The sequence below is a fragment of the Lactivibrio alcoholicus genome (assembly GCF_055390895.1).
In genome coordinates this window covers 3,048,226-3,105,896 of record NZ_AP042471.1, presented here as the reverse complement: position 1 = coordinate 3,105,896, position 57,671 = coordinate 3,048,226, and the positions used below count along the sequence as shown (strand labels likewise).

At 57.3% G+C, this 57,671-nt stretch carries 47 protein-coding genes and 1 tRNA gene (2 of these 48 only partly in view); 1 reads left to right on the top strand and 47 read right to left on the bottom strand.

What is annotated here, in order from left to right:
* The 47 genes from fusA to murJ all read right to left on the bottom strand — a co-directional run.
* Window positions 1-915 carry the start of an elongation factor G gene (gene fusA, locus ACZ5IU_RS14240; protein WP_464418461.1) on the bottom strand. 1,149 nt of this gene lie to the left of the window's left edge, so the window shows 915 of its 2,064 coding nt (coding positions 1-915); its start codon is at window positions 913-915; its stop codon lies beyond the left edge, outside the window.
* A gap of 40 nt (window positions 916-955) precedes the next feature.
* Window positions 956-1,426, bottom strand: a complete 471-nt coding sequence (gene rpsG / locus ACZ5IU_RS14235) for a 30S ribosomal protein S7 (RefSeq protein WP_464418459.1) — start codon at window positions 1,424-1,426, stop codon at window positions 956-958.
* A 38-nt stretch (window positions 1,427-1,464) separates the two neighbouring features.
* Window positions 1,465-1,842: a 30S ribosomal protein S12 gene (gene rpsL / locus ACZ5IU_RS14230; protein ID WP_464418457.1), complete on the bottom strand. Its 378-nt coding sequence runs from the start codon at window positions 1,840-1,842 to the stop codon at window positions 1,465-1,467.
* A 409-nt stretch (window positions 1,843-2,251) separates the two neighbouring features.
* Window positions 2,252-7,228 carry a DNA-directed RNA polymerase subunit beta' gene (gene rpoC, locus ACZ5IU_RS14225; protein ID WP_464418455.1) on the bottom strand — a complete coding sequence of 1,659 codons (4,977 nt, stop codon included), beginning with the start codon at window positions 7,226-7,228 and terminating at the stop codon, window positions 2,252-2,254.
* Window positions 7,228-10,827 carry a DNA-directed RNA polymerase subunit beta gene (rpoB, locus tag ACZ5IU_RS14220; RefSeq protein WP_464418453.1) on the bottom strand — a complete coding sequence of 1,200 codons (3,600 nt, stop codon included), beginning with the start codon at window positions 10,825-10,827 and terminating at the stop codon, window positions 7,228-7,230. The genes rpoC and rpoB overlap by 1 nt, the downstream gene beginning before the upstream one ends.
* Before the next feature lie 115 nt (window positions 10,828-10,942).
* Window positions 10,943-11,029: transfer RNA gene (locus ACZ5IU_RS14215), tRNA-Leu, on the bottom strand.
* A 97-nt stretch (window positions 11,030-11,126) separates the two neighbouring features.
* On the bottom strand, window positions 11,127-12,119 hold the full coding sequence (locus ACZ5IU_RS14210; protein ID WP_464418451.1) for an L-threonylcarbamoyladenylate synthase: 993 nt from the start codon (window positions 12,117-12,119) through the stop codon (window positions 11,127-11,129).
* A gap of 6 nt (window positions 12,120-12,125) precedes the next feature.
* Window positions 12,126-13,244 (bottom strand): tRNA guanosine(34) transglycosylase Tgt, encoded by a 1,119-nt coding sequence (gene tgt / locus ACZ5IU_RS14205; RefSeq protein ID WP_464418449.1) that lies wholly within the window; start codon window positions 13,242-13,244, stop codon window positions 12,126-12,128.
* A complete protein-coding gene (locus ACZ5IU_RS14200; RefSeq protein ID WP_464418447.1) occupies window positions 13,237-14,025 on the bottom strand; it encodes a TatD family hydrolase in 789 nt (262 codons plus the stop codon). Before ACZ5IU_RS14200 ends, tgt begins: the two co-directional genes overlap by 8 nt.
* An 83-nt stretch (window positions 14,026-14,108) precedes the next feature.
* A complete protein-coding gene (metG, locus tag ACZ5IU_RS14195) occupies window positions 14,109-16,058 on the bottom strand; it encodes a methionine--tRNA ligase (RefSeq protein WP_464418445.1) in 1,950 nt (649 codons plus the stop codon).
* 38 nt (window positions 16,059-16,096) lie between these two features.
* On the bottom strand, window positions 16,097-16,939 hold the full coding sequence (gene rsmI, locus ACZ5IU_RS14190; protein WP_464418443.1) for a 16S rRNA (cytidine(1402)-2'-O)-methyltransferase: 843 nt from the start codon (window positions 16,937-16,939) through the stop codon (window positions 16,097-16,099).
* Entirely contained in the window at window positions 16,930-17,670 is a 741-nt protein-coding gene (locus ACZ5IU_RS14185; RefSeq protein ID WP_464418441.1) for a tRNA1(Val) (adenine(37)-N6)-methyltransferase, read from the bottom strand. Before ACZ5IU_RS14185 ends, rsmI begins: the two co-directional genes overlap by 10 nt.
* A gap of 11 nt (window positions 17,671-17,681) precedes the next feature.
* Window positions 17,682-21,098 carry a chromosome segregation protein SMC gene (gene smc / locus ACZ5IU_RS14180; protein WP_464418439.1) on the bottom strand — a complete coding sequence of 1,139 codons (3,417 nt, stop codon included), beginning with the start codon at window positions 21,096-21,098 and terminating at the stop codon, window positions 17,682-17,684.
* The gene (locus tag ACZ5IU_RS14175) at window positions 21,073-22,563 is read right to left on the bottom strand and encodes an Rne/Rng family ribonuclease (protein ID WP_464418437.1); all 1,491 of its coding nucleotides are present in this window, start codon (window positions 22,561-22,563) and stop codon (window positions 21,073-21,075) included. Before ACZ5IU_RS14175 ends, smc begins: the two co-directional genes overlap by 26 nt.
* Window positions 22,564-22,582: 19 nt before the next feature.
* Window positions 22,583-23,215: a TIGR03936 family radical SAM-associated protein gene (locus tag ACZ5IU_RS14170; protein ID WP_464418435.1), complete on the bottom strand. Its 633-nt coding sequence runs from the start codon at window positions 23,213-23,215 to the stop codon at window positions 22,583-22,585.
* Entirely contained in the window at window positions 23,209-25,047 is a 1,839-nt protein-coding gene (locus ACZ5IU_RS14165; protein WP_464418433.1) for a TIGR03960 family B12-binding radical SAM protein, read from the bottom strand. The genes ACZ5IU_RS14170 and ACZ5IU_RS14165 overlap by 7 nt, the downstream gene beginning before the upstream one ends.
* A 20-nt stretch (window positions 25,048-25,067) precedes the next feature.
* On the bottom strand, window positions 25,068-26,177 hold the full coding sequence (gene rodA, locus ACZ5IU_RS14160) for a rod shape-determining protein RodA (protein WP_464418431.1): 1,110 nt from the start codon (window positions 26,175-26,177) through the stop codon (window positions 25,068-25,070).
* Between the two features lie 9 nt (window positions 26,178-26,186).
* Window positions 26,187-26,459 (bottom strand): cell division topological specificity factor MinE, encoded by a 273-nt coding sequence (minE, locus tag ACZ5IU_RS14155; protein ID WP_464418429.1) that lies wholly within the window; start codon window positions 26,457-26,459, stop codon window positions 26,187-26,189.
* A gap of 22 nt (window positions 26,460-26,481) precedes the next feature.
* Window positions 26,482-27,288, bottom strand: coding sequence for a septum site-determining protein MinD (gene minD, locus ACZ5IU_RS14150; RefSeq protein ID WP_464418427.1), 807 nt, complete (start codon window positions 27,286-27,288; stop codon window positions 26,482-26,484).
* 30 nt (window positions 27,289-27,318) lie between these two features.
* Window positions 27,319-28,008: a septum site-determining protein MinC gene (locus ACZ5IU_RS14145; RefSeq protein WP_464418425.1), complete on the bottom strand. Its 690-nt coding sequence runs from the start codon at window positions 28,006-28,008 to the stop codon at window positions 27,319-27,321.
* A 17-nt stretch (window positions 28,009-28,025) separates the two neighbouring features.
* Window positions 28,026-29,774: a penicillin-binding protein 2 gene (gene mrdA, locus ACZ5IU_RS14140; protein ID WP_464418423.1), complete on the bottom strand. Its 1,749-nt coding sequence runs from the start codon at window positions 29,772-29,774 to the stop codon at window positions 28,026-28,028.
* Window positions 29,767-30,228: a hypothetical protein gene (locus ACZ5IU_RS14135; protein ID WP_464418421.1), complete on the bottom strand. Its 462-nt coding sequence runs from the start codon at window positions 30,226-30,228 to the stop codon at window positions 29,767-29,769. Before ACZ5IU_RS14135 ends, mrdA begins: the two co-directional genes overlap by 8 nt.
* A gap of 5 nt (window positions 30,229-30,233) precedes the next feature.
* Window positions 30,234-31,022: a rod shape-determining protein MreC gene (locus ACZ5IU_RS14130; protein ID WP_464418419.1), complete on the bottom strand. Its 789-nt coding sequence runs from the start codon at window positions 31,020-31,022 to the stop codon at window positions 30,234-30,236.
* Between the two features lie 23 nt (window positions 31,023-31,045).
* Window positions 31,046-32,080, bottom strand: a complete 1,035-nt coding sequence (mreB, locus tag ACZ5IU_RS14125; RefSeq protein WP_464418417.1) for a rod shape-determining protein MreB — start codon at window positions 32,078-32,080, stop codon at window positions 31,046-31,048.
* A gap of 34 nt (window positions 32,081-32,114) precedes the next feature.
* Window positions 32,115-32,783, bottom strand: a complete 669-nt coding sequence (locus ACZ5IU_RS14120; protein WP_464418415.1) for a JAB domain-containing protein — start codon at window positions 32,781-32,783, stop codon at window positions 32,115-32,117.
* A complete protein-coding gene (locus tag ACZ5IU_RS14115; protein WP_464418413.1) occupies window positions 32,780-33,421 on the bottom strand; it encodes an MBL fold metallo-hydrolase in 642 nt (213 codons plus the stop codon). The genes ACZ5IU_RS14120 and ACZ5IU_RS14115 overlap by 4 nt, the downstream gene beginning before the upstream one ends.
* Window positions 33,412-33,873, bottom strand: a complete 462-nt coding sequence (gene dtd / locus ACZ5IU_RS14110) for a D-aminoacyl-tRNA deacylase (protein ID WP_464418411.1) — start codon at window positions 33,871-33,873, stop codon at window positions 33,412-33,414. The genes ACZ5IU_RS14115 and dtd overlap by 10 nt, the downstream gene beginning before the upstream one ends.
* Before the next feature lie 4 nt (window positions 33,874-33,877).
* The gene (locus ACZ5IU_RS14105; protein ID WP_464418409.1) at window positions 33,878-36,193 is read right to left on the bottom strand and encodes a RelA/SpoT family protein; all 2,316 of its coding nucleotides are present in this window, start codon (window positions 36,191-36,193) and stop codon (window positions 33,878-33,880) included.
* Window positions 36,194-36,206: 13 nt separating this feature from the next.
* A complete protein-coding gene (locus ACZ5IU_RS14100) occupies window positions 36,207-37,676 on the bottom strand; it encodes a single-stranded-DNA-specific exonuclease RecJ (protein ID WP_464418407.1) in 1,470 nt (489 codons plus the stop codon).
* Between the two features lie 183 nt (window positions 37,677-37,859).
* Window positions 37,860-38,285, bottom strand: coding sequence for a LapA family protein (locus ACZ5IU_RS14095; protein WP_464418405.1), 426 nt, complete (start codon window positions 38,283-38,285; stop codon window positions 37,860-37,862).
* An 18-nt stretch (window positions 38,286-38,303) separates the two neighbouring features.
* The gene (locus ACZ5IU_RS14090; RefSeq protein ID WP_464418403.1) at window positions 38,304-39,749 is read right to left on the bottom strand and encodes a radical SAM/SPASM domain-containing protein; all 1,446 of its coding nucleotides are present in this window, start codon (window positions 39,747-39,749) and stop codon (window positions 38,304-38,306) included.
* A gap of 161 nt (window positions 39,750-39,910) precedes the next feature.
* On the bottom strand, window positions 39,911-40,780 hold the full coding sequence (secF, locus tag ACZ5IU_RS14085) for a protein translocase subunit SecF (RefSeq protein WP_464418401.1): 870 nt from the start codon (window positions 40,778-40,780) through the stop codon (window positions 39,911-39,913).
* A 15-nt stretch (window positions 40,781-40,795) separates the two neighbouring features.
* The gene (secD, locus tag ACZ5IU_RS14080) at window positions 40,796-42,175 is read right to left on the bottom strand and encodes a protein translocase subunit SecD (RefSeq protein WP_464418399.1); all 1,380 of its coding nucleotides are present in this window, start codon (window positions 42,173-42,175) and stop codon (window positions 40,796-40,798) included.
* 123 nt (window positions 42,176-42,298) lie between these two features.
* Window positions 42,299-42,598: a preprotein translocase subunit YajC gene (gene yajC, locus ACZ5IU_RS14075; protein WP_464421933.1), complete on the bottom strand. Its 300-nt coding sequence runs from the start codon at window positions 42,596-42,598 to the stop codon at window positions 42,299-42,301.
* Between the two features lie 144 nt (window positions 42,599-42,742).
* Window positions 42,743-43,369, bottom strand: a complete 627-nt coding sequence (locus tag ACZ5IU_RS14070; RefSeq protein WP_464418397.1) for a redox-sensing transcriptional repressor Rex — start codon at window positions 43,367-43,369, stop codon at window positions 42,743-42,745.
* A 37-nt stretch (window positions 43,370-43,406) separates the two neighbouring features.
* Window positions 43,407-43,787 (bottom strand): RidA family protein, encoded by a 381-nt coding sequence (locus ACZ5IU_RS14065; protein WP_464418395.1) that lies wholly within the window; start codon window positions 43,785-43,787, stop codon window positions 43,407-43,409.
* A 43-nt stretch (window positions 43,788-43,830) separates the two neighbouring features.
* Complete coding sequence (eno, locus tag ACZ5IU_RS14060; RefSeq protein WP_464418393.1) at window positions 43,831-45,111, bottom strand: phosphopyruvate hydratase; 1,281 nt, start codon at window positions 45,109-45,111, stop codon at window positions 43,831-43,833.
* Between the two features lie 42 nt (window positions 45,112-45,153).
* On the bottom strand, window positions 45,154-45,432 hold the full coding sequence (locus tag ACZ5IU_RS14055; protein WP_464418391.1) for a S4 domain-containing protein: 279 nt from the start codon (window positions 45,430-45,432) through the stop codon (window positions 45,154-45,156).
* 51 nt (window positions 45,433-45,483) lie between these two features.
* Window positions 45,484-47,211 carry a DNA primase gene (gene dnaG / locus ACZ5IU_RS14050; RefSeq protein ID WP_464418389.1) on the bottom strand — a complete coding sequence of 576 codons (1,728 nt, stop codon included), beginning with the start codon at window positions 47,209-47,211 and terminating at the stop codon, window positions 45,484-45,486.
* An 81-nt stretch (window positions 47,212-47,292) separates the two neighbouring features.
* On the bottom strand, window positions 47,293-49,296 hold the full coding sequence (locus ACZ5IU_RS14045; RefSeq protein WP_464418387.1) for a sodium-translocating pyrophosphatase: 2,004 nt from the start codon (window positions 49,294-49,296) through the stop codon (window positions 47,293-47,295).
* A gap of 139 nt (window positions 49,297-49,435) precedes the next feature.
* Window positions 49,436-50,497, bottom strand: a complete 1,062-nt coding sequence (locus tag ACZ5IU_RS14040) for an AI-2E family transporter (RefSeq protein WP_464421931.1) — start codon at window positions 50,495-50,497, stop codon at window positions 49,436-49,438.
* Window positions 50,498-50,633: 136 nt separating this feature from the next.
* Entirely contained in the window at window positions 50,634-52,166 is a 1,533-nt protein-coding gene (gene guaA, locus ACZ5IU_RS14035) for a glutamine-hydrolyzing GMP synthase (RefSeq protein WP_464418385.1), read from the bottom strand.
* A gap of 110 nt (window positions 52,167-52,276) precedes the next feature.
* Window positions 52,277-53,908, bottom strand: coding sequence for a chaperonin GroEL (gene groL / locus ACZ5IU_RS14030; RefSeq protein ID WP_464418383.1), 1,632 nt, complete (start codon window positions 53,906-53,908; stop codon window positions 52,277-52,279).
* Between the two features lie 38 nt (window positions 53,909-53,946).
* Window positions 53,947-54,237, bottom strand: a complete 291-nt coding sequence (gene groES / locus ACZ5IU_RS14025) for a co-chaperone GroES (RefSeq protein WP_464418381.1) — start codon at window positions 54,235-54,237, stop codon at window positions 53,947-53,949.
* Window positions 54,238-54,379: 142 nt separating this feature from the next.
* Window positions 54,380-55,435 (bottom strand): tRNA (adenosine(37)-N6)-threonylcarbamoyltransferase complex transferase subunit TsaD, encoded by a 1,056-nt coding sequence (gene tsaD, locus ACZ5IU_RS14020; RefSeq protein WP_464418379.1) that lies wholly within the window; start codon window positions 55,433-55,435, stop codon window positions 54,380-54,382.
* A complete protein-coding gene (locus tag ACZ5IU_RS14015) occupies window positions 55,432-55,980 on the bottom strand; it encodes a hypothetical protein (RefSeq protein ID WP_464418377.1) in 549 nt (182 codons plus the stop codon). The genes tsaD and ACZ5IU_RS14015 overlap by 4 nt, the downstream gene beginning before the upstream one ends.
* Window positions 55,981-56,008: 28 nt before the next feature.
* Complete coding sequence (gene murJ, locus ACZ5IU_RS14010) at window positions 56,009-57,571, bottom strand: murein biosynthesis integral membrane protein MurJ (protein WP_464418375.1); 1,563 nt, start codon at window positions 57,569-57,571, stop codon at window positions 56,009-56,011.
* 39 nt (window positions 57,572-57,610) lie between these two features.
* Here murJ and ACZ5IU_RS14005 point away from each other — a divergent pair, with 39 nt between their 5' ends.
* Window positions 57,611-57,671, top strand: partial view of a hydrogenase maturation protease gene (locus ACZ5IU_RS14005; protein ID WP_464418373.1) — the start only. It continues 404 nt past the right edge of the window; the window shows 61 of its 465 coding nt (coding positions 1-61); its start codon is at window positions 57,611-57,613; the stop codon falls past the right edge of the window.

Below are 57,671 nucleotides of genomic sequence, written 5' to 3'. Positions count from 1 at the left end.
ATCGCCAGTCGAACTTTTTCGATGGACTTCCTCGCCTGTCTCCGGATCGATCCCCACGACCGGTGGGAGGTCGATCGGACTGGGAAGATAGTCGACAACCGCATCAAGAAGCAACTGGATGCCTTTATTCTTGAATGCCGACCCACACAGAACCGGAACGATACGAAGCGCGATCGTATTTTTGCGAATCGCTTCCCTGAGGAAATTTTCCGGAATCTCCGCTTCCTCGAGATAGAGCTCCATGATCCGCTCATCAAAATCGGACAACACCTCAATGAGACGATCTCGCGCCACAGCAGCCTCGTCAAGATAATCCTCAGGAATCTCCCGGATATGGGGTTCAGTTCCAAGTTCGTCGGTATAGTACACCGCGCGCATCCCGACGAGGTCAATCATCCCCGAAAAACTCTCTTCAGATCCGATCGGTATCTGAAGAGGGGCAGGTACAGCGCCGAGCTTTTCCCTTATCCCCCGCACGACGGACTGAAAGTCCGCCCCGATCCGGTCCATCTTGTTGACGAACGCGACTCGAGGGACACAATATTTGTCCGCCTGCCTCCAGACAGTTTCGGATTGGGGTTCGACTCCGCCGACGGCACAGAAGACCGCAACCGCTCCGTCAAGAACCCGCATTGATCGTTCGACTTCGACCGTAAAGTCCACGTGCCCGGGCGTATCAATAATATTGATAGAACAATCCTGCCATGAACATGTCGTCGCAGCGGAGGAAATCGTGATCCCACGCTCCCTCTCCTGCTCCATGAAGTCCATCGTGGCAGCGCCTTCATGGACTTCGCCCATTTTGTAGTTCCGTCCGGTATAGAACAGGATTCGCTCGGTGGTTGTCGTTTTTCCGGCGTCGATATGCGCCGCGATACCTATATTGCGAATCTTTCCGATTTCAATGCGATCCATGCACCCTCACCATCTCACCGAGCGTTTCGCGTCTTTCACACTACCACCGGTAGTGTGCGAACGCGCGATTCGCCTCAGCCATCTTATGGGTATCTTCGCGCTTCTTCATCGAAGCGCCCTCGCCCTTGTACGCATCGACGAGCTCGCGGGCAAGTCTTTCAGACATCGGAATCCCTTTCTTGGAACGGGAATACGAGAGAATCCAGCGAATCGCGAGAACCTGCGCACGCTCGGGCTGAACCTCAACCGGAACCTGGTACGTCGCCCCTCCGACGCGTCGCGGACGAACCTCAACGATCGGCTTCACATTGTCCATCGCTTTCTGGAATACGGCGAACGGCTCGGCGCCGACTCGCTCGCCCGCTATCTCGAGCGCTTTGTAAAATACGCGTTCGGCCGTACTCTTTTTCCCTTCATGCATCAGGCCATGAACAAATTTGGTGACCGCCAGATCACTGAATCGCGTATCCGGCGTCGACGGACGCTTGGATATATGCCCTTTTCGCGGCACGGAAACTTCCCCTCCTCAAATCCCGAAAGATAACGTCTTTAGGACGCCTTGGGGCGTCGGGCGCCATACTTCGACCGCGCCTTCTTGCGATTCTCGACGCCGCCGCAGTCGAGCGTTCCGCGGACGATGTGATACCGGACACCCGGCAAGTCCTTGACGCGGCCTCCACGAACAAGAACAACGGAGTGCTCCTGCAGGTTGTGACCGATCCCCGGGATATAAGACGTAACTTCGATGCCATTGGTCAGACGAACACGCGCGACCTTTCTCAAAGCCGAATTAGGCTTCTTCGGCGTCACCGTATACACACGGGTACACACACCACGCCGCGTCGGATTTCCCTGAAGCGCCGGAGCATCCGATTTCTCTCTTTTGGAGGTACGTCCCTTCCTCACCAGCTGGTTGATTGTCGGCACATAACTCCCTCCTTCCTCAGTCTTTAATGTCACGGGGCTCTTCTGATCGCACCCGAATTCCAGCCACTGACGCTCCTCTGTCGATGGCACTCGCCCGTCCGAGGAGAACCATTGTTTCGACCCATTCAACCGGAATCGATTTCCGCCCCGCCTCTTCAATCAGAGGGGCGACCAGTCTCGGGTCGGCGTCTCGAGCTACGAAAATCTTTACAAGAACATTGTCTTCGATCGCACGACGGACCTGCCTTCCTCCGACGATCCGCCTCGACGTCGCAAGCTCGCATAAAGGCACAACTACACCTCCAGTGCGAAAGCACCATGGAATGATATCAAAAGGCGCAAAGCAGTGTCAAGGACTGTTTGCGCCTTTTGCACACCGAATCGGATTCTGTTACGTGCGAGACAAGTGTCACGCGCCTTGTTCCGTGTCCCCGCCCTCTTCCTTCACGATTGCCGCGATGCCTTTGAACCGCTCGTCCCCTGTTCCTGCCGGAATAAGATGTCCGATGATGACGTTCTCCTTGAGTCCCTTGAGAGGATCAAGCTCTCCCTTGACAGCCGCTCCCGCAAGAACCTGCGCCGTCTGCTGGAAAGAAGCCGCGCTCAGAAAACTGTCTGTCGCCAGAGCCGCCTTCGTGATCCCATGGACGAAGGGCTTGCATTTTGGCCCCTCGCGAAGCTTTCTGACGAACGACACTCTCCGGATGATTTTCTTTTCTTCGGAGCGTCCGGACATCGGGCGCATTGACAGATCCTGTACACCCGAACGGACGATAACCTCTATCTTGTCATGGTCGACGACCTGCCCCGGCTCAAGGAGGACCGCGCCTGAGAGATCACGGACCGGCTCCAGAAGGACTTTGCCGTACACCCGCTCCGACAGGTACTTTCTGACGAGACGTTCGTAGGTGACGATATCCCCGTCCTCAATCTCGACGGCGGCGAATTCTCCCTCGAGCAATCCCTTCAGTACGCGTTCGTCGACGATCTGCGGGCCGTCCTCCAGTTGGTTTCCCCTGACATCGACAGCCTTCGTGACGGCCTTGCCCCAGAGATCCGTCTTGATCTTTTCACGGACGACATCCGGCAGATGTACGAGTTCGACCGAGTGCCACACTCGCAGGGAACGTACTTTCGCTTCTCTGAGCCGGGCAATTGCATCCTGCGATATGAGTCTGTCCGCCTCGGCAACGATCGTATCGCCGACTACGACCTTTTCGGCAAGATACGCGGCGTCGACGAGTTTCTCGAGCGTTCCGGTCTCACGGACGACGATCGGGACGGGCAGGTTCGCCGTGATGATCCCGAGTCTTCCCGGTGTCAGTTCGGATCCCGCAGGCATTTCCTTTCCGTCTGCCGAGACGAACGGTTCGACGAGTTCCATCCCTTCAAGACGCTTCCTGAACGCCGCCTCTCCGACGATGACGAGACAATCCTTTCCGTCTCCCCATTCGACAACCATCTCGGAAATCATGTTTCCGGGCTTGAGAACTGTCCGGAGCGCGGATTCGTCAAGCGTCCGACCGAACAGCACGCTTACCGCCTCTCCGGCCTTTTCGGCGCTTCGCAATGTCTTTGCCGAAAGGACTTCGCTTGCCTCCGCGATGTGACGTTCGTTCTCTTCTCCGATCGCCGTATCTTCTTTTTCGATCTCATCCGTCCAGACAAGGTCTCCGGCAACGAATCCCGTGTCTCCTTCTTCAACGACGCGCATCCTGTTGACGGGGGCGACTTTCCTGAGAATGACCTCGATGTGTTTGTTGTTGATCGAGACTCCCTGCGACCGATACACTTCCTGAATCTCGTCGACAAGTGCCGTCTGGACCGCTTCGATGCCTTCGACCTCCAGAAGCTGTTGCGGGTCGATATTGCCCTCGGTGATCCTCTGGTTCTTCTTTACCTCCTGCCCTTCCTCGACCAGAAGCCGCTGCGACGTCGGGATCGTGAAGGTGGCCTTTTCTTCCTCAGGGTTCTCCGGAGCGATGATGACCTTCCGCTTTCCTTCCATCTCGCGTATTTCCGTCACCCTGCCGTCAACCTCCGCGAGATAGGCGATCTTTTTCGGACGTCTGACTTCGAACAGCTGTTCGATCCGAGGAAGACCCTGCGTGATGTCCTCTCCCGTAAGCCGGACTCCTCCAGTGTGGAACGTCCGCATTGTAAGCTGTGTTCCGGGCTCGCCGATCGACTGCGCCGCGACGACGCCGACGGCTTCTCCGACCGGCACTTCTTTGCGCGCCGAAAGGTCCATTCCGTAGCATTTCTGACAGACCCCGTTCCTGAACGTACACGTCAGCGGACTGCGCACCCACACCGTATCGATGCCCGCCGCTTCGATTGCGTCGGCGATTACGGGCGTGATGTGCTCTCCTTTTCGGACAATGGGCACTCCCGTCGCGGGGTGCAGTATATCTTCGAGTGCCGTCCGACCCATGATCCGTTCCGAAAGCGAGATCATGACCTTTCCGTCTTGAAGGAGCGGTCGGATGCGGACGCCTTTGTCCGTTCCGCAATCCTTCCCTGTGACGATAATATCCTGCGCAACGTCGACGAGACGCCGGGTGAGGTATCCCGACTTGGCCGTTCTGAGAGCCGTATCGGCGAGTCCCTTTCTTGCGCCGTGCGTGGAAAGGAAGTACTCGAGCATATTCAATCCCTCGCGGAAATTGGCCGTTATCGGATAGTCGATGATGCGTCCCGACGGGTCCGACATCAGTCCGCGGATACCCGCCATCTGCCCCATCTGGCTTTTGCTTCCGCGAGCGCCGGAGTCGACCATCATTCGGATCGGGTTGTCCGGCTCCATGTTTTCGAGTATGCCGTCGGCAATCGTCCGTGACGCCTCCGACCAGAGAGTCTCTTTCTGAAACAGATATTCGTCCGATGTCAGGATACCCATGTTGTATTCGGACTTGAGTTCTTCGTCCTGTTCAAGCGACTTGTCTGTCACAATTTTTTTCTGCTCAGGGATGATGATGGAATTGACCCCGAAGCTGATTCCGCTCATCGTCGCCCAGTGATACCCCAGTGTCTTCACGGCATCGAGGGTTTTCACGATCGATACGCGATCGACGACCTCGTACGCGTCGTCAATAAGCTTACCGATATCCTTCTTTCCGAGCTGCTTGTTGATGAATCTCAGCTTAGCCGGCAGAACGCTGTTGAAGAGCACGCGCCCGGGGCTCGTTTCGATCCATCCGTTTCTGTCGTTTGCGACTTTCCACGAAGAATCCGCTTTCAGGAACACCTTCGAGTTGACATTGACGACCCCATGATCCACTGCGATCAGGACATCGTCGATACTGCCGAAACGCATTCCTTCGCCCAGTTTTCCGAGGCGAAGGTCAGTCAGATAGAAAATTCCGAGGACGATATCCTGTGTCGGAATGACGATCGGTTTTCCGCTCGCCGGAGACATCAGATTGCTCGCGGAAAGCATCAGCAGCCGTGCCTCGGCCTGGGCTTCGATGGACAACGGAACGTGAACGGCCATCTGATCTCCGTCGAAGTCCGCGTTGAACGCGGTGCAGACCATCGGGTGAAGGCGAATCGCCTTCCCCTCCATAAGGACCGGTTCGAACGCCTGAATCCCGAGCCGGTGCAATGTTGGTGCACGATTCAGCAGAACGGGGTGATCGCGGATGATCTCCTCAAGAATTCCCCATATCTCATCGCGGCCGCGTTCTATGAGGCGTTTTGCGCTCTTCACGTTCGGAGCGAGCCCCCGCTCCACAAGCTGGCGGATAACGAACGGCTTGAAAAGTTCGAGTGCCATCTGTTTCGGCAGACCGCACTGATAGAGCCGGAGCTGCGGCCCGATGACGATGACCGAGCGGCCTGAATAGTCGACGCGCTTTCCGAGAAGATTCTGCCGGAAACGGCCCTTCTTTCCTCGAAGCAGATCCGTCAGGCTTTTCAACGGCCGGTTTCCGGCCCCTAGGACCGCCTTGCCCATGCGGCCGTTATCGATGAGGGCATCGACGGCCTCCTGGAGCATGCGCTTTTCGTTCCGGACGATGATCTCCGGCGCGTGCAGCTCCTGGAGCTTCCGAAGCCGGTTGTTCCGGTTGATGACCCTGCGATAGAGGTCGTTGAGGTCGGACGTCGCGAATCGCCCTCCGTCGAGCTGCACCATCGGTCGCAGATCGGGCGGAATGACGGGGAGGACTTCGAGGATCATCGACGTCGCCTGAGAATCGCTCTTTCTGAAATCCTCGGCGACCTGCAACCGCTTGATGAGTTTTCTCTTTTTCTGCCCCGTACTTTCGGAAATCTCCTCGCGAAGCGACCCGGCGAGCAACTCGAGGTCAATCCGCTCGAGAAGCGTTTTCACTCCCTCTGCGCCGATCCCGGCCTCGAACTTCTTGTCGTAAAGCGAACAGAGCCGATACTCCCGCTCGAGGATGATGTCCGCAACCACGAACGGCGAGGTCCCCTCCTCAATGACGATGTAGCAGGGGTCCTCGACCGTGATCTTTTCCTGCTGGACAGTAAAACGTCCCGGATATTTCTGGCTGAACGACTGGAGTTCCGTCTCGGAAATCACGTCATTCTTCGCGAACGGCAGTCGCGCCGCAGCAGTAATGATAAATGCCTCCTGATTGCCCTGAAGAGCGCGATTCGCGTCGACGCCAAGCTCCAGGGCCAGAAGTCGCTGGTATTCCGATTGCGGGATCAGATCCCCGACCCTGTAATGGAGGGTTTCGGGAACAATCTGCAGCTCGAACGCCGGTTCCGCCTTGAACAGATCGTCGCCATATTCGGTTTTGTAGCGGGCCAGCTGTTGCGCTGTGACGACATCCCCATCGCGAACCGGGATATCGTTGACGGAAACAACTTTATATGCTTTTTCCGCCTTGAATTTCGTTGGGTCGTAATGAGTGTGAACCTTAACTTCCTTTTCGGAAATGACGTCGCCTTTTCGCGCGAGATCCGTCCTCCGGCCATCGGAAACGATCTTGTACGCCTCCTCGAGCCTGCGCGTCGGCGCAAAATAAACAACCTTTTCGAGATCCTTCGTGCTCGCCCCAAGGAGGAGACTCAGACGACTCGGGATTCCCCGGAGATACCATATATGGACGACCGGAGCCGCAAGTTCGATATGTCCCATGCGCTCCCTGCGAACCCGATTGTCGGTTACCTCTACGCCGCAACGGTCACACACGATCCCCCGGAACTTCGGGCCGCTGCGCTTGTATTTTCCGCACGCGCACTCGTAACTTTTCGTCGGTCCGAAGATACGTTCACAGAAAAGGCCGTCTTTTTCGGGACGGAGTGTCCTGTAATTGATCGTCTCGGGTTTTTTGACCTCGCCGCTCGACAGCTCTCGAATCCGCTCCGGACTTGCGAGCTTGATCCGGACACCGACAATTTCACGTTTCGACATTATTCGTCCTCCCCCTCCGATTCGACGTCTTCAGGGAATGAAGTGAGATCTCCGTGAAAAAGTTCTTCGGAAAGACCTTCGATATCGTCCTTGTTCGTTTCGGGCGCCGCAGGTTCTTCCATCACATGTTCCTTCCCGGCGACGAAGGAAGGTCGGGAAACGAAATGCGACATCTCATCCTCGTCCTCCTCCATGATCAACTCTCCGATCGTGCCGTCCGTATACTGGACTTCGACATCAAGTCCCAATCCCTGCAGCTCCTTGACAAGGACCCTGAAGCTTTCGGGAACTCCGGGTTTCGAGAGATTCTGCCCCTTGACGATACGCTCGTATGTCTTGAGACGTCCGCGAATGTCGTCCGACTTGACCGTGAGCATTTCCTGAAGGATATTCGCAGCGCCATATCCTTCGAGCGCCCAGACTTCCATTTCTCCGAAACGCTGCCCGCCGAACTGCGCCTTCCCGCCAAGGGGCTGTTGCGTAATAAGGCTGTACGGACCAATCGAACGCGCATGGATCTTGTCGTCAACGAGGTGGATGAGTTTGAGCATGTACATGTACCCCACCGTGACCTTCTTTTCCATCGGCACTCCCGTGCGACCGTCGTAGAGGGTGATCATGCCGTCGTTCGTCAGATCGGGGAACTTCGTTTCCGAAAGGGTCTTGAGGTGCATGAAGATTTCCTCTTCCTTCGCTCCCTCGAAAACCGGCGTCGCAACATGCCAGCCGTTCTGGACCGCAACGAATCCCATTATCGTTTCGAGCACCTGCCCGAGGTTCATACGGCTCGGGACGCCGAGGGGATTGAGAACGATGTCGCACGGCGTACCGTCCGGCAGATACGGCATATCCTCGACTGCCATGATCCGCGACACGACGCCCTTGTTTCCGTGACGTCCGGCCATCTTGTCCCCGACCGTGATCTTGCGGAGCTGTGCGACGTAAACCTTGACGACCTGGTTGACGCCGGGGCTCAGCGCATCCGGATTGTCCTCCCGCGTCATCTTTTTGACCGCGACGATCTTTCCGCGCGCTCCATGGGGAACACGAAGCGACGTATCCCGGACCTCGCGTGCCTTTTCTCCGAAGATGGCGCGAAGGAGTTTCTCTTCAGGAGTCTGATCCGATTCACCTTTGGGAGTGACCTTTCCGACAAGGATGTCTCCAGCGTTGACTTCCGCTCCGACACGGATGATGCCATCTTCGTCGAGGTTCTTGAGGATATCCTCGCCGACGTTCGGAATGTCGCGCGTGATCTCTTCGGGGCCGAGCTTGGTATCCCGCGCCTCGATTTCGTATTCCTCTATGTGCACCGAAGAATACATGTCCTCCTTTACGAGGCGCTCGCTCAGAAGGATTGCGTCTTCATAGTTGTATCCCTCCCAGGCCAGGAAGGCGACAAGAACATTCCGCCCAAGGGCAAGTTCGCCATCGTCGACGCTCTGGCCGTCGGCGATGATATCCCCTGCGCGGACACGATCGCCCTTCCAGACGATGGGGCTTTGGTGGATGATGGTCCCCTGGTTCGACCGACGGAATTTCACGAGTTTGTATTCCTTCCGCCGTTCGCCATTCTCGCCGGAACGAATGACTATTGTACATGAATCGACATAGTCGACAATGCCGTCTTCCTCCGATACGACACAGGACCCGGAATCCTTCGCGATTCTGTGTTCCATCCCGGTTCCGACGAAAGGAGCTTCCGGACTGATCAGCGGTACCGCCTGACGCTGCATGTTCGATCCCATCAGCGCCCGGTTCGCGTCGTCATGCTCCAGAAAGGGAATCAGAGCTGTCGAGGCAGACACGATCTGCTTCGGCGAAACGTCGAGATACTGGACCTCCTCTTTCGGAACCGTCACGATCATCGAACGGAACCGGGTGTGACTTTCCTCCTCGAGGATCGTTCCGTCCGGCGCGAGGGGCGTGTTCGCGCGACCGACGTACGCATTGTCCTCCTCGTCGGCGGACAGATAGACGATCTCGTCGATGACGCGTCCGTCGACGACTTTCCGTCGCGGTGTCATCAGGAATCCGTATTCATTGAGCAGGGAATACGTCGCGAGGGACGTCACGAGACCGATGTTCGGCCCTTCGGGCGTTTCGATCGGACATACCCGTCCGTAATGCGTATAGTGGACATCGCGCGCCTCGAATCCCGCGCGCTCCCGGCTCAGACCTCCTGGGCCGAGAGCCGAGAGCCGGCGGCGATGTGTCACTTCCGCCAGCGGGTTTGTCTGATCCATGAACTGCGAGAGCTGCCCCGAACCGAAAAATTCGCGCAACGCGGCCGCAATCGGGCGGACGTTGATCAGGTCCCGCGCCATGGCTTTTTCGAGATCGGGGATCGTCGTCATGCGTTCGCGTGCGATTCGTTCCATCCGGAGAAGGCCGATGCGGATCTGGTTCTGAAGGAGTTCTCCCACTGACCGGACGCGCCTGTTCCCCAAATGATCGATGTCATCATCCATGGCTTCCGGATTCTTCAGGTTGATGAGCCCGAGAATGATGCTTTTGACATCCTCGAACGTCAGCAGGCGCTGGTCTTCAGGAACCGAAATGCCGAGTCTGCGGTTCATCTTGTACCGTCCGACGCGACCGAGATTGTAGCGCCTCGTGTCGAAGAAGAGGCTGTGGATATATTCCCTGGCGTTTTCAATCCGAGCGGGCTCGTTCGGACGCAGCCTGCGGAACATTTCCAAGCTGGCTTCGTCGGTGCTCGAGGTTCTGTCCTTTTCGATCGTGGCCGCTATGGAGCTGTCGATATCCCATACGGATACCTTCGTGCGTCCGAGCGCCGCTATTCTTTCGAGATGCTCCTTCGTGAGACGGTCATTTCTCGCGACGACGACGTTGCCTTCCTGGTCGAGAATCGCGGAAGCCGTCAATCGCCCCCTGAGCTCTTCCTCGTCGAGGTCGACTTCGATCTCTCTTGCGTCGAACTTCGCGAGAATCTCATCGTTGTTCCGGACTCCGAACGCCTTCAGGAGGATCGTCACGGGAATCTTCTTCCGATTGTCGATGTTCACCGAAAGCATATCGCCGGGAGTCAGGCTGAACTCAAGCCATGCCCCTCGATCGGGGATGATTTTCGCCGAATACGATTCCTGCCCCGGAACCTGTTCGTCCTTCGTGAAATACACTCCTGCGGAACGCGCAAGTTGATTGACGACGACACGCTCGGTCCCGTTGATGATGAATGTCCCCCGATTGGTCATCAGAGGGAAGTCTCCGAGGAAGATCTCTTCCTCCTTGATTTCCATGGTCTTTCTGTTGACCAGACGGATCGTCGACCGTATCGGCCTGGACCACGTCAGGTCCCTCTGACGAGCCTCTTCTTCCTCGGTGCTCGGCTCGTCGAGAAAGTACTTCACGAATTCGAGCGCAAAGGAGCCATCGTAACTTTCGATCGGAAAAACCTCGTGGAGAAGTTCCTGGAGCCCTTGCTCAGCGCGCTCATCCGGATGGACCGAATCCTGATAGAACCAGCGGTATGAATCTCGCTGAACCTCAATCATATCGGGGATTTCGACCAAATCGCGGGCGCGACCGAAGGTCAACCGTTGACGCTTCCTCCCTACGGGAACGAACTCGGGCATGGGACCGATGACCTCCCTATCTCTCTATAAGGGGATGTGACACTGACAAGCTATGACAATAGCAAAAAGGTTGTAGCGTGTCAATGACACACCACAACCTTTTTCGGCATTATTATGGTGCCGGGACGGGGACTCGAACCCCGACAGGCGTTAGCCCACTAGAACCTGAATCTAGCGCGTCTACCAGTTCCGCCATCCCGGCTCTTTCACGCGGGCTATTGTAGCAAGGGTATCATGGTTTGGCAAGCGTTCCGCAGCAATCGCTCTCCGACATTTCCCCATCCGTTTTCCCCATCTCTTCAGTCCTCTCCGGAGGCCCTCTTCAGACGATCCCGGATAGCCCGGCCAAGCCCTTCCTCTTCCGGCCATTCCGCGACAATAACCGCAGCGCCGCAGCGTTCCAGCTCTCTCATCGCGGAAAAGAGCCCACGTGCATAGTTTTCCGGGTCCCGGAAAAGGATCGAACGGAGCGTTTCCGCCGGAAAGGTCCGTATCCCCATATACGCAACCGGCTTCCGCAGGGCTTTCGTTTCGATCAGAAGCAGCGCTTCGGCTTCATTCGTTCCATTCCACGTCACGAGAGGGATTCCGGGCGCGTAGTGACGGAATCTCGTCCCGGGAGAACGCTTCAGGAGATGTTCCCCTTCCGGAGAACGTACGATGCCGGCGACTGTTGCGAGATCTTCGACCGATGTTCCGCCCGGACGAAGCAGGACGACATCGTCTCCGGTGACGTCGACAACGGTCGATTCCACGCCGAAACGTGTCGCTCCCCCGTCGAGAATCAGGTCGACCCTTTCGCCGAGGTCTTCGAGTACACTCGCCGCGTTCGTCGGACTCGGACGTCCACTCCTGTTCGCACTGGGTGCAGCGATCGGAAACCTCGTCCGCTCGATGAGGGCCAAAGCGACCGGATGCGCCGGCATCCGTATCGCGACGGTATCGAGCCCTCCCCGCACCTCGGCCGGAACGACGCGCAAAGCCGAAAGAACGATCGTCAACGGCCCCGGCCAGAATCTGTCTATGAGCAACCGAGCCCTGTCCGTTAGAACGGCAAGCTCTTCGACATCCTTCATCGAAGCCACGTGAAGGATGAGCGGATTCGACGAAGGTCGCCCCTTCGCGGCGTAGATGCGTCGTGCGGCTTCGGGATCGAGGCCGTTCCCGCCGAGGCCGTACACCGTTTCCGTCGGAAACGCGACGAGACCTCCTTCCGCTAGTATCCGGGCTGCCCTGGCGATGATTCTTTCGTCCGGATTCCACGGATCGACGCGAACGACAGCTTCCCGCATCCTCCGTCACTCCTCCGGCGCCGCGCCGTAGGACGCGGTGAAATGATCGCGAAATTCGAGGAAGCGGCCATCTATGATCGCCTGCCGCATCTTCTCCGCGAGGGAGACGAGAAAGCGAAGGTTGTGCCAGCTGCACAAACGCGACGAAAGGATCTCACCCGACCTGTGGAGATGCCGGACATACGCCCGCGTGTACGTACGGCACGCATGGCAGTCGCACGTCGGGTCGAGCGGGGAGAAATCGCGTTCGTATATCTTGTTCTTGATGTTGATCGGACCGCGGGAAGTCAGGAGCGTTCCGTTCCGGCCGTTCCGGGTCGGCAGGACGCAATCGAACATATCGACGCCGCGCGCGACGCCCTCCACGAGATTCAACGGGTGACCGACTCCCATGAGGTACCTCGGCTTCCCGAACGGCAAAACGGGATTGAGGACATCGAGGATCCGGTACATATCCGAATGACTCTCACCGACGGAGAGTCCTCCGATGGCGTACCCGGGGAATTCCATCGGCGTCAGTTCCGCGGCCGACCGGATTCTCAGATCCTCGAAGACGGACCCCTGAACGATGCCGAAGAGGGCGTTCCCCCATCCTCTCCACGCCTCGAGCGATCGTTCTGCCCAGAGAGTCGTCCGTCGAACGCCTTCTTCCGCCTGGACGCGCGTGCACGGATACGGAACGCACTGGTCGAAGCACATGGCGATGTCGCTGTCAAGCGAACGTTGTACTTGCGTTGCCCGTTCGGGCGTCATGAAGTGCCGGCTCCCGTCGAGGTACGACTGGAACTCGACTCCTTCATCCGAAATTCGGTTGAGCGAGGCGAGCGAGAACACCTGGAAGCCTCCGCTGTCGGTCAGGATGCTCCGGTCCCACGACATGAAGGAATGAAGCCCGCCCGCGTCCCTTATGAGGTCTTCTCCGGGACGGAGGTACAGATGGTATGTGTTCGAGAGGATGATCTGCGCCCCGAGTTCCTTCAGCTCGAACGGAGCCATCGCCTTGACGGTCGCCTGAGTTCCGACGGGCATGAAGACGGGCGTTTTCAGAACCCCGTGGGGCGTCTCGAATTCTCCGGCACGCGCGCCGGTCACGGGACATTGCGCGATGACGCGGAACTCAAACATTCGTTTTCTCCTCAATTCCGAACAACTTCACGAAATTCTCCCTGACGCGGAGCGAGAATTCTCCGACGTCCATGCCGCGGATCGTTGCAATCAGTTCGTACACCTCGACGACGTTGACCGGTTCGTTCCGTTTCCCGCGCCTGCTCTGCGGCGAGAGATACGGCGAGTCGGTTTCGCAGAGGATCCGGTCGATCGGAATTCTCGACACGACCGACCGGAGCTCCTCGTTTTTCCTGTACGTCACGGGCCCAGCGAAAGAAATTGAGTACCCGAGGTCGAGGAACGAGACCGCATGCTCCCACCGGCCCGAAAAGCAGTGGATCACCCCCGTCGTTCCGTTCCCGTCACGGCCGAGGATCCGGATCGCGTCGTCGAATGCGTCCCGAACGTGGATCACGACTGGGAGACGTTCGCGCTTCGCCCACTCGAGGTGCATCGAGAACACCGCCTGCTGCTCGAAACGAGGCGAAAAATCATAGAAGTAATCGAGCCCTGTTTCGCCGATCGCAGAAACGGCTCCGTCGCGGGCGAGCGCGACGAGATCGTCGGGAAGTCCCGAAGAGACCGATGCCGCTTCGTGCGGATGAACGCCGATCGCAGCAGACACGCCGTCGTATTCGCGCGCGAGATCGACGGCATGTCTGCTCGTCTCCGGATTTCCGGCAACGGCCATCAATCGTTCGACTCCAGCGGTTCTCGCCCGCTCGATCGCGTCTTTCGGCCCTTCCGGGAACGCCTTTTCGTCAAGATGACAATGAGAATCGATGAATCGTCCCTTCATGTTCACTCTCCCAATAAAACGGGCCTCTCCGTGAAGGGAGGCCCGGTATGACTTCGTCCTGTGTTGCCGGAATTCGGCAGGGTTCAGCTGACGCGGCTTCCGAGAGGGGCCGACTCATCCACCGTCAGGAGACCGAGCGCCGACTTGTCCTTTGGCCCCGCTGCCAGAAGCATTCCCCTGCTCTCGACACCGCAGAGCGTCGCCGGCTTCAGGTTCGCCACGACAATGATCCGCTTTCCGATGAGGTCCTGAGGCGTGAAAAACTCCTTGATCCCCGAGACGATCTTCCGTTTCTCGTATCCGAGATCGAGATACAGGGCGTAGAGCTTCTTTGCCTTCGGGATTTCCTCGACCCCGATGACTTCCGCCACGCGCAGCTCCACGCCCTTGAACTGGTCGATCGCTATCTCCGGCTCGTGCTCGGCCGGCCCTCCCGGCCGTTCCGGCGCTTTTGCGGAGTTCTTCGCCGAGTCTTTCGCCTCGCGATCCTTCTTCCACTGCTCGACGTCGATCCTCGGGAAAAGGACGTCTCCCTTCCGCGTCTTCTGACCGGCGGGCGCACGGCGCAGGTCGACCGACGGGAAGCGTTCGTCGAGCGGATCCCCGGCAAATCCGAGCTGCGCGTACATTCTTTTCGCCGCATCCGGCATGAATGGTGCCATGAGGAGCGCGACGGCGCGCAACATGGCGAAGAGCGTCGAAAGGACCGTGTCGAGACGTTCTCCGTTCCCCTCCCGTCCGAGCTTCCAGGGCATTGTCTCGTCGATATACTTGTTGCCTCGTCCGAGCAACGCCCAGACGGCTTTCAGGGCTTCGTCGAACGCGAAGACGTCAAGTTTATCCCTGACCATCGCGAAGGTCCCGTCGATGAGGGCGAGGACGTCTTCGTCGACAGGAAGGATCGCTCCGGGCGCGGGCACGACCCCGTCCCTGTAGTTCCCGATCATTTGCAGCGTCCGGTTCAGAAGGTTCCCGAGATCGTTCGCGAGGTCGGAGTTGACGCGCTGCACGAGCGCAAGTTCAGAGAAGTCGCCGTCGAGTCCGAACGGAACCTCTCTGAGGAGGAAGTACCGGAACGGATCGACGCCGTAGACCCTGGCCATTTCGAACGGATCGACGACGTTCCCCTTCGATTTCGACATCTTCTCCCCCTCGACGGTCCACCATCCATGCGCGAACACGCAGACGGGGGGATTGAGGCCGAGCGCGAGGAGCATGATCGGCCAGATGACGCAGTGAAACCGGATAATGTCCTTGCCCACGAGATGCCGGACAGAGGGCCAGAATCGCGCGAATTTTTCGGGGTCGTCGAGGTAGCCGCACGCCGTGGCGTAGTTGATCAGCGCGTCGAACCAGACGTAGACGACGTGCCTGTTGTCACCGGGGACCGGGATCCCCCATTTGAGCGTCGTCCGGGAGATCGACTGGTCCCGCACTCCTGATCGCAGAAAGCTCACGATCTCGTTGTAACGGCTTTTCGGCAGGATCGCCTGCGGATTCGCCTCATAGTATGCGAGAAGCTGTTCCGCATACTTCGACGCCCGGAAGAAATAACTTTCCTCCTGCATCTGCACGAGCGGACGACCGCAGTCGGGGCACGTCCTGTTGTCTCCCATGCTGCTCTCCGGGACATACGTCTCGCACGGGACGCAGTACCACCCCTCGTAGGCCCCCTTGTAGATATCTCCCTGGTCCATGAGTTTTTTGAACATGCTCTGGACGACTCGTTCATGGCGTTCCTCCGTCGTCCGGATGAAGTCGTCGTTGGAGATGCCGAGAACCTCCCAGAGCTTCTTGAAATTCTGCATGGTGGTATCGGCCAGCTGCTGCGCAGTCATCCCCTTGGCCTCGGCGCTCTGCTGGATCTTCTGGCCGTGTTCGTCCGTCCCCGTAAGGAAGAAGACGTCATCGCCGCGCATGCGCATGTGCCTGCACATGACGTCGGCGGCGATTGTCGTATAGGCGTGGCCGATATGCGGAATATCGTTCACGTAATAGATCGGAGTCGTGAGATAGAAGCTCTTGTCCGGCATGTCCGTTCCCCTCCCTGCTCCCGCAACGCCGCGGGGCATCAGTCGCGCCGCGCTTTTCCGGGAGTCTTTTCTGAAAAAAGATACTCCTTGACGCGGTTTTTCGGTACACCATACAACTGATTGATCGTTTTTACAATATCCCTCGCGTCGATTTGTTCCGCGAGCAATCTCCCGACCGCCCCGCGCCATTCACTGTCAGCCGTTTCGCTGACCGGGGCTCCTCCGACCACGAGCACCATTTCGCCGCGAAGGACGTCGTTCCTCCGCACTCGCTCCATAATGAGATCGAGCGTTCCCCTGATACTTTCCTGATGAATCTTCGAAATCTCCCGGACGAGCGCGGCGTTCCGGTTTCCGAAAACGGCCGCGACAGATTCGATGTGGTCCGCGAGCTTGTGCGGAGAAACGTAGAAGATCATCGTCTGCGGAAGGGATCTGAGCACTTCGAGCGCCGCCTTCCTCTCTCCCGCCTTGTCCGGCAGAAAACCGAAGAACAGGAACGGATGGACGGGGAGTCCGGAAAGAAGGAGCGCGGGCACGAAGGCCGTGGCTCCCGGCAAAACGTCGACGTCTATATCGGCCTGGAGGGCCGCTGCGATGATGTACGCGCCGGGGTCGGAGATCCCAGGGGTTCCGGCATCCGACACGAGGGCGACGCGTTCTCCGTCGAGCAGGCGTCCGACGAACTCATCCGTCCGGGAACGTTCGTTATGCGCGTGGTATGAGACGAGAGGCGTCCGAATCGCGTATCTCCGCGTCAGTATCGATGTCGTTCTCGTGTCCTCGCAGAGGATGATATCCGCCTCACGCAGGACGCGAATCGCTCGGAGAGTGATGTCTTCGAGATTTCCGACAGGCGTCGGAACGACCGTCAGCGGCATCCGTCCCCTCCCGGCGAATAGGCCCGTCTCGTGTCCTCGCTCTCTTCCCCGTCTCCTCCGCGCAGAAAGAACGGCGGTTCGACGAACAGTCCCTTCCCGGCGGCGCGGACGGCTTCGACGAGAACGACCGAAGCATACGCACCGGGACGATGATGCACGAAGCGAAGCCGTTTCGGTTCAAGCCGTATCGCCGACATCGCGGCGAGAAGCTCGGATGTCCTGTCCGCTACAAAAACCATATAGAGCCTCCCTTTGTTCCGGAGAAGCCACTTCGCGGCCGCAAGGACGTCTTCGAGGGAACAGCACAGATCCTGTCTCGCCGTCGCGGAGGAAATCCCGGCGCTTCGACGATTCCTGCAGAGTTCATGATATGGAGGGTTCGTCACGACCACATCCGCCGATTCTGAAGAAAACAGGTTTCTGACCTCGCGGAGGTCGCCGCAGATGAAGTTCACCCGATCGGAAAGACCGTTTTCCCCTGCGTTTCGTTTCGCGAGATCCGCAAGAGCGGGCTGGATCTCGACTCCGACAATGGGTCCGGCCAGCGGGAAACGGAGGCCCAGAAGAAGGGCTACAGCACCGGTGGCGGATCCGAGCTCGATCGTTTTCTCTCCGTTCCTGATGTACGCGAAATCAGAAAGCAGGACCGTATCCACGGAAACCCGCGGCCCTTCGGGGGGCTGCCACATCCGGAGAGCTCCGCGCAGGATGTCGTCCCGCTTCTCAGACATGCATCCGTCTTTCATCGCCAGTCCTCGAGGTTGATGCCGACAACCTGTGACAATCCCGGCTCCGACATCGTCACTCCGTAGAGGACATCAGCGCGTTCCATAGTCGCCCGGCGGTGCGTCATCACGATAAGTTGCAGACGCGTCGCGTACTCCCTCGCAAGCGCCGCGAAGCGCAGAAGATTATATTCGTCGAGGGCGGCATCCACCTCGTCCAGAACGGCGAGTGGAACGGCGGCAACCTCCATGCACGCGAAGAGCAGAGAGATACCCGTAAGCGACTGTTCCCCGCCGGAAAGTTGCGCGAGGCTTTGCATTTTCTTTCCCGGCGGTCGCGCGACGATATCGACTCCGGAATCCCAGAACGAGTCTCCCTCGAGAAGTTCGAGACGCGCCTCTCCGCCGCCGAGAAGATGCCGGAACAGATCGCTGAAGCGAGCCGCGATATCCGTCAGCGCGTTTCCGAAAAGCGTCCCGACATAACGATCCGTCTCCTCGATAAGGCGACACAGCTCTGTCTCGCCGGCGCGGAGATCCTCGAAATTTTCGTTCAGAAACCCGATCCGATCCGCCAGTGAAGAATCTTCCGATAAAACTCCGAGATCGTACACTCCGATCGCCTTCAGATCCCTTTCGTAGCGGCGAACCGTATTCCAGATACCGGCGAGGTCCGACTCTCCGACACCCTCACGGACGCCGGGATACGGGTATTGCTCCTCCCAGGAATCGATCAGCTGCGCCCTTTCCCGCTCGACATTCTCGATCTGTCGGTCGACCTCCCTATGCCCGAGGTCGACCGAAGACACCCTCTTTCCGGCATCTCCGAGGTGTTTTCGGAGCCTCGCCAAACGGAGATCTTCCAGTTCCCTCGCTCCGGCTCGGCCCGACAATTCCTCGCGAACATCCCTCCGGCGGCGCCAGAGTCGCGCGCACTCGCTCCCCGCGTCCCGAAGCTTCTCCCACAGGGAAGCGATTTCAATTTCCACCGACGCCATGTCCCTTTCGAGAGACCGTACGGCTTCCGATGCACGCGAGAATTCTTCCGCAAGGCGCGCGACAAGCGCCTCTCCGGCCCGAAGACGCTCTCTGCACAGGGCATCGGCAGACTCGGCAGCCGAAAGAAGTGCCGTATCCGACGAGTGGTTGCTCCCATCGATCAAACCGGAGAGTTCTTCCTCGCACGAGGCGATCGTCCGCACGGTCTCCTCCCTGTCTGAATCCGCCGTTTTCTCGGCATCCGACAGTTCCGCCAGACGGAAAGCAGTTTTCTCGATTGCCGTTCTGAGGCGTTCCAGATGGCGTTCCATCTCTTCGGCGTGAAGGCGTTCTTCCTGAAGACGTTCCTTGAGGTCTTCGACATTTTTCGTAGCTTCACGCTCGCGCCCCTCCGCTCCGCCGAGCGCTGACTTCCGTCGATCGATCTCGGTCCGAAGCGCGGCGAGTTTTTCCTCCTGCTCCCGGATAAGGCTGTTCGCGGCGATGGCGCCTTCCGACGCCCGTCTCTTCCCCCCGCTGACGCTTCCCGTCGCAGCGAAGACCTCGCCATCGAGCGTGACGACGGGAAACCTCCGGTGCGATGAAAGGTTCCGTGCGACCGTTTCGAAACACTCAACGACGAGGACATCTCCGAGAAGGTGACGCACCGCCCTGTCCCATTCGGGATCGCTGCGAACGAGATCGGCCGCCCAGCCGACGAATCCAGGCTGCGAGAGCCGGATATCCGGCGCGGGCGTCCTCGGCGAGATCTGGTCAAGGGGAAGAAACGTCGTCCTCCCAGCCTGTTTGCTTTTCAGAAGATCGATGCATCGCTTCGCATCGTCGAGAGAGGCGACGGCAAGCCAGTACTGCCTGCCGCCGAGATAAGCTTCGAGAGCGTTCGTCAGCGTATCGGGACACGAAAAGGCGTCCGCGACCATCCGCATCCCGACGGTGAGCTTTCCGAGCCGGGCCGCGGAGAGAAGGAATCGTACCGGCTCAGGCAGGAGCGCCTGTTCCGCACGATCCTTCATCCGGTCGATCGCGTTTTCGATCTGAGATGCCGTTCGGACGGCGGCATGAAGGGCGTTTGTCTCCACCTGACATTCAGTCGCCGCAGCCCCCTTGGCTTCGACCGCTCTGGAATATGCACCGGAAAACTCCTCCACAAGCGTGCGTTTTTCCCCAAAATCCCTGACAAGCGTGGTCTCCTCTGCACGAAAACCCCGCACGTCGCGCTCGAGCGCCGTTCTTTCCTCGCGCATCGAACGGGAACGTCGTTCGAGAAAATCACCCCGTACGCGAGCTTCGTTGATCCGGTTCTCAAGAGCTTCCCGTCTTCGGACAATTTCGGCTTGTTCTGCCTCGGCACGCCGGACCCGCTCCCGTATTTCGGAACAATTCGAGGCGGACTCGCTTGCATTTCGCCGCAACTGCGCACAATCTTCCTTGCCGCGCCGCAGTTCGGTGTCTCGAAGAAGCAGATTTTCCCTGTTCTTCGAAAGCATCCCGACCATTGCGGCCTTGCGGACCTTCGCGGAACGAAGCGATCCGGCTCCCGATACGCAGACGCGACGAGCCGCTTCAAGGCTTCGGGTTACGCTCTCGAAATCGGAAAGCAGTGCCTTCTCCGCCTCTCTTTCCTTTCTGAAGGCATCGAGAAAGGCTTGTTCTCCCCGTTCCCACATGACGCGCCATCGCCGCGCATCGTCACCTTCGATCTCAAGGAGCGACAGAGACTCCGCGAGATCTCCCAGACGGCGTTCGAGAGCGGTGCGCCGACCGTGATACGCCTGTTTCCGATGCTCGTCGAGGAGCCGAAGGAGTTCCCTCGCCTTCGCAGCCGTCTCGACCGCCGGAGCGATCTCCTCCCGGCGACGCGAGAGTTCGGCGATGAGCGTCGTCAATCGTCCCATCTCTTCTTTTACTCCCGCGAGACGGGCATCGGTTTCGTTCCGTTTCCTGCGGTACTGGTCGATTCCGAAAAGCACCTCAAGGCGCATCCTTCGCTGCAGGGGGCGTTGACGGATCGTCTCCGCAACCTCTCCCTGACCGATGAACGCGAACGTTTCGCCGCCGAGACGAAGCATCCGCTTCACCTCGTCAAGATCCTGGAGCCGTATTTTCTGTCCGTCGTGAAAGAGGACGCTCCCCGTATCTGGAGAAAACGTCCTCCGAATGGTGGAAACCCTGTCCGAATCGCGCAGCGTGAGTATGACGTCGCACTCCTTCGCGGCGCTGCTCGCGGCGGTTCCCTGAAAAAGAAGCTCCTGCTGACGCGAGATGCGGAGCTTCATCGGGCTCCCCTCGCCAAGCACCCAGGCGAGCGCGTCGAGGATATTGCTCTTGCCGCTCCCGTTCGGACCAACGACCGCGGTCATTCCCGGAGAAAACGGAAGATCGTGCGACCCTCCGAAACTTTTGAACCCTTTAAGGCGCAGTCGTTCTATGTACAACCAGAGAAACCTCCCGACGCAACATTTGTTCGAGTCGTCGTTCCATCTGCTCGGCGGTTCCCTGAGCCTCGAGCCGATAGCGTCCCCATGGAAAATCTTCACGTTCGATGAGAATAATCCTTCGTTCCAGTTCCGACTCCCACAATGAAAGGTACGTCTCCGCCACATACCGAGAAATAACGGCGTTCGCTTCGACGAGGACCGTTTCCGCGCGGTTCGCCCCCGCTACCTTTCTGAGGAATCTCTTGATCGAGAGCGCCACGGTATCTTCCTTCTGGACCCACCCATACCCTCCGCAGAACGGACACCCTCGCGTCAAAACCGAACGAATGTCGGGGCGCGCCCGTTTCCGCGTGATCTCGACAAGACCGAGTCGACTGACACCGAAAATACGGGCCCGATAGCGATCTCCCTGAAAGGCGGTTTCGAGCCGTCGCAACAGCTCCACCCTGTCTTCCTCATATTCCATATCGATGAAGTCGATGACGACAATACCTCCGATCGCGCGGAGACGCAGCTGCCGGGCGATCTCGTCGACAGCCTCGAAGTTTGTTTCGACGACCGTATGTCTGAGATCCGTATCCCCGACATACTTTCCGGTGTTTACATCGATGACGGTAAGCGCTTCCGTGTGATCGATGATGAGGTACGCTCCGGAACGGAGCCAGACCTTCCGTTCCAGCGCGGTCTCGAGCTCCTTTTCTATTCCGTAGAATTCGAAGAGGGGCGTTGGTCCGCGATGAAGCGACAGCTCCGGACGGCTTTTCGTAAAGAACGCCCCGAGATACTCGTCGATATGTCCGTACTCTTCCTCGCCGTCGACGATAATTTCCGACACGGATTCCGTGAGTTCGTCCCGAAGAACCTTTCCGACAAGGCCGATGTCCCGATAGATCAGGCACGGGGCCGATTGCACCTCGGCATTGTGCTGGATTTCCTTCCAGAGCGCCTCGAGCGTTTCCATGTCGTGGCGAAGCGCTTCGGCGTCGACGCCTTCCGCGGCTGTCCGCACGATGACCCCGCATCCTCCATGCCGGAGATCCCGCGCGATACTCCGGAGACGCTTCCGTTCCTCTTCATCTGTGATCCGCTTTGAGACTCCCGATTCCTGCCCGTTCGGGACAAGAACGAGGTAGCGCCCGGGTATGGAGATCCGGGACGTGACACGCGCCCCCTTGTTTTTTCGCGCGGCCTTGACGACCTGGACGACGACTTCGGCGTTCGGCTGCAGATTGAGTCCCTTCGCGTCGTTGAGATACAGGAACGCGTTTCTTCCGTCTCCGAGATTCACGAATGAAGCGTGAATCCCGGGCAGAACACTCTCGACGCGCGCCTTGTAAATTTCCCCGGCACGCTGTCGTTCCCACATCCGTTCGATGAATATATCCACGAGACGACCGTCCTCGACGATCGCAACCCTCGTTTCCTCAGTATCGATCGTATTCGCCACGATCTTCCGATCCATAGTCAGCCCTCCGGGCCCGCTAGTTTCCATTCGTATCTCCGGAGAAGAGAGATACAAGTGGAAGCACCCGTTTTTCTCCGGTCAGTTCGCCTCCCGAGAGACGCCCGACAACACGCCTGACCACATTCACACCCGCCCAGCCGCTCATCTTGCCAAATTCGACAAGATCGCGTATCAGTGCCCCCGGACCATGTTCGCCCGGTCGCTCCGTAACGACGCGAAACCACTCGCCGTCATAATCCGCGCGGCACACCCATTCAGGCCACGGATATCCGCTCCGGACGGCTTCACACGCTCCACCATCGCGGACGCGGATCAGATATTCTGCTCCCTCGCACGAATTTCCGAGATTTCCCAGCGGTGCCTCTTCCCATCCGCCGAGCGAAAAACCGTCCGGAAGTTTTCGTTGCCACGAATCGAAAAACGAAGCACGCCACTCTTCGAGCCAGACATCCATCGGCTCGCAGAGCGCCACTATTCCGACGGGGAGTTCCGGCCCGAGACTCAGCTTCGGTCGGGGGGAAAATCCCTCCGTCTGTACAAAGCGGATTCCAGCACGTGTCGCGCTGCGGGAAAAGACCGCGGGCAGAGCGATATGCGGAATGAAACAGGCACGTCCCCGTTTTGAAAAAACGATACGAACCTTCAACATGACACGGCCCGCATCTTCTCGAGAATTCCACATCCGCGCCGTTCCCATCCACAGGCATTGCAGTCGCCGAAGCGGCAGTCGGGCGTCAGGCTCTCCTCCCTCGAACGTTCCCGTTCCCGCCAGAGAAAATCCCGGCTGACGCCGATATCGATGTGATCCCACGGGAATCGTTCGTCCCGGGGGCGCTCTCTCGCGACGTACCACTCGGGGTCGACGGCTTTCGCCTCGAAAGCGGCCTTCCAGATATCCGGCCGGAAGGTTTCCGTCCACCCGTCGAACCGGGCACCATTTCTCCACGCCTCAAAGAGGACATCCGCAAGGCGCCTGTCCCCACGGGCGAATATTCCCTCGAGTCGCGTCTGTTCCCCTTCATGATACCGCACAGTAACACGGCGGTTCGAAACCAGCGATTTGATGAATCGCCCGCGCTCCGAAAGTTCGGCGACCGACGCCTGCCGTTCCCACTGAAAAGGCGTATGCGGTTTCGGAACGAAACCGGCTACCGACACCGCAATCTCGGCCCTTTTTCTGTGCTTTCGACCGATCTCGGCCGCGCGTTCGGCGATCTTCGCAATCCCTTCGAGATCCTCGCGGGTTTCCGTCGGCAAGCCCATCATGAAATAGAGCTTGATTCGTTCCCATCCGTGAGCGAACGCCGCTTCAAGTGTCGTTTCGATGTCATCCTCCGAAACACCCTTGTTGATGACGTTCCTCATGCGTTGGGTTCCGGCCTCGGGGGCAAACGTCAGCCCTCCCCGCTTCACGGGCTCGAGCGCCGCCGCGAGCTGAACGGAAAAGGCGTCCATTCTGAGACTCGGAAGGCTCAGCCTGACCCTGCGTTCTCTCAACGCGGGCTTCAACCGCTCCACGACATCTCCGAGAGCGCTATAATCGCACGAGGCAAGAGAAATGAGACCGATTTCCTCCCAGCCGGTCTTTTCCGTCCATCTGAGCGCCGCCTCCACGACTTCGTCGGCCGTGCGCTCCCTGATCGGTCGGTACAGCATCCCCGCCTGACAAAAACGACAGCCGCGCGTACACCCGCGAAACAGCTCTACCGGAACTCTGTCGTGAACGACGCTTGCCGAGGGGACCAGAAGTCCCTCGGAGGAAAACGCTCCCTTCATCGATTTCAGCGTGGCACGGCGGATCGGAAACAACTGCGACGAGCGAATATCGCAACCGGCGGAATCGAAGGAAGCGACGGATCGTACGGGGAGATAGATCCCAGGGAGATCCGCGAGCGCATCGAGTTTTTCCGAACGGGAACAACCGACCGCGGCCGAGAGACGCTCCACGATGGCGGGGAGGGTGATTTCGCCGTCACCCATACAGACGGCGTCGAGGAACGGGGCCAGCGGTTCCGGCGTCATCGCTCCCGGACCTCCGGCGATGACGAGCGGATCATCGTCTCCCCTGTCTTTGGAAAAAAGAGGGATTCCTCCGAGATCCAGCATCGTCAGGATATTCGTGTAGCTCAGTTCGTACTGGAGCGTGAAGCCGACGACATCGAACCGGGAAAGGGAACGTCCCGTTTCGAGAGACGCAAGAGGAAGGCCGTGAAGGCGCAACTGTTCCTCCATATCGACCCATGGGCAATACACCCTTTCGACATCCGCCTCGTCGAGACTTTTGAGAAGAGGATACAGGATCTGGTAACCGACATAGCTCATACCGATCTCGTATACGTCGGGAAACGCGAGGCAAAAGCGGACAGTGGCATTCTTCTTTTCGGGAAGTCCGGCCCCCCACTCGCATCCGACATATCGTGACGGACGCCTGGTTTCCGAAAACAGGGGCCAATACGGGTCGTCAAAATCATTGAACGTCATGTCACTATGCTCCATTTCTCTCATTCGTAATTCTTTCGCGTCGTCCGATAGACGCTTGTCACAAGACCAAGCGCAGCCGATATCGCCACCAGAGAACTCCCTCCGTAACTGATGAACGGAAGGGGAAGACCGGTAACCGGAAGAACTCCCATGCTCATGCCGATTCCCTCCGTCATCTGAAACCAGATCCACGATGAGAGTACGACCACGAGAACCTTGGCGCGCGCATCCTTGCATCGGAGCCCTACATCTACGATTCTCCAGAACAAAAGGCTGAAGAGGAGCAAAAGCAGGGCAGTCCCGAGAAAACCGAATTCCTCGGAAAAAACGCTGAACGCAAAATCAGTATGCGGCTCGGGAAGGAAACGCAACTTACTCTGCAACCCTTGCATGAATCCCTTTCCCCAGAGCCCGCCCGACCCCACCGCGATACGGGACTGGATGACATTGTATCCCGCTCCGAGAGGATCGACGGAAGGATCGACAAAAACGAGGATCCGCATCTTTTGATACTCTTTGAGAAAGTGCCACCCGACCGGTAAGGACGCGAGGACGGCCGCGCAGATCCCCGCGAGAAACCTTTTCGGGGCTCCGGAGATGATAAGCCCGACGAAGATCATGAGAGCGTAAACAAGCGAACTTCCCATATCCGGCTGGAGCAGAACGAGAAGGCCGCTCATTCCCGCAAGAAGCGCCCCGGAAATAAGCGCCGTTACCGTGACCGGAGGATATCTGCAGAGATGTTTTGCGAGAAACAGGGCGAGAGCTATCTTCCCGATCTCCGAAGGCTGAAGACGCGCGGGGCCGAGGTAGAGCCAGCTCTGTGACCCTTTCACGGTCAAACCGACCACGAGGACGATAAAAAGAAGCCCCAGAAGACCCGCATAGATCGGGTATGCGAAATTCAGGAACCACCGGTATCCGATCACGTGAAAGGAAACGAACACACATGCGGCGATCAATCCCCAGAGAATTTGCCGAACGGCGAAAAAGGCACCCCGTCCCGCGACGCCTCCTCCGGCGCTGTAGACCGTCACAATGCCGATACAGAACAGACAAAGAGCGGGAACGAGACATAACCAGTCAATCGATCCCAGCTCTTCGAAGAAAACTGACTTGCGATCATCCATGTGTCCGTCCTACTCCTCGATTCTGGTCCCCCGTCTAACGCGTATTATCGGAATGTTGGCGACGAGAGCGACAGAACGATCCGCCCTGTCGAGATCCATTTCGATCTTTGAGGAGTCGATCTCCATGTACTTGGAGATGACCTCTATGAGATCCGCCCTGAGCGCGTTCAGCAATTCCGGCGAGATATCGGTCCTGTCGTGAATTAACACCAGTTGCAGGCGCTCCTTCGCAACAGCTCCCGATCCTTTTTTTCCGAACAGACGCTGAAAAAAATCTTTCATGAATACCCTCTCCGATCTCCCGTTACCGATTCATTCCGAACAGACGCCTGATTCCGGAGAGAAAACCGCCGTCACGCTGCTCTTCGAGCTTCATGAAAGGTATTTCCTTGCCGGTAATCCGGCCGGCGACATTTTTGAAAGCCTTTGACGCCGGCGACACGTCGGAAAACGTCAGTGGTTCGCCCTTGTTTGCCGATTTCACGACGCTCTCATCCTCAGGGACGATGCCGATCAGGGGAATGGCGAGAATATCAAGAACATCCTTGACGTCCAGCATTTCGCCTTCGCGGACGAGATGGGGGCGCAGGCGATTGATGATGAGACGGATCGGGCTCTTCCCCATGGACTCAAGCATTCCGATGATCCTGTCGGCATCGCGAACGGCCGGAACTTCAGGCGTCGTTACGACGATTCCTTCGTCAGCGCCTATCGCCGCGTTACGAAAACCCGCTTCGATCCCGGCCGGACTGTCGACTAGGATAAAATCGAAATCCGCGCGGAGCATCGCAACGAGATCGGCCATCTGCTCCTGCGAGACCGCGTCCTTTGTCCTCGTCTGAGCCGCCGGAAGCAGATACAGTGAATCGACGCGCTTGTCCCTGACGAGGGCCTGCTGAAGACGGCAGGTTCCTTCGATCACGTCGACGAACGTATAGACAATCCTGTTCTCGAGTCCCATCATGACGTCGAGATTCCGCAACCCGATGTCCGCGTCGATGGCGACGACTTTGAACCCACTCCGCGCGAGGGCGACAGAAATATTCGCCGTCGTGGTCGTTTTTCCGACGCCGCCCTTTCCGGACGTCACAACAATGACACGTGCAGCCACTTCTTCCCACCCCGTTTCGGCAATTCTCCGTTATATTTTCAACTCTCTCACAATCAGGGAGTCGTTTTCGAGCAGTACTACGACGGGTCTTCCCCACCATTCCTTCTCCATCCCAAGGTACGAGCCGACCTTGCTTCCGATCCGGACCTGTTTCGCCTCAAACGCTCCGGTCGTGATCGAGTGTCCCGGGGCCCGATTCAACCCGGCATGTGCGAGTCCCTTGAGTCGACCCCAGACAACGACGCTCCCGCCAGCGAGAACTTCCGCCCCGTCGTTGACGTGTCCTACAATGACGATATCTCCGTCGTGCTCCACGCGTTGTCCGGAACGAAGCGACCGGAGGAGGACAAGCGGTACGTCGGTGGCACTCCCATCCCGGGAGACCGGGGCACGATACTCGCCGACGTGAAACCCGATGGCCTTGAATCGGTTTTGCGTTTCCAGATCGAGCGATACCCAGGAAAGAATACGAAGTCCGGAATGCCAGATCGCACGAAGGAGTTCGAACAACGCGTCATTCCCGATCTTTCTTCCCTGAAAATCAAGTACCACGCCCATTCCGCCTAGAATTTCAGATGTCCGGGATTCGAGCATCCGGATGTCGGAGAGAAGGGAGGAATCGTCCATCCCCTCTGGAACGATCATCCGGACATGATCTTTCGCCCCCTTGAAGAGTATGTGTTCTTCGCGGTCCACTACAGGAAGAGAGGGGTCAACCATGTTGCTTCCTCCTTTTTCTACGGGACAGCGGTGTCCCGAGTATCCCGCGCAATCAGATACGAGAGAACCTGCCCGACAATCGGAGAGGCGACGCTGCTCCCATGTTCTCCCGCTTCGACAACGGCTACGGCGACATACCGCGGACGCTCCGCCGGCGCGTATCCGGCGAAGAGCGCGTGATCGTTTCCGTGAGCGTTCTGGGACGTCCCCGTTTTTCCCGCGACTGTTACGCCGTATGTCCCCGCGCGCCAGCCGGTCCCCTGACGGACGACATCGAGCAATCCCTTGCGGACAAGATTCATATTTTCCGGAGAATGCGCGATATGTACCGGAGGATTCCGGCCTTCTCCGAAAAGATACGGCGTCACGAGGAGCCCTCCATTCGCAAATGCTGCGTACATTCGCGCAATCTGCAAAGGCGTCATGAGCAAAAAACCCTGTCCGATCGAATAGTTGACGGTATCGCCCCTGTACCACGATTCCTTGAAACGTTCTTTTTTCCATTCAATGCCTGCGATATTCCCCTCGGCCTCGCCGGGAATGTCGAAGCCGGTTCTGGCACCAACGCCAAAACGTCTTCCCCATTCTATCAGGCGGTTGATACCGAGCTTCAGTCCCACCTGATAGAAGTATACATCACACGAATCCTGTAACGCCGATACCAGTCGAACCGTTCCGTGTCCACCGCGTTTCCAGCATTTGAACGTCCTGGTTCCGAGCTGATACTCCCCGGAGCAATAGTACGAGGTCGCTCCAGTCACTTCGTTTTCCTCGAGCGCGGCAAGCGCAACGAGTGCTTTGAAGGTTGACCCCGGCGGATAGACGCCTGATATCGCCCGGTCCATCATCGGATGCGTCGGATCATCCGTCAGGACGCTCCATTCCCTTGCCGAAACCCCCCAGGAAAGAGGATTGTTGTCGTAGGACGGAGACGTACAGAGAACGAGGACGGCGCCCGTGTACGCATCAAGCGCCACGACGGCTCCCCGAAATCCCCTGAGAAGGTCCGCGGCAAGTCGCTGCGCACCGAGGTCGAGTGTCAGCCTGATGTTCTTCCCCCTGACGGGAGCGCGGTAATCGAGACTTCGGATACGCCGTCCTCTCGCATCGACTTCAATGGCCTCCTCTCCGACTCTGCCTCGAAGCAAATCCTCGTAGGAACCCTCGATTCCACCCTTCCCTATCCTGTCTCCGCCGACATAATCCCCTTCAGGCTTCTGGCGGAGCTCACTTTCGCTGATCTCTCCCGCGTATCCGATTACGTTCGAAACGAGGCTTCCTGCAGGGTACGTCCGACGCCACACGGCCATCGGAAAGCACTGGGACGGGAAGTTCGGATCAGCGACGAGGTCGGCCATCTGCGGCAACGTGAGATTGGTGATCACGCGAACAACCCGGTATGGAGCCCAATACTGTCGCTTGACTGTCGCCGAAAGGTTTTCGGGGTCTATCGGGAATCCGTGTTTGCTCAGGACGAGAGAGAGGCGCTCGATCATACCGTCTCTCTCCAGATCGAGCGGGTACCCGAGGATATCGAACGTCGTGACGTTGACGGCGAGAGGAGAGCCGTTCCGGTCGAAAATCTCGCCGCGCGACGATGGAATTCGGACCAGGCGCAAGCGGTTGTCCCAAGCGAGTTTGACATATCGGTCCGAGTGCAGGATCTGAAAGAAATACAACCCGATAAACAGAAAGAGAATCGATGCCATCATGACGATACGCCAGAAACGTGCCCGGATTTCTATGACGGGTCTGAGATCAGGCATTCCACTTCCGCTCCAGATGTGCGATCAGAACACAGACGATCCCGACGACCGGAAGGAGATACCCCTGCTGTTGCAGCATCGTTCTGAAGACATCCTCTATTGGGAGCCCCCAGAGAACCAGTCTGGCGAGTGAAACAAGCGACTGACCGGCCCAGAGGAAAAACGCCGTAAGCCCGATGGTTCGTCCCGAGGAAGGAAGCGTGAGCCAGACCCACCGCCCCACGAGCAGAATGGAGACGGACAGAAAAGACGTCACTCCGGGAAAACCGAGCCATCGCAGATCGAAGATGACACCGCCCAGAAACGTACTCCAGACCGTCGCCGAAAACGATTCTGAACGATAAAGCGACCGATAGAGCATCAAAACGAGGAAAAGTTCCGGGATCATCAGGGGTCCTGACGCAAGAACCGCGAGAAAATCCTGCAGGAGCCACACCGCAAGACCGGGGAGCATCCCTTTTACCTCGGTTTTGGTCTCAGGATGCTTACAGAATACAGAAGCGACAGGGAAGCCCCCGTATCGAGACGATACGAAACAAACCCTCCATCGGAAGTCCGTGTCTGGGAGGAGAGTTTCCCTATCGCGATTCCCGGTGGCAGAATTTCGCTGATCATGGCGGTGCTTACCGTCATCCCCGGACGAACCGCGCGTCCCTCGGGGATGAACAGGAGCCAGACGCTGCCTTGTCCGTCTCCGGCAACGACGCCTAGATCGCGCGTCTCTTCAATGACAGCTGGAACCATCAGAGAGGAGGACGTTATCAGTTCCACCCACGAAAAAGAATTCTCGACGACTGTGGTGCGCCCGGCAAGCGCCCCCTTCTGCAGAACCGGCGTACCGGGGCGGATGCCATCCTTCAGCCCTCTGTCGATCAGCACCTCGGTCCACCACGCCTGCGGCGCGCGAAAAACGACCCTGGAATCCTCAATGGCCATATCAAGCTGACGCTTGATCGCACTGGTCTGCGCGCCTGCCATGTGCGATGCCAGTCCGAGACGCACGTTTTCTTCCTCAAGATATTGCAGCCGATCCAGGATTTTTTTCCTTTCGGCGAACCATGCGGCCCCGCTTCGGAAGCCATCTCGAAGTATGGCGGCCGGCGTCTCGGGGTACGAAAGCAAAACAGTAATAAGCGTTACGGGGTCGCGCAAAAGCTCCCTGTGCGGTGCGAACGCAAGCAACAACACACTCAGCACGAGGGCGACAAATCCATGGATCCAGTCAGTTCCCAGCGTCTTGAGTCGCACCGGACGCGGTCTCCGTCACAAGATTATCTGGACCCCTTCTCGACCGACATCAGAACCCTTTTCATGACGTCGAGATTGTCCAGAATCTTTCCAACTCCGCGGGCGACGGCAAAAAGCGGATCCTCAGCCACGATGACCGGCGTGTTGAGGGAACGGGAAAGTCGCTCAGAAAGCCCACGCAGCTGCGAAACGCCGCCGCTCATGATAATCCCCTGGTCGACGATATCCTTGGCGAGTTCGGGAGGCGTCTGTTCGAGCGCGACCTTGACCATGTCCTCGATCCTGAGAATGATCGGATCGATCGCCTCTCGGACTTCCACAGATGTGACGATATCCGCTTTCGGAAGTCCGTCCGCGAGATCGCGTCCCTTGACGGCCATCTCGAGCTCCGGTTCGAGAGGAAGCGCGGATCCGATCTGGATTTTCACCTCTTCGGCCGTCGTCTCGCCGATGAAGAGCGCATAGCGCTGCCGGAGCATCGCGACAATGGCGTTATCCATGTCCTTTCCGGCTGCGCGGAGAGAATTCGTGACGACGATCCCTCCGAGAGAAAGAACCGCGACCTCGCTTGTCCCTCCGCCGATATCGAGGATCATACTTCCCTTCGGCTCCTGAATCGGCATTCCCGCCCCAAGTGCAGCCGAAACCGGTTCTTCGATGACATAGGCCTCTTTCGCCCCAGCGCCAAGCGTCGCGTCGATCACGGCTTTCCTCTCGACTTCGGTAACCTCTGCCGGAACAGAGATGACGACACGCGGATGCGAGAGAAAAAAGCGTCCCCCGCTCGCGTACCGGAGGCAATGACGGATCAGTTCCTCCGTCATATCGAAATTCGCAATGACGCCGTCCTGCAGCGGCCATATCGTGGTTACGCCGGTCGGCGTTTTCCCCGACATTGCCTTCGCCTCGCGTCCGACCGCGATGATCTCGCTCGGCCCCCCCTTGGGCCTCCTTCTGACGGCCACAGCTGAAGGCTCATTGATAACGATCCCCTTGCCGCGAACGAAGACAACGATATTCGCGGTTCCGAGGTCGATTCCGACATCTGCTCCGAACATACCAGAGAGCGCTCTCAACACAACAATACCACCTTCAGCTTTCACAGTCCGGGGGGATCGCTACGGACCGCCCCTTCGCGACTATATAATGCCCCTGAAGACCTATGGACAATACGGACAAACGATCCTTTACATGACGCGTCAGAACGCGATCCTCGACACTTGGCAACAACGACCCGTCGGGGTGATTGTGGAGAAGCACGACCGATTTCGCGTCCAGACGAACGGCACGACGCAACAGATATTGTACATCCACAAACGCGCCATCCAAACCTCCGTACGATATCCTTTTCTCGTCAATCACGATTCCCTTCGAATCCAGCGAGAGAAAGATGACGAATTCCCGTTCCTCGTGGGCGAGCAGAGTGCTCCAGCACGCGATTCTCTCCGCAAAACCAGGGGCTTTTTCTTCGCCGCATTCGACCGTCACCCGTCTTGCCAGTTCCATGGCCGCAACGAGGGAACACGCTTTCGCATTCTTAATTCCGGGTATACGGTGCAGTTCTCCGAGAGTCGCGCGATAAAGTCCTCCAAGGCCGCCGAATTCCGAAAGGAGTTCCTCCGAGAGCTCCAGGACATTCTGCTTCGAATTCCCCGTCCTGAGCAGAATCGCAAGAAGTTCCACGAGAGAAAGCGCTTGGGGACCTTCCCGAAGAAGCCGCTCCCGCGGCATCTCAGCGGATGGAAGCGACCGTCCCTTCATCCCTTCCCCCCATCCGGCCAGAAGGGATTCGCCCGGCGCTCCGCGCCGATCGTGGTTTCGGGGCCATGGCCGGGCAGAACCCGCAAATCATCGGGAAACGACGCGAGTCTTCCGAGGGATTTCTCCAGAGCGTCGGAGTCCCCTCCCGGGAGGTCCGTCCTGCCGACGCTCCTTGCGAAGAGGGTGTCTCCTGAGACAAGAACCTGTTCATCCCCATCCATGACAAGAATGCAGACGCTTCCGGGAGTATGCCCCGGCGTCGCGAGAAACGAGAGTGTCATCCTTCCGACGGAGAACCCGTCCCCGTCGGATACGGTACGTCCGGGACGCACCGGGGACAACGAAACACCAAGCCATCGCGAGAGGCTTTCGTCAGGATCGGAAAGCATGGACGCGTCGCTGGCCGATATGGCAATTTCCGCTCCGGTGAACTCCGCAAGCCGGGAAACTCCTGCGACGTGATCGACATGACCGTGCGTAAGGAGAATCAACTTCAGAGTAAGCGATTTTTGCCGGATGTTCGAGATGACGTCCTCCGGATCTCCGCCGGGATCGACAAAAAAGGAAATTCCGTCTCCATCCGAGAAGAGATATCCGTTCGTCCAGAGCGGACCGAGCGGAAAACGTTCTATGCGCATTCGGGGTCACCCGCAGGCGAATCGACAATCAGCGTCACCGGGCCATCGTTGGAGAGAGAGACGACCATGTGCGTCTGAAACACTCCCGTAGCGACGCTCACTCCTCTGGAACGGACGCAGTCGACGACCTTCTCGTAAAGGACATTCGCGGCATCGGGAAGCGCGGCTCCGATAAACGAAGGACGCCGCCCCTTCCGGCAGTCACCATAAAGCGTAAACTGCGAAACGACCAGCATTTCTCCGCCTGTTTCCAGAAGCGACAGGTTCAGTTTCCCGTTTTCATCCTCGAAAATCCGGAGATTGATCAGTTTCTCCGCGATCCATTCGGCATCACGATCCCCGTCTCCCGAGCGAATTCCGAGAAGGACGCACAACCCGGAACCTATATGTCCGACAGAACGTCCTTCAACCGATACGGACGCCGAGGAAACCCGCTGTACGACAGCCCGCACTGTTTCACCCCCGAGTGATCTCTATGACGTTCTTCACGGCGTTCAGACGCGCGATCACGGCATAAAGATGTTCGATATCTCGAACTTTTATCTCTACTTTCATCCGGGCGATGTTGCCACCGACGACACTCGCCTTGATGCCCACGATACCGCCCTCCGCCGCCATGATAGCCTGGGCTATGTCGGCGAAAAGGCCGCTTCGGTCGGTCGCGTCGAGTTTTAACCGCGCGATGTATCGTTTGTTCATCGGGATCATACCCCAGGAGACTTCGATCGAGCGTTCCGGATGAGCGTTCTTCAGGTTCCGGCAGTCGATCCGGTGAATCGTGATCCCGCGCGTCCGTGTCGAATATCCGATGATGGTATCTCCCGGAACCGGCTGACAGCAACTCGAAAGAACGACCTGAACCCCTTCCGCGCCCTCGACGATGACTTCCGACTCGACTTTTTTCCCGGAAGTATGCTTCTCGAGCACGGAATCGGTCGCACCGGTTGCGGACGGGAGGCTCTGCTGCATTTTCGCGATAACTTTCTGAACGGCAATGCTCGGGCTTTGCGCTCCGGATCCGATCGCCGCAAGGAGATCCTCGCCGTTGGCCTGCCCCATGTCCTTGGCAACCCGGTTGAGCAGAGCCACAACATCCTCGTCGGCAAACAGCGGCTGCGATCCCCGACGCTGAAACTCTTTTTCCACAAGATCTCTGCCGCGTTGCAGCTTCTCGATTCTTTCGGTTTTCTCGATCTGCCGGAAATACGCGCGGATCTTTCCCCTGGCCTTGCCGCTTCGGGCAATCTTGAGCCAGTCTCTCGAAGGAACTCCCTGCGGCGAGGTGATAATCTTGATTATTTCTCCGTTTTTCAGTTCGTAACTCATCGGAACGATCCGGTTGTTCACCATCGCGCCGACGCATCGCGTCCCGACCTGCGTATGGATTGCGAAAGCGAAATCAATCGGGGTTGAGCCCTTTGGAAGAGACACGACCTTCCCTTGCGGCGTAAACACGAAAACTTCGGACGTGAGGACATCATCCTTGAGTCGTTCCATAAACTCGGACGGATCGGCCCCTTCGTGATCGCCCTCGATGGCCTGACGGATCCATGTCAGCTTCGCGTCGAGGTCGTCACGTTCCGATCCGCCTTCCTTATATCGCCAGTGCGCCGCAATGCCGTACTCCGCGAGCCTGTTCATCTCCCACGTTCGGATCTGCACTTCGAGAGGCTCGCCGGTCGGACCAACGACGGTCGTATGGAGAGATTGGTACATATTGCTCTTCGGGTTCGCGATGTAGTCGTCAAACTGACCGGGAATGGGCTTCCAGATCGTATGCACGACTCCAAGCACCGTGTAGCAGTCCGCAAGGGAATCGACGACAACCCGAAGGGCAAGGAGGTCATAGAGTTGCTCGACCGGCAACCCCTTTCGGTTCATCTTTTCAAAGATACTGTAGAAGTGCTTTGCTCGCCCCTTGACCTTGCACGCGATACCTTCTTCCTTCAAACGTTGCTGAAGGATCTCCATTGCCTTCCGGACGGTCGTTTCACGCTCCGGAAGTTTCGTTCTCACACGGCGCCTGATCTCATAATACATTTCAGGGTCGGAGTACTTGAACGCGAGATCCTCGAGTCCGCGTTTGACCTGATAAATTCCGAGCCGATGCGCGAGCGGAGCGTATATTTCGAGCGTTTCCTTGGCGATGCGTATTTGCTTGTCCCGCCGCAGGGCTCCGAGGGTTCGCATATTGTGCAGTCTGTCTGCAAGTTTTATGAGCACCACGCGGATATCCTTTGCCATAACGACGAACATCTTCCTGAGGTTTTCGGCCTGGTAGTCCTCGAAACTCTTGAAAGGCAGCTTTCCGAGCTTCGTCACACCTTCCACCAACGTGACGACATCGTTGCCGAAGTCTTTCGCTATAGCTTCCTTCGACGTATCCGTGTCTTCGAGAACGTCGTGAAGGATCGCGGCTACGAGCGTATCGATGTCGAGCTGCATATCGGAGAGGATCGACGCGACATTGATCGAATGGACGATATACGGATCCCCCGTCGATCGTTTCTGTTCGCCATGGGACTGCGCGGCCAGCACGAGAGCTTCTCCGAGTTTCATGAGCTCTTCGCGCTTCAGGTAATGAACGCCTTTCGACCACAGTTCGTGCCACGCAAACTTGACGGAAATGGTCCGTTCGCTTTCGGGCAATCGTCCGAGGTAACTGTCGCGCAGTCGCGCAGAATCCTTTCTGTCAATCTGAAGGGATTCATCCGATTGCTCGTCGGAATCGATCCGTTCGATTTCCCCTACGTTTCCGAGAAGGTCAACCATGGCCTATCATCCTTCAGTTCCCGACGACGACGTGATCGAGAATAAACTGAATCCTGCGGCTTCCGCGCCACATATCGATCCTCGGATGAAAAACATAGCCGGACACGTCGTCACGGTCGACAAGCGATGTGCCGTTGAACGCGAGTAGCGATACTCCATCGACATCGATACGAACATGCTCTCCGGTCTTTCCGAGGGGGAAGATCCGTTCGTTCCCGCAGGTTTCGAAGAAGAACAACGGGCACGGGTTGCCCGTGCCGAACGGTGCGATGCACCCGACGGATTCCCATTCATCGAGGGTGATATCAGCCGGATTCCAGGCAAGTGCCGAAACGGCGGGAGGTACGATCCGCACCGTTTCGAGAAGCCCTTCGAGTCTGTCGCGGACGGAATTCCACAGAGAGCTGGAAACTGAAAACCCCGCGGCATATCTGTGTCCACCCCAGGCGAGCAGGTCTCCTGATACCGTATCGAGAATTTCCATCGCGTTTCCGCCTTCCGGCACACGCAACGTCCCCCGAACCGATCCGTTCGTCGGAGCGGCAAGGACGATCGGCGTGCTCTTTTCGTTGCAGAGGCGGCTGGCAACTCCGCTCAGAACCCCGATAGGCCAGTCTTCGCCGAAAAGGACCCGGGCACCCTCGCGTTCGCGTTGCATACCGATCTCCTGCGCGAGACGGCTTGAAATCGTCTGCCGTTTCCGATTCAGGGCGATCAGTGTCTCGATATCCTCTTCCATGCCGGACGCGCCAAGCATCACATTCACGGCGGTATCGGCGCATTCGAGTCGCCCTGCAGCGTTGAGACAGGGAATCACCTTCATGGCGAGGTGTTCCTCGTTCACGTTCGGGAGTTCGAGTCCGAGACGACGGATCAGGCGCATGATTCCGGGACGTGGAGAGTGCCGTATCCTGCAGATTCCGGAACGAACGATCGCACGGTTCATCAGGTCGAGCGGCATGCAGTCAGCAATAGTCGCAAGAGCCGCAAGATCCGACAAGGCGCTCAGACGACTCCGTGGAACGATTTCAAAAATCCAGGCCCACGCCCAGAGGAGGGACGCGGCGCACAGTCGCTTTCCCGCGGCGTTTCCATCAATCTGGGGGTTGACCGTCACTCTATAGGGGGGAACTTCGCCGGGCGTATGGTGATCGAAGACAATGACCCGGATCCCTTGGCGTGATGCTTCCTCGAGGACGATGCCGTCCTTTGTGCCACAATCGACGACAATAAGCGTATTGCACCCCATCTCCGCGAGAGAAGAAACGACGCGCCGATGGATGCCATACCCCTCGCTGTGACGCTCCGGGATGAAATAGCGCACTTCGCGGGATTTGTATTTCGCGAGTTCTACGGCGAGGACAGTAGCCGAAATTCCGTCGACATCGTAGTCTCCGTAAACGACGACATTTCCGAAAGAGGGAACGGAAAGCCATTCCTCCTTCGCGAGAAGGGCTCCCTTTCCAAGATCGACCTCGTCCATCAAAGAATCAAGGCTCGGGCTGATCCAGGCCCGAGCCCGATCGATTTCACCCTCGGAATCGAATCCCCGCATTTCAAGAAGCGCCGCGACGAGCGGTGAACATTGGAGCGTTTTCTCCAACGTCAGCGAAAACGGGCCCGGAGCATAAACCCTGAGTCGCGACGTTTCGCAAAAAGACGGCACCTAGCCTCCCTGGCTTTCGGGGGAAGAATGGAATTCTTCCTCCGCCTCCGCGGGCTCTTCCGCCTCGACAATACCCGACGTCTCAGACTCTCCATGCTCCTTTACGACGAAGGGCGCGCGATCCAGAACGTCGGGAGTCGTCCGTATGGCTTTCAGAATATCTGCACGTTCTTCTTCAAGGCGTGCAATACGGTCGGCCTGCTCGCGGATAACCCTCCGGAATCGGCCTCGTCCCTCGATATGCGCGGAAACGGACACGATCCACATCAGGACGCATCCGGCCGCAAAGACAGACACCTCCCAGACCCCCTGGGGTATCTGCCTGGTCCACACGAAAAAACGGACGGTCACGTCACCGGGATTCTGATAGGAAAAAATCGCGGAGAGCAGCATGGCAAAGGCAATCGCCACCGTGTAGCTTCTCATTCGCTTCTCCTCCTTGTTTTATTTCGTTACTGGCAAGTGCTTTTGAATCTTGTCAAGAAAATACGACTTATCTTCCCGTTCGAGACTTCGCAGGTATCGTTCCCGCTCACCGCGCGACCAGACCGGATCGTACAGATCGGCAAGAATTTTCGAATATCGATCGAGCCCGTCGGCGCAGGGGCCGCGGAGGATCGCATCCAGACCTTTGTGACACGGTTGCGCTCCATACGCATCGACGAGCGTGCGCAGGATCTCCGGGTGATCCAGGATCAGACAGGGACGAAGGAGGTTGTCGTCGTCATACGGCTGCGCGTTGCGGATGGCCGTAAAAAACGGGCTTCGCGCGATCTCGACAAGGCTCTTCTCGCGAACGGAATCGACAGCGAACGGAACGAAGACACACGGTTCGACACGCCCGTCAGATATGATATGCCAATATCGCTCACCGCCGGCCATACATCCGTCAACGAACGGACCGTCATTCCAGAAATCACCGAGAAAGATCGGGAAACGTCGGTCTTTCCTCCATTCCGTTACCTTTCGGTGCAGGGTGACCCGGTCCTCCGGTGAAGCCATATAGGACACATCAGGTTTCGTACCGATCGGAACGTACTGAAAGAACCATCCTACCATACACCCCAATCCGATCATCGTCTGAAGAAAATCGTCACTCAAAAGGTACGGAGCAGATACATTCGTAAACGTCGCGCTGAAACCGAAAATGATTCCGGCATCTTTCATCCGTCGAAACGCGGCAAGAACGGCATCGTAGATTCCTTTTCCACGCCGCAGGTCAGTCTCTCGGACTCCTCCCTCGACGGATACCATTGGAAGGACGTTACCGCATTCAGCGAGGGTCCCGATCATGGAATCATCGATAAGTGTCCCGTTCGTATAAACTTGGAAGATGCAATCGTCATGTTTTCGCCAGAGGTCGGGAAGATCCCTTCGCGTAAATGCTTCTCCCCCCGTGAACGTGAAGAAAAACATCCCGAGATTTTTCGCTTCCGTCAGAATCCTGTCGAGTTCATCGAAGGACAGCTCCGCTCTCGTATCGTACTGCCCTGCGTAACAACCACGGCAGTTGAGATTACACTTCATCGTAGGACTGATTACGAGAAAGTTCGGAAGGTGGACTCCGAGTTCCCGTTCTCTTCGGTCCCGGGTCCCGCGTCCAAGTACCATGAAATTGACGACGAGATTGTGCACGAGCTTTTCGAGGCATCGCGGGTTCGCTTCGCGCGCAACTCTCTTGACAACTCCAACGAAGGGATCATCTGCGTCGATCATATCGGCGAGAAGTGAGAAACTTTCCCTGTGGTACTTGGCCGGAGCAATGCCGGAAATAAACCGGAAGAGCGAAGAGAGTTCCTCCACCCGCTCTTCAGCGGCAAGGCGCAGAACCTTTTCTGCAATTTTCCGGGACACGAATCCCCCGGCTTTGTCGATCAATGAAATGGTCACATGCATCATCTCCTCCGTCATGACCACGTCGCGTATCGAAAAAACCAAGCGATGCCGGAATCATTCTATTCTCCAGTTCTTCCGAAGTAAACCCGACGATCCTGTATAAAAAAGGGACGGGCATGAACTTCATGCCCGTCCCCAGAAAGGCAGAATCCCTGTCAGGCTTTCTGCGGTGAGCGGATTGACCATTCCGCCAGCAGCGCAGCGGCGATGAAAATCGAACTGTATGTTCCAACCACGATTCCGATCAGCATTGCAAAAGAAAACGGACGGACCACGGGCCCCCCCATGAAGAAAAGGGCGAGAACGGGAAGAAGCGTCGTCAGCGAGGTGTTGATCGTTCGCGAGAGAGTTTCGTTGATCGACGCGTTCAGAACGGAAAGGAGCCCTGAATTCCTCACATCTTTCCAGTTCTCGCGAACTCTGTCGAGAACAACGATCGTATCGTTCAGCGAATATCCGACGATCGTCAGAATCGCCGCAATGAATGTCGATGACACTTCCATACCCGTCAGACTGAAGGCGCCTATCGTGATAACCGAATCGTGCACAAGGGCAAGGACGCTGACCACCGCGAAACGGAACTGGAATCGGACCGTGATGTACAGCAGAATGCCGATAAGTGCGATGCAAAGGGCAATGACGGCTTCCTGACGGAGTTCCGATCCGACGACCGGGCCGACTTTCTCGAAGCGAACGATCTTTGCCCCTGGGAAGGAGGTCTTTAACGTCTCGGCGAGCACCTTGCGATCGTCTTCCTTGTCGGCGACAATCCTTATGATGACGCCTTTGGAGCTGTAGGCTTGAATGACCGAGTTCGCCTGATTCGTCTTCGCAAGTGCGTTCCGAACGTCTGCAACGGATACATCCTTCTCGAATTCCACCTGAACGAGGTTTCCCCCGGTGAAGTCGATCCCGAGATTCAAACCGCGAACCATAAGAAAGATCAGGCTCGCCAAGATACAAACCGCGCTGATCGTCAGCGCGAGACGCCGTTTCCCCATGAAATCGAAACGTGTCGTTTTCATGTCCTCTCCCCCTCTTCAGGACCGCTGCGTCCGTACGCCGGAGAAGACTTGGAGCAGTGCCCGCGTCACCACGACGTTACAGAAAACGCTCGAAACGATACCGATGCTGAGTGTCACGGCAAAGCCGCGGACCGGACCGCTGCCGAAGTAATAGAGAACCGCAGCCGCAATCAGGGTTGTTATGTTCGAATCGAGAATCGTCGTCAAGGCTTTCTTGAATCCGGCATCGATCGCGGCGAGGCGCGTCTTTCCGGCTCTAAGTTCTTCCTTCATCCGTTCGTAGATGAGTACGTTACCGTCCACCGCCATGCCGATCGTCAGAACAATACCCGCGATTCCGGGCATTGTCAGCGTTCCCTTGACCGCAATCATTCCCGCAAACAGTAAAAGGACGGCGACGGCAAGCGCGCAGTCGGCCGCGAGCCCAAGGAAGCGATAGTACAGGAGCATAAAGAGAAACACGAGCACTGCACCGAGAAGTCCGGCGCGGAGCCCCGAACGGATCGAATCGGCTCCCAGACTCGGACCGACCGAGCGGTTCTCGATGACTTCGACAGATACCGGAAGTGCGCCAGCTCGAAGCATGATGGCAAGGCGCTGAGCCTCGGGTACAGAAAATCTGCCGGAAATCTGAGCGTTCCCTCCGCTGATTCGCTCCTGAACAACCGGCGCCGAAACGACCAGACCGTCGAGAACGATCGCGATCTGCTTTCCGACGTTATCTGCAGTCGCCTTGTCGAAGAGATCCGCCCCTTCGGAGTTGAATGCGAGAGTGACGACCGGACGTCCGATATTGTCATAGGAAGTTTTCGCATCTTTCAGATGCTTCCCGCTGACAAGGGCCTTGCCGAGGAGAAACGCTCTTCCGTCTGCATCCGAAGCGACGATGATCCCCTCGAACGGATTCGCCTTTTTTTTCAGAGAATCGCGTTGCGCGTCGATGTCCGCTTTCGCGGCATCCCAACGCTTCTTCGCCTGATTGAATTCGTCGTCGCTTCCGTAATTCTTGCGCTGTGGTCCGGGCGGGACCGGTTGAGTCGCTTCGAGAACCTTGCGGAACTCGAGAAGAGCTGTCTTTCCGATCAGCTCGAGCGCCGCTTCAGGATCCTGAACACCCGGGAGATCGATGATTACACGGTCTCGCCCCTGTCGCTGGATGACGGGCTCCGCGACGCCATACTGGTCGATTCTGTTTCGGAGCACAGCGAGCAAACGCGCCAGGCTGTCCTCATTCACCGGGTTTTCCGGAGTACCTTTCGCCTGGAGAACGATATGCGCTCCGCCTTTCAGGTCAAGACCGAGCTTGATTCTCCCGTTGACGGGAAAAACTGCGACGAGGGCGGCCACGACTACGAAAAAAACGATTCCTAGCCGCCATCGGTCTTTTCTCAGCATCCCAAATTCCTCCTCACGAGAACTGCATATAGAATGGACGCACATAACAATACAATAAGGAAAACAGATATAGCGGACGCCCGACGCCGCTATATCTGTCAGATCCTCTAAATTGCAAAGAGCTTATTTCTCAGGAGTTTCTTCTTTCGCGGGTTCGTTTCCCGATGATTTCGGCGCCTCCGTCGAACGCTTGCTCGATACGGAGCTCTTGAGGATCCGGACCTTGACGCCATCGGAAATCTCGATGATGAAACTGTCGTCCTTGACTTCCCGTATGACTCCGAAGAAACCTCCCGCAGTTACTACCTGATCACCGCGCGTCATGGACGCGAGAAGCTCGTCATGCTGCCGTTGCCGCTTCTTCTGCGGGCGGATAATGAAGAAGTAGAAGATGAGAACGAAAAGAGCCAAAGGGAACAGCATTCCCAGAATGCCCCCCTGCGCTCCTCCCTGACCTCCAGCCATTTGTCCGCATTGCTGCTGATTCAAAGACACACGCCTCCTCTATCGATATGCTGCCGTCCGCAATATTTGGCGCTTTATTGTACCATCCACCCGGGGAAAGGGTCACTCTTCGCAATCCTTGAGGTAAAAGAGAAGCTTTTCAAGTTCGACGGAGATATCCACACTGTAAACGAGAACGTCGGGTGGGGTTACGATAGAAACGGGAGAGAAATTCAGTATTCCGCGTACACCGCCGACCGATGTCAGATTGTCCACACACGACTGCGCAACAGAGGAGGGAACCGTCAGGATGATTACCTGGATACTCAGCTTCCGGATAACGTCCGCCGCGGAATCCATGTGGTAGCAGGGGATTCCCATGATTTTCGTTCCAATCTTCTCCGGAGCGATATCAAAGAGTGCCTGAATGTCAAACTTCTCGCTCCTGAAAGCCCGATGTCCGAGCAACGCCTCGCCCAATCTCCCGACTCCGACGAGCGCGATCGGCCACTTCTTCGGGGATGCGAGAATTTCACTCACATGTTCAAACAGGCGATCGACGTGGTATCCGACGCCTCGTTTTCCGATTTCGCCGAAGTACGACAGATCCTTCCGGACCTGACTTGCCTTGAGCGATAACATCTGACCGATCTCTTGCGAGGAAACGACTTTTCTTCCCTCAGAGGAGAGTTGTTCCAGCAGACGATGGTACTGTACAAGACGCTCCACCGTCGGCTCGGCAATTCTCATGCTTTCCGCCCTCCGTCCCAGAATACGCCCGCCTTCATTACCCCTTATACGCAATGACCTCGATCTCCACAAGTGCTCCTTTCGGCAGGGCTCCAACCTGAACGAATGAGCGCGAGGGCGGCTCTGACGTGAAGAAACGCGCGTAAACCTCGTTTACGACAGGGAATGCTCCCATGTCCGTCGCAAATACGGTAGCCTTGACGACATTCCGGAGTGAAAGTCCTTCGGATGCCAGGAGAGCACTGACATTTTTCAACACCTGATCCGTCTGTTCGGCGAATCCTCCGGCAACCATCGTGCCGGTTTCCGGATCGATGGGAATCTGCCCCGAACAGAAAACAAAATCACCGGCGACGATCGCCTGACTGTACGGGCCAACGGCGGCGGGGGCGGATTTTGTTGCGACGATACGCTTCATTCAAAACACCTCCATCAGGATATTTTCGGCAAAAAAGACAGTGTCAGAGCGCACAGCGGATGCGTGAGGTTCCGGCATAAACGCTCTTTTCGCCCAGTTCTTCATGAATACGCAACAACTGATTGTATTTCGCGACCCGATCGATTCGTGCCGGAGCGCCGGTCTTTATCTGTCCGGCAGCCGTGGCGACCGCAAGGTCGCTTATGAATGAATCATCCGTTTCGCCGGAACGATGTGAAATAACTGGAGAATATCCGTTCCGGACAGCCATGTCGATGACACGCAATGTTTCCGTCAACGTTCCGATCTGATTGAGCTTGATGAGAATCGAGTTCGCAATTTCTTCGCGAACTCCACGAGAAAGACGATCGGGGTTGGTAACGAACAGATCGTCTCCAATTATTTGGATCTTCTTTCCGAGACGTCCCGTAAGAAGTGACCATCCATCCCAATCTTCTTCCGACATTCCGTCTTCGATGGAAACTATCGGGAATTCGTGAACCAGATCTTCATAGTAGGAGACGAGTTCTTCAGGGGAAAATCTCCGCGCCTCTCCTTCGAATGTGTAGACGCCGCTACCGTAGAGCCCGGACGCCGCTACGTCGAGAGCGAGAAAAACATCCCTGCCGGGTTCATACCCGGCCTTCGATATCGCCTCCACGATCAGTGAAAGTGCTTCACGATTCGTCGCGAGGTTCGGGGCGAAGCCTCCCTCGTCTCCGACACCGGTACTCAGTCCCCTTCTCTTCAAAATCCCCTTGAGGGTATGATAGATCTCAACTGCCGTCCGCAATCCCTCGGGAAAATCCGGAGCGCCTGCGGGGACAATCATGAACTCCTGAATATCGAGCGTGTTATCGGCGTGCGCCCCGCCGTTCACGATATTCATGAGAGGCGTCGGAAGAACGAAGGGCCCCAGACCACCGATATAGGACCAGAGCGGAACATCCTGCTCGACGGCAGCCGCGCGGGCACATGCCAGCGAAACGCCGAGAATGGAGTTGGCTCCCAATCTTGACTTGTTCGCAGTACCATCGAGATCGATCATCGCCATGTCGATTTCTTCCTGTGAAGAAGGGTCCATGCCGACAATCTCAGGGGCTATCGTATCGTTGACGGAGGAAAGCGCTTCAACGACTCCCTTGCCACAATATCTCGTTCCACCGTCGCGAAGCTCGATTGCCTCGAAAGATCCCGTCGACGCCCCGGAAGGAACGGACGCTCGCCCGAGAACACCATCCTCAGTCCAGACTTCGACTTCTACGGTCGGGTTTCCCCTGGAATCAAGTATTTCCCGACCATGAACGCCGATAATAGAACTCATCAACTTCCTCCCTTCTCTCCGCCCTGCGGAAAACAATCGTTCCTACCACGGCCGCGTCGCCGGATCGACTTTCCGTTCCTCGATAACTTCAAAAGCGATGATCCCGGCTCTTCTGAGCCGCGGCTCGTCATCCTCAAGAACGCGGATACGTACGAGACGCGTTGCATAGGCAACATCGACGATATCTCCCCTCTGAACAGGAGAAGCCGCTTTTATGGAGCGCTCGTTGATCCTGACCGCTCCGATTTCCACCATTTCCTGCGCAATCGTCCGTCTTTTGACGAGACGGGATAGCTTCAGAAACAGATCAATTCGTATCATGTTCAGAGAGACACAAACCCGGAAGAGTATAGCAAAACATCGCTTCTCATTTCAATTGCTCCTTCCCGTTCGCTTGAGAGCGGCACCGAGTTCGCCGAAACGTTTAATTCCGTCCGCTGTTGCAACGCCGCGTTGCATTGACTCCCGGAGGAGTTCATACTCCCTTTTATCGCGAAGGCGCCCAAGTTCGGCAAGCAGGATATTCCATCCGTCACAACCGCCGAATGCTTCCGAAGCCTCTCCTCCGAGCGCAAGAACGTTCAGAGGTACTTTCTCGCCCATCGAAAGCCACTGGGATTCGAGATCCTGTGGAGATGACCCCGAAAGAATCGCCTCCGCGACATTGCGCACCGTTTCATGTGACAGGAGTCCCAACAGTCGGCCGGGATCGCAGTCACGCCGTCTCGCTGCGTCTCGCCAGAGCATGTAGCAGAGCGCGGCCTCCATGTGCGGATACGCCTCCGTCTTTTTCGGACCGGAACTCTTTCCCTTCGCCATCATTGCGTCCGTTTCCGATTCTTTTCGGCCCGGCACAGAAGCGGCGAGAAGCGACCTGAGAACGTGCGGAAAAACTCCCAGAGCCTTCGCGGCCTCTGCGATGTGACATTCAGCATCCACAGGTCCAAGCGATCTCAACGTCTCAATAATATCGTCCGTCGCCCGTTTCCTCGTCTCCGGAGAGTCGAGTTCTCCCCGACGCATCGCTATGTGGTATGAAACAAGAGGGAGTGCGTTCTGCACGGCCGCATCAAATAGAGAGAGGCCATCCGGAGTCTGGAGGAGTTCGTCGGGGTCCTTGCCGAGGGGGATCCTGACAACGGAAACCGAAAGTCCTGCCTTCCGGAGAATATACATGCCCCGGATCGTCGCTTCCTGTCCCGCCGCATCGGCGTCATAACAGATGAGGCACCGGTCGGCAAGGCGATGAAGCTGTTCCGCCTGTTCTTCGGTCAGTGACGTTCCGAGTGAGGCGACCGCCTCGGAATACCCACACGTCTGGAGACGAAGAGCGTCCATGTACCCTTCGACAAGAATGGTACGTTTCTTCTCCCGGATCGACTGCTTGGCATCGTTGAGGAGATAGAGCGTCTTCCTCTTGCTGTACAAAACCCCTTCGGGACTGTTGATGTACTTCGCGCCCTCTCCGTCGATGATGCGTCCGCCGAACGCCACGAGCCTCCCGGAGCCATCTCTGATCGGGAAGATGATTCGTCCGCGGAAACGATCGTATACACCGTGCTTCCCCTGCATTACAAGACCGCAATCAGTTGCATCCTTCGAGGACACTCCGTTTTTCTGCAGGAAACTCCAGAGCCCATCCCAGGATGATGGGGCCCATCCTATGGAAAACCGATCGAGGATTTCCGGAGACGCGAAATTCCGTCGTTTCAGATATGCACGAGCGACCTCTCCCTCGCGATCCCTGAGACGGTCGCGAAACCAGCGCAACGTCGCTTCCATGACATCCGTCAGTGTACGCGTCTCTCTCTTTTCATGCTTCGGGAGTTCGACTCCGACTCTTTCCGCAAGCATCTCCAGCGTCGATGGGAAATCGAGTCCCTCAATCTCCATGACGAAACTGATTACATCCCCCCCTCTGTTGCATCCGAAGCAATGATAGGTCTGCCTCTCCTGGGATACCGAGAAGGAAGGCGTTTTTTCGGAATGAAAGGGACACAGCCCCTGGTAGTTCTTCCCTGCCTTCCGGAGTCGGACATATTCCCCGATGACCTCGACGATATCGAGACGTTCCTTGACGCGTTGCACTGAATCGGACATAAGCCCTCCCATTTCGATGAAGAGCGGGGGGAGGGACCTCCGTCCCTCCCCCCGCCAAACGGGTCTTTGTGTATTCGATTTCTATATGAAGAGAGGCGCCAATACCAGAGCGATAACGGACATGAGTTTGATGAGGATGTTCAGACTCGGACCGGCCGTGTCCTTGAAGGGATCGCCAACGGTGTCGCCGACGACAGCCGCGGCATGTTGCGGTGTTTTCTTTCCGCCGTGATGCCCTTCTTCGATGTACTTTTTGGCGTTATCCCAGGCGCCGCCCGAGTTCGCCATGAAAATCGCGAGCATGACTCCCGTCACGATCGAACCGCCAAGGAGTCCGCCGAGTGCCTGAGCGCCAAGAAGATATCCGACCAGAACAGGAGAAACGACCGCAAGGAGTCCCGGAATCACCATCTTCTTAAGGGCTGCAGCCGTCGAAATATCGACGCATCGCTCGTATTCCGGCCGTGCGGTTCCCTCCATGATCCCAGGAATTTCGCGGAACTGCCGTCTGACCTCGTCGATCATCGCCTGCGCCGCCTGGCCGACCGCTTCGATGGAAAGCGCACTGAAAAGGAACGGCAACATACCTCCGATGAAGAGCCCCGCCATGACCTTCGGATCCTGAAGGTCGATCGATGTCAGTTTGACCGAATGGGCAAACGCGACAAAAAGAGCGAGCGCCGTCAGGGCGGCAGATCCGATCGCAAGTCCCTTCCCCATAGCTGCCGTCGTATTTCCGATGGAATCAAGCTTATCGGTGATCTTTCGGACTTCAGGCGGAAGGTGGCTCATTTCGGAGATTCCGCCCGCGTTGTCCGCGATGGGGCCGTAGGCGTCAACGCTCAGCGCCATACCGGTAATCGAGAGCATTCCGACCGCCGCGCACGCAATGCCGTACAGTCCGCCGAACTTGAAACTGATGAGAATCGACGCACACACGAGGAATACCGGTATGACCGTCGACTTCATGCCGACCGCTAATCCGGACAGGATCACCGTGGCCGGTCCCGTCTCGGACGCCTGTGCGATATGCTTGACGGACCCGTAGTCGCCCGACGTGTAAATCTCTGTGACGAAGCCGATGAGGACACCCGCGACAACGCCGGATACAACCGCCCAGAAGATGTTGAGATCGCCGAGCATCGCCTTCGTAATCACGAGAGAGACGACAATCAGGATGCCGCCGGTGATGAACGTCCCGTTCCGAAGTGCCGCAGCAGGATCGCCTCGGTTCAGCTTCTCGATGTACGGCTGAAGATGTTTGTTGCCGGATCCATCGACCTTGACGAACATGGTTCCGAGCAGAGCCGCAACGATGCCGACCGCTGCGATCATCAGCGGATACACGACTCCGCGGCCGCCATACACGGAAATACCGACCGCCATTGCAGCAATGATCGAATTCACGTAGGATTCAAAAAGGTCGGCGCCCATTCCAGCGATATCACCGACGTTGTCACCGACATTGTCGGCGATGACGGCGGGATTCCGCGGGTCGTCTTCCGGGATTCCGGCCTCGACCTTGCCGACGAGATCCGCGCCGACGTCGGCCGCTTTCGTGTAGATCCCACCTCCGACGCGGGCGAAGAGCGCTATCGAACTGGCTCCCATGCCGAAGCTCGTGATAATGTTCGCATCCTGAAAGATCATGTAACAAACCGCGATTCCGATAACGCCTATTCCGACGACGGACATCCCCATGACACTGCCACCGCCGAAGGCAATCCCCAACGCCTCATTGACGCCCGTTATCGCCGCAAATGAAGTCCTTCCGTTCGCCCGCGTCGCGACGATCATTCCGAAGAAACCGGAAGCGGCGCTGCAGAGAGCTCCCAAGACAAAACAAACGGCGGAAGCGACACCGACCTGCCATCCGAGCAATCCGGCAACGACGATGACAAACGGGAAAAGCCACTTATACTCACGAAACAAAAAAGCCATTGCCCCTCTGTGGATAATATCCGAAAGCTCGACGATCCGATCGTTTTCGACATTGAAGCTCATGATTTTCTGGTACGTCTTGAACGCATACGCCAGCGCCAGGATACCCGTAACTACGGTAAGCAGGATAACGAACACACCCATCAATGAAACCTCCCCGGAAGAAAACTCACAACAAGACTGCCTGCCTTTCGGGCGGGCCTGAAGAATACACAACGGGAACAATTATAGTTATTTCCCTCCACAAAAACAACCGATACGCAACCACCCCGCTTTTCCAGGATCACGTTCTGCGTTCTTTTGTGGAAACGGCCTCTCTCTCCGGGGTTTTCTCCCCCACGTAGGTCTTCCACATTCTTCTGTAACTATCGAGAATAAAGACGAACATACTGATACTCAAAGGGCCGAGGAAAATTCCGAGAAATCCCCATGCGGCAAGGCCTCCGAGCGCTCCGACGAACACGATGAGAACATGCACGTTTCCACCCTCGGAGATGAAAATAGGGCGGATAAAATTATCCACCATGCTGACGACACACACACCCCACAGAAGAAGGACGATACACCCTTTCATATTGCCCGAATACAGGAGGTACAGAGATCCGGGAAGCCATACCGAAGGGGTTCCTACAAGGGGGATCAAGGCCATAAACGCCATCATCGCTCCGAAGAGAACCGGAGATGGCAACCCCACGTACCACCATCCCATTCCTCCGAGAGTTCCCTGAATGCCGGCGGTGAGGACGACTCCGAATACGACGCCCTGAAGGATCTGCTTCGTTCGGAAGAGAAAAGCCTCGCGTTCTCTCAGAGGAAGCGGCATGATATCCATAAGGTAATCGACGATCAGATGTCCATCACGTATCATGAAAAACGAGGCGACCATGATGACGACAAGATTGTATACGATACTGAACGCATTTCCGAGAAAGGATTTCGACGTTTCGGCGATCGTGGATGTAACCCACGTTCCGACCTGTTCGACCATGTTTTTGAGGTAGGGGTACTGGTCGAGGAGCGGCTGAACCTTCGCGAGAATCACATCGGGAACAAAGACGGAAATATAGGAGGTGGATCCCGGCGTCATCGACCCGAGAATGTCCGCGATCCTACCGTAGAAGCGGATCCCCTCGCGCGCGGCAACGACGCCGATGATGACGGCTGGTATCAGGACGAGCGCAAAGGCGAGAGTACTCGTGATCGTGGCGGCGACGCTGGGATACCGTCCCCTGAGAAGCCGATTGTTCAGGAATCTGTATACCGGCAGAACGAAAAATGACAAAAGTGCGGACCACGCAAGCGGCTGAAGAAGATTCCGAGTTACGGAATACGAAAGAGCCCCCAAAAGGAGAAACGTCAGAAAAAACGGAATAAACCACCCGCGAATCTTTCTGTCATCCCGAGTACTTTCACTGTGCAAACAATCACGCTCCTTTCCTGCATTCCGCTACAGCTTCATCCGAACCGTGCGGAACGAACCGTCATTCCCATTCGATCGTTGCAGGCGGTTTACTCGTGATATCGAGTGCGACCCGGTTGATATCCGGGACCTCGTTGCATATCCGGCGGGCGATACGATCGAGAATATCGTACGGAATCCGGACCCAATCCGCAGTCATTCCGTCTGACGATTCAACTGCCCGTACGACCGCGGCTTCGGAATAGGTTCGCGAATCTCCCATGACCCCAACGGTGCGAACCGGCAAGAGGACACAGAATGCCTGCCACACCGACGCATAGCCTTCCCAGAGGGACAGTTCATCGGTACAGATCGCATCCGCTTTTCTCAGGGCATCCAGTCGCTCCCGCGTTACATCTCCGAGACACCGGACCGCGAGTCCGGGCCCCGGGAAGGGTTTTCTCGTAAGAATGGATGACGGAATTCCGAGTAAGGCCCCGATCTTCCGGACTTCGTCCTTGAACAGATCGCGGAGAGGTTCGAGAACCTCGAACCTCATGTTCTCAGGTAATCCACCGACATTGTGGTGACTCTTGATTACGGAAGCGCTCTTCCCCTTATGCCCGCTCTCGATGATATCGGGATACAGCGTCCCCTGAAGCAGCCATTGCGCATCCTGCACCGAGGATGCCTCTGCCTCGAAAACGCGAATGAACGTCTCGCCAATGATCTTCCGTTTCCGTTCGGGATCGGAAACGCCTCTGAGCGCGGACAGGAAGCGTTCGGAAGCGTCGACAGACCTGACGTTCAGATCGAGTTTCGAATATCCGTTGAGAACGGAGGCGGCTTCGTCCAGACGGAGAAGGCCGTTGTCGACGAAGACGCAGCTCAGGCGGTCGCCTACGGCCTTCGATGTTAGAACGGCAGCGACCGTCGAGTCCACTCCTCCCGATAATGCGCAAAGAACGCGGCCGTCTCCCACCGTTTGAGAAATCTCCCGCACCATTCTGTCGACCCAGTCTCCGAGATCCCAGTCTCCCTTGCATCCGCAGATACGGAACAGAAAATTCGACAGGATGTCGTTCCCGTGCTGCGTATGGGCAACCTCAGGATGAAATTGAAGGCCGTACAGAGCACGCCCCTCATCCACCATAACCGCAGGTACCTGTCCTTCCGTTTCCGCCAGGAGCTCGAATCCCTCCGGAATTCGATCGACATGGTCTCCGTGGCTCATCCAGACCTCGAATGAATCGGGAAGTCCATCGAGAAGATGCGACGGTCGCGGCCTCCTTCCGATTCGCATCCGTCCGTATTCCCTGGATGCACCGGACGAAACGCGGCCATCGAACTTCCGGGTCATGAGCTGCATCCCGTAACAGATGCCGAGGACGGGAACGTCCAGTGAAAAGACGACGTCGTCGATATCCGGCGCGTCAGGCTCCGTCACGCTCTGCGGCCCTCCTGAAATAATCACCCCCACAGGATTTCCCGCACGGATACGACCTTCCTCGGCGTCCCACGGCAGTATCTCGCTGTGAACTCCCAGTTCTCGGACCCGTCGCGCAATAAGTTGCGTAAACTGCGACCCGCAATCGAGAATTATTATGTTTTCCACGGGATCTCCTCCGTATCGTCATTTCTGGATCCGTAACGTATCATAGCAGAAAACCGATCGAACAAAAAAAGCCCCCGCACTTTCGCGGGGGCTTTTCAGATTGCCTGATTCTAGTACATGTCTTCCATGCCGCCCATGCCACCCTTGGGCATCGCGGGCTCCTTCTTTTCCGGTTTGTCGGCAACGATGGCTTCCGTCGTGAGAACCATCGCGGCAATCGAACCGGCGTTCTGGAGAGCGCTGCGCGTCACCTTCACGGGGTCGATGATTCCGGCATCGATCATATCGACATACTCGCCGGTCACGGCCTGCAACCCGAATCCGCTCTTCAGGCTCTTTACCTTCTCGACAACGACGTCACCCTGGAAGCCAGCGTTATCGGCGATCAGGTGAAGCGGAGCGGTCAGTGACTTCAGGACTATCTGCGCACCCGTCTTCATGTCGCCCTCGATCGTGGCGGCATAATTCTCGAGCGGCTCGTAACAGGCAAGAAGGGCCACTCCACCGCCAGCGACGATTCCTTCCTCTACCGCGGCGCGCGTCGCGTTCAGCGCGTCTTCGATACGGTGCTTGAGTTCCTTCTGCTCCGTCTCGGTCGCGGAACCGACCTGGATAACCGCCACACCGCCGACGAGCTTCGCAAGACGTTCCTGGAGCTTTTCCTTGTCGTAGTCGGACGTGGAGTCTTCGATCTCCTTCTTGATCTGAGCGGCGCGCTTCTTGATTTCGTCCTTGTTGCCGGCACCTTCGACGATCGTCGTCTCTTCCTTCTTGATGCGGATCTTCTTCGCCCGTCCGAGCATTGAGAGATCGACGCTGTCGAGCTTGATTCCGACTTCTTCGCTGATGACCTGGCCGCCTGTGACGATAGCGATGTCCGCAAGCATGGCCTTCCGTCTGTCGCCGAATCCCGGAGCTTTCACGGCCGCAACCTGCATGACGCCACGCAGCTTGTTCACGACAAGCGTCGCGAGGGCTTCACCTTCGACATCCTCGGCGATGATCAGAAGAGGCTTCCCTGTCTGAACGACCTTCTCGAGCGTCGGAAGGAGATCCTTGATATTGCTGATCTTTCCGTCATGGATAAGAATGTAGGCATCGTCGAGCGCGGCTTCCATCTTCTCGGGATCCGTAACCATATAGGGGCTGATGTACCCTTTGTCGAACTGAAGCCCCTCGACCATCTCAAGCGTCGTTCCGACGGTCTGGCTGTCCTCGACCGTGATGACTCCATCCTCGCCGACTTTCGCCATGGCCTCGGCGATCAGCTGACCTACGGCCTTGTCATTCGCGGAAATCGAGGCGACCTGGGCGATCTTGTCGCGGTTCTTGACGGAAATGGCTTTCTTTTTGAGTTCGTCGACGCAAATATCGATGGCGCGCTCGATCCCCTGGCGCATGAGCATTCCGTTCGCCCCGGCGGCGACGTTCTTCATTCCCTCACGGATGATCGAACGGGCGAGAACCGTTGCGGTCGTGGTTCCGTCACCGGCGATATCGTTCGTCTTGGAGGCGACTTCCTTCAAAAGCTGCGCGCCCGTATTCTCGTACGGATCCTCGAGATCGATCTCCTTGGCGATGGTCACGCCGTCATTGGTGATCGTCGGAGATCCGAACTTCTTCTCGAGCACGACATTGCGCCCCTTGGGGCCAAGTGTGACGCCGACGGTATCGGCAACTTTATCGATTCCCCGAAGCATCGCGCGACGGGCTTCTTCACCGAAAGAAAGCATTTTTGCCATGTGAATACCCTCCTTGAAAGATTCCAGAGTCTGGTGTGCTACTTCTCGATAACGGCAAGGACGTCGCGTTCACTGAAAATGACGTATTCTTCGCCGTCGATCTTGACTTCGGTTCCGGCATATTTGCTGAAAATGATGCGATCGCCGACCTTGACCTCAAGCGGAAGCTTCTGGCCGTTCTCAAGGACCTTGCCGGTGCCCACGGACATAACTTCGCCTTCCTGCGGCTTCTCCTTCGCGGTGTCGGGAAGAACAATTCCTCCCTTGGTCCGTTCCTCTTTGCTGACGACTTTGACGACGATTCTGTCTCCAAGCGGCTTCAGATGCATCTACAATCCCTCCTGCAAGACGTTTTTGCGAAATGTGTTAGCACTCAGTAACAAGGAGTGCTAATCGAACGCGATAGATACTACCTTCAGGAGTTCGCATCTTCAAGGCGGTTCTCGACGAATTATTGCTAGTTATGGCGAGTCATCTTGTTTTTTCATGCTTTTCCTTTATTATATTCAGTTCTTCAAAAGGGAGCTCCCACGAGGGATCGGCACTTAATTCCCATGATGAGCGACTCCCGCGGCGGAACGCATTGTATCCTGCGGCGGCGATCATGACGGCATTATCGGTACACCTGTTCAGCGGAGGATACCAGGCTGAGAAGCGCCGGCTGCCGGAAACGGCCGCGCGCAACGCCGAATTGGCCGCGACGCCGCCCGCGAGACAGACCGACCGTATTCCCGTTTCCTGCACTGCAAGATCGACCTTTGAGACGATCGCATCAATCGCGGCCTTTTGGAAAGACGCACACACATCCGCGACCGGGATCTCGCTTTCTCTTCCCTCGTAGTCTCTGAGAGCCCAGAGAACCGCGGTTTTGAGCCCGCTGAAGCTGAGCGCGAGAACTGGATCGTGCTTGAGGGGAACCGGGAACGGGAAGCGGTCGCAATCTCCCGATGCGGCGAGTCGATCGACGACGGGCCCTCCCGGATACCCGAGATTCAGGAGTTTCGCCACCTTGTCGTAGGTCTCGCCGGCGGCATCATCCCGCGTTCTCGCAATCACGGCGTAGTCGCCGTAATCCCTCACGCGAACGATTTCAGTGTGCCCGCCCGATACGATCAGACAGAGAAACGGAGGATGCAGGTCCGGAAAAGTTACGACATTCGCGAATATGTGTCCTTCGAGATGGTTGACGCCGAGAATCGGTGTTCCCCAACCAGCCGATAGTCCCTTTGCCGCCATGACTCCAACGAGCAATGACCCCATGAGTCCCGGCCCGGCCGTTACGGAAATCAGGGAGAGCTCTCTTCGCGGATCCGTAACGCCGCCTTCGGCGAGAACATCGCAGACGAGAGGAATCGTCGCTTCGAGATGCATGCGGGACGCATATTCCGGGACGACTCCCCCGAACGGCGCGTGCGTCGTTATTTGGCTCGAGAGGCGCTCCGAGCGGACCAGGCGTTCGCCTTCAAGCAGTGCAACACCGGTATCGTCGCAACTCGTTTCGATACCCAGCGTCAGAAAGGGCGTCATTTCCTCGTTCCCGGTATGAGGAGATTCGTCGAGTATTCTCCGTAAGCAACGGAAACGCCGTCCTTTCCCGCAAACGCGGCAACGGGAATTCCGATCGCGAAGGATCCAGCCGAGCCGGGTGGGAGTTCTCCCGTCGGAATGAGATCCTTTGGGGAAAGGATATCCTCCGCAACGACGTTCCTGTCGTTAATGCGGATCCTGGTCGGATCGAGATCCCATCGTTTCCGTGCTTCGAAACGAACGATCAGAAGAACCCTCTTCTTCGTCGCTTTCGTGCCGAAATGATGGGCATGCCAGTTCAACCAGTCCGGGACGTCCGGACCGTTTTCCGCGGCGACCCGTGAGAGCGCGCTGTCGACGTATATGAATTCCATCAGGGTCCGGGCCCCGATGACCATGTCGCCGAGCCTGTCGCCTTCTATCCAGAGCGACGTCGTTCTCTGCGAGAGCATCGCCTCGACGTCATTCGCCAGAGCGACGCCGAAACATGGCACCATCAACGCTATGAACACCGTACAAAATGTTAGTTTTCTCGTCATTGCCATTGAAAAATCATCTCCTTCCGCTGTTTTCTCAGCGAATCTCTTTTGATCGCTTTCTCTCGAGAGCGCGACGAATCCATTGCCACTCCTGAAACCCGAGAAGGGACGTCAGCCCTCCGTACACGATCGCTCCGGCGATCATGATCCCGAGAAGCCAGGACGCTCTCGCAAGACTGTTCCCGTCGAGCGGATAAGGGATCCATCTTTTGAGAATCAGGATGGACGTTGCCATGAATCCAAGAACGCAGACAATCCTCGACGTCCACCCCAAACGAAAGATTCCGATCGCCCCTCCGACGGATGAGGAAAGAAAGAAAATCCCGGCTGCGCCGGAGAGAATGAACGCCGCCGACGTCGCAAACGCGAGCCCCTCGAACGAGAAGAAGCGGACCAGCAGGAAGCTCATCACGAGATTGCCCACGACGCTGATCAGAGTCACGCGAAGGGCCTCTCCCGGAAGCCCTTTAGCGTACAGCCCGCGCATCACGACGGTCGTGCACGCCATGCCGGGAAGTCCGACGGAATACAGTGCGAGGGAAGATGCCGTCGCGTGCCATGCCCACACCGAGAAAGCGCCACGAAAGAACAGCAGGTGGACCATCTCGTCGGATACGAGTACCAATCCTACCGTAACCGGGAAAACAATAAAAAGCGCGAAACGAATCGAGTCGCGCAGAATTTCCCTGAATTCGTCCGGTCGCGAGACACATCGCGACAGCTCCGGCAGAACAGCCTGCGAGATCGCGACGACGAAGAGACCGAGGGGCAGTTGAATGACGCGATTGGCGTAATTCAGCACAGAAATCGCTCCATCTCTGAGAAACGATCCGAACATCCGGCTCACGATCGGATTCACCTGATTCAACGAAAGTCCCGCAGCGTACGGAAAGAAAAGCGCCATCATCCGGCGAAGATCGGGATTCCGGAAATCCGGGAGAACCGGTGCCAGCGTCATCCCCATACGTGCGCTCCAATGCCATTGCAGGAGGAAGTGGGCGCCCCCTCCCGCGAGAACCGCCGCCACGAGACAATCGATCCCCCACCGTGGAGCGGCGATCAGCAGGATGACGATATAAACGATGTTGCTGAGTCCGGGCGCGATGGCCGGGACAAAGTACGAATCCACGCTGTTGAGGACTCCCATCGCCAGCGCGGCAAGTGATATGATCAGCAGGAAGGGAAAGAGCCTTCGTGTCAGAAGAATCGCAAGCGACGTTTTTTCGGCGTCGAATCCCGGCGCCATGAACGTCACAAGAACGGGCGAGAGGACGATGCCCGCGGCAACCACGGCGCTTCCGGCCATCAGCAGAACACCCATGGCCTGACGGGCGAGAGAAAGCGCCCGTTCGTGCCCCTCGTTCTGGAGACTTCGGGAAAAGACGGGCACAAACGCTGCGGACAAGGCGCCTTCGGCAAGCAGCTGCCTGAGAAGATTCGCAAGCGTGTACGCAATATTGAAAGCATCGATCTGTCTCGACGCACCGAAGAACGCAGCAGTTATGATTTCGCGTGCGAGGCCGAGAACGCGGCTGGCCAGCGTTCCCGCCATCATCAGGAAGGCATTCCGGACGACGGAAGCGACATGGGACCGCATCGAGAGACCTCCTTATCTCCGGGAAAGGACGACGCTTCGATGATCATGATCTGGGGAATCGGAAATCCGCTTCATGGGGACGACGCTGCGGGCGTTGCGG

Coding starts and splice junctions, on each gene's coding strand:
- tgt (WP_464418449.1), bottom strand. CDS start 13,244: ATGTTTGAGTTCCGCGTCATCGCGCAATGTCCCGTGACCGGCGCGCGT.
- ACZ5IU_RS14200 (WP_464418447.1), bottom strand. CDS start 14,025: ATGAAGGGACGATTCATCGATTCTCATTGTCATCTTGACGAAAAGGCG.
- eno (WP_464418393.1), bottom strand. CDS start 45,111: ATGAGTTCTATTATCGGCGTTCATGGTCGGGAAATACTTGATTCCAGG.
- ACZ5IU_RS14175 (WP_464418437.1), bottom strand. CDS start 22,563: ATGGATCGGAAGATCGTGGCGAATACGATCGATACTGAGGAAACGAGG.
- ACZ5IU_RS14070 (WP_464418397.1), bottom strand. CDS start 43,369: ATGAGAATTGCCGAGCCGACGGTGGAGCGTCTTGTACAGTACCATCGT.
- ACZ5IU_RS14115 (WP_464418413.1), bottom strand. CDS start 33,421: ATGCGCATAGAACGTTTTCCGCTCGGTCCGCTCTGGACGAACGGATAT.
- murJ (WP_464418375.1), bottom strand. CDS start 57,571: ATGCGGTCCCATGTCGCTTCCGTCGTCCGGAATGCCTTCCTGATGATG.
- ACZ5IU_RS14120 (WP_464418415.1), bottom strand. CDS start 32,783: ATGAAGGGACGGTCGCTTCCATCCGCTGAGATGCCGCGGGAGCGGCTT.
- groES (WP_464418381.1), bottom strand. CDS start 54,237: ATGCATCTGAAGCCGCTTGGAGACAGAATCGTCGTCAAAGTCGTCAGC.
- ACZ5IU_RS14015 (WP_464418377.1), bottom strand. CDS start 55,980: ATGGCAATGACGAGAAAACTAACATTTTGTACGGTGTTCATAGCGTTG.
- rpoC (WP_464418455.1), bottom strand. CDS start 7,228: ATGTCGAAACGTGAAATTGTCGGTGTCCGGATCAAGCTCGCAAGTCCG.
- minE (WP_464418429.1), bottom strand. CDS start 26,459: ATGAAAGATTTTTTTCAGCGTCTGTTCGGAAAAAAAGGATCGGGAGCT.
- tsaD (WP_464418379.1), bottom strand. CDS start 55,435: ATGACGCCCTTTCTGACGCTGGGTATCGAAACGAGTTGCGACGATACC.
- rodA (WP_464418431.1), bottom strand. CDS start 26,177: ATGGATGATCGCAAGTCAGTTTTCTTCGAAGAGCTGGGATCGATTGAC.
- rsmI (WP_464418443.1), bottom strand. CDS start 16,939: ATGCCGCTGACGGTCGTTCCGACGCCTGTCGGAAATCTCGAAGACATC.
- secD (WP_464418399.1), bottom strand. CDS start 42,175: ATGCTGAGAAAAGACCGATGGCGGCTAGGAATCGTTTTTTTCGTAGTC.
- ACZ5IU_RS14185 (WP_464418441.1), bottom strand. CDS start 17,670: ATGTCTGAGAAGCGGGACGACATCCTGCGCGGAGCTCTCCGGATGTGG.
- groL (WP_464418383.1), bottom strand. CDS start 53,908: ATGGCAAAAATGCTTTCTTTCGGTGAAGAAGCCCGTCGCGCGATGCTT.
- ACZ5IU_RS14100 (WP_464418407.1), bottom strand. CDS start 37,676: ATGGACGAGGTCGATCTTGGAAAGGGAGCCCTTCTCGCGAAGGAGGAA.
- ACZ5IU_RS14105 (WP_464418409.1), bottom strand. CDS start 36,193: ATGGTTGACCTTCTCGGAAACGTAGGGGAAATCGAACGGATCGATTCC.
- secF (WP_464418401.1), bottom strand. CDS start 40,780: ATGAAAACGACACGTTTCGATTTCATGGGGAAACGGCGTCTCGCGCTG.
- ACZ5IU_RS14145 (WP_464418425.1), bottom strand. CDS start 28,008: ATGGTTGACCCCTCTCTTCCTGTAGTGGACCGCGAAGAACACATACTC.
- ACZ5IU_RS14170 (WP_464418435.1), bottom strand. CDS start 23,215: ATGTTGAAGGTTCGTATCGTTTTTTCAAAACGGGGACGTGCCTGTTTC.
- ACZ5IU_RS14055 (WP_464418391.1), bottom strand. CDS start 45,432: ATGATACGAATTGATCTGTTTCTGAAGCTATCCCGTCTCGTCAAAAGA.
- ACZ5IU_RS14165 (WP_464418433.1), bottom strand. CDS start 25,047: ATGACGTTCAATGATTTTGACGACCCGTATTGGCCCCTGTTTTCGGAA.
- yajC (WP_464421933.1), bottom strand. CDS start 42,598: ATGCTGTTCCCTTTGGCTCTTTTCGTTCTCATCTTCTACTTCTTCATT.
- mreB (WP_464418417.1), bottom strand. CDS start 32,080: ATGTTCGGAGCAGATGTCGGAATCGACCTCGGAACCGCGAATATCGTT.
- ACZ5IU_RS14045 (WP_464418387.1), bottom strand. CDS start 49,296: ATGGGTGTGTTCGTTATCCTGCTTACCGTAGTTACGGGTATCCTGGCG.
- ACZ5IU_RS14095 (WP_464418405.1), bottom strand. CDS start 38,285: ATGAGAAGCTACACGGTGGCGATTGCCTTTGCCATGCTGCTCTCCGCG.
- metG (WP_464418445.1), bottom strand. CDS start 16,058: ATGCCGGACAAGAGCTTCTATCTCACGACTCCGATCTATTACGTGAAC.
- ACZ5IU_RS14065 (WP_464418395.1), bottom strand. CDS start 43,787: ATGAAGCGTATCGTCGCAACAAAATCCGCCCCCGCCGCCGTTGGCCCG.
- dnaG (WP_464418389.1), bottom strand. CDS start 47,211: ATGTCCGATTCAGTGCAACGCGTCAAGGAACGTCTCGATATCGTCGAG.
- ACZ5IU_RS14210 (WP_464418451.1), bottom strand. CDS start 12,119: ATGCGGGAAGCTGTCGTTCGCGTCGATCCGTGGAATCCGGACGAAAGA.
- rpoB (WP_464418453.1), bottom strand. CDS start 10,827: ATGCCCGAGTTCGTTCCCGTAGGGAGGAAGCGTCAACGGTTGACCTTC.
- ACZ5IU_RS14135 (WP_464418421.1), bottom strand. CDS start 30,228: ATGCTCCCCGGTCTTGCGGTGTGGCTCCTGCAGGATTTTCTCGCGGTT.
- mrdA (WP_464418423.1), bottom strand. CDS start 29,774: ATGCCTGATCTCAGACCCGTCATAGAAATCCGGGCACGTTTCTGGCGT.